The organism is Pseudofrankia inefficax, from assembly GCF_000166135.1.
Classification (GTDB): Bacteria; Actinomycetota; Actinomycetes; order Frankiales; family Frankiaceae; genus Pseudofrankia; species Pseudofrankia inefficax.
The window spans coordinates 7,859,497-7,914,952 of record NC_014666.1; the positions used below are offsets into that span (position 1 = coordinate 7,859,497).

Genomic DNA, 55,456 nt, shown 5'->3' on the forward strand with positions numbered 1-55,456 from the left:
GCCGAGAGGAACAGCGGGGGCGCGACCGGGTTGCGGTAGCGGACCCACCAGAGGGGCGAGTTGTCCCGGCTGGCGAACCTCGACCCCTGGTAAAGGCCTGGCGTTCCCGGGTCCTGGCCGGCGGTGAAGTAGCCCGAGATGCTGGCCGCCGCCGCGTAGCGCTCGGGGTGGTGCAACGCGACGTTCGCGGCACAGAACCCGCCGGTGGAGATGCCCAGCGTGGCCCAGGAACGAGAGGCGTCGACGCGGAAGGTCCTGGTGACGTCGTCGAGGACGTCGACGGACAGGTACGTCTCCCACTGCTCTCCGTGGACGGCGTTGACGCACTCGGAACTGTGGCCGCCGGCGTAGACCTGCGGGATCACCAGGACAACGGGTGGGACCCGGCCGGCGGCGATCTCGGTTTCCAGGCGGGCCTGGATGTTCATCAGCTGGGGAAAGGTCTCGGGCGAGCCGGGGTAGCCGTGGAAGACCTCCACCGCGGCGAACCGGCGCTGCGCGTTGCCCGTGAAGTAGGCGGCGGGGAGGTAGAGCAGGCCGTGGTGGGTCAGTCCGCTGCGCATCCCGGGGTACAGGACGTTCAGCAGGAGGCCGTGGCCGTGGCGGCTGTCCCGGCGGCCGAGCGCGGCCCAGTCCGGGGTCAGCACGGTCACCTGGGAGCCGGTCCCGGAGTGCGCCGGCATGGCGAGGCTACGCGGGCTGGCGGGGCGGCCGAGCAGATCCGAGACCGAGGTGTAGAAGCCGTACGAACGGTTGACCTGCGCCAGCGCGAGGACTCCGCCGAGCGCCATGACCAGCAGCAGGCTGGCCGCACGCCCGGGCAGCGCCCACCAGCCGGGCCACCGATTCCACAACAGGGAGGTGCCCACGGCGCACAGCAGGCCGATCATGCCCAGCAGGAGCAGGAACGGCCATCCCGTGAGGGTCATCGGACCTCCGTGTCAACGTTGACGCCTGTCATTGTCGACGCCGAAGACGGAAATGAGAATTCTGGTCGTTCAAGCCCTGTCGCCGTTCAGCGTTCGAGTCCGGTGACCTTGTGGGCGTAGTCGGTGGGTACGGACCGCGCGGCCGGATGTCGCTGACCGGCCGGCCCCGCCGCGAACGCCTGCAGCAGATTCGTCGTCACCTGGCTGGTGAAGGCCTGAATCCGTGGCCCGCTCGCACCGGCTCCGCAGACGTCGCCCAGCGTGCACACCCAGGCGCTCGTGCCCGCGTCGAACACCCCGGCGCCTGACGCGGCGGTGTAGTAGGTGACGTCGGAGAAGTCCGGAGCGCCTCGGCAGGTGACCGGCGAGTGGGCAAGCACCTCGATGTTGGGTGGCGTCGGCGCGGTCGCGTCATAGCGGTCGTACTCCGAGCCGATCATGCCTGGGACATGTTCGCCGGCCGTCGCGGCCGTGCCGGACAACAGCCACTGATGCGGATTCCAGACGACCAGGTCGGCGTGCACGGGGTTGCACTGGTACATCCCACCGGTCAGGGCGCTTTCCGGGCTTGCCAGCGGCGGGGTCGGCCAGTTCGCGGTGATCTGGGCGTTGTCCTTGCCGTAAAGCGGGTCCTCCGTGGCGACCTTGTAGCCGGCCTGCGTCCGCTCCGGTCCGTACGGCGACGGCGACAGCCGGATCCGCCGGTAGACCGCGTTGGCGCCGAGGAACGCGAGGTTCGTGCCGCGGTCCCTGGCGCCGGTGAGCGCGTCGCGCATCGCCCGCGAGTAGTACTCGTCGTGGCCCAGGGAGATCACCGCGCGGGCGCCGTCGAGCAGGTGGGGGTCCGCGTCCAGGTCGACGTCGGTCGCGTAGTCCAGCGGCAGGCCAAGCCGCTCGGCGAGCGCGACCAACGGCTCCTCGTTGCCGGTGAAGTCGGCGGCGCCGTCGCCGTAGTCGTAGGGCCGGTCGAACGAGACGACGCGGGCCCGATCCGCGAACTGGCCGTCGGGGCCGTGATACAGGCTGTAGCCGCCCCAGGCGTTGTAGGCCTGCCAGGTCGTCACCGCGTTGAGAATCACGATCCGGCCCGCCGCCTTCGGACCGCGCACGGTCAGCGGCACATACCACTGCCAGCCGTGCGCGTCGTCCAGCCGCATCAGATAGTCCCCGGGCGGCCAGCCGCCGGTCTGGAACGTCGTCGCCGGGCTCCAGGTCGTCGCGACGGTGTGCACCGTCGGGGTCGGGGTGGGCAGCGGCTGGCGGACGCCGGCCAGGCCGGTCACCTGGTCGACGAGCCGACAGCCCCGACCGCCATACCAGCCAGTGCGGAAGACCGACACCATGAACGAGGGCGCCGTCGTCGACACGTACAGCCGGACCGGTTCACCGGGGGAAATGCTCGCCCGGTCAAGCCAGCCCTCGATCGCGTGGTCACGGCCCAGCCGTGCCAGCCCACAGTCGGCCCCTGGCTTGGCGTTCTCGGCCAGCACGTCGGAGCCCGCGGGCGCCGAGGTGGTCACCGGGGCGGGTCGTTGGCCCGTCGAACTCCCACTGGAAGGCCGGCTGGTCGGACCGGGGCCGCCACAGGCCGCCAGCACCGCGGCCAGCACCCCGACCGCTACCGTGCCAAGGCCGCCGCGGCCTAACCTCATCTGCCACACGGCCCACAGCATCCACCGGGCGGTTCAACTCCGGGCGGCCACCCCCGGCCAAATCGATCTTCTTCTACACGCGTCTAGCAGATCGCGCTGGGACTGGCCGACCTTTCTGGCTACGGACGCGGCCAACAAGGTCGGCCGGGTAACAAGATCGCTGTCTGCGCCCTCGCGTGGCTGTAACCGCGGCGGTTTCGTGACCATTCGAGGGCCAAATCGGCGATCACGCTAACGGGCCGACCTTGCCGGGAGTGGCGCTAGATCGCGCGTTCGCCCTTGAGCATCGAGCCCGCGTCGAGCCGGATGTTGAGGCCGGTGATGTAGCGGGAGTCGTCGCTGGCGAGGAACGCGACCAGGGCCGACGCGTCGCCGACCTCGATGTAGGGAATCGGCATCGGCTGCATGGCCGGGAAGGCCACCTCCGCATCCTCGCGGGTCGGGATTTTGCCCGCGGCGACGAGATCCGGGCGGAACGAGCGGTAGATGTCGTCGTTCATCAGCAGCCGGGTGTTGACATTGGTCGGGTGGACCGCGTTCAGCCGGATGTTGTGCGGGGCCAGCTGCAGGGCGAGCGTCTCGACGTACTGGAAGACCAGCCTCTTGGCGAACGAGTACCCGACACCACCGGTCTTGCCCATCGCCTCGGTGGTGTTCTTCATCAGGCCCGCGCACGAGCCGGTGACGATGATCGAGGCGCCCGCCCGCAGATGCGGCGCGACGACGGCGACCGTGTTGTGCGCGCCGACGAAGTCGACGTCCATGCCGTCGATGAAACCCTCTATCAGGGTGCGGTCATTCATCGGCAGAATGCCGGCGTTCGCGCAGACGATGTCGACCCGGCCAAACCGGGCGAGGCCCTGGTCGAGCGCGGACTTCAGCTGTTCCTTGACCCGCACGTCGGCCTTGACGGCCACGATGGAGCGTCCGGTCGCCTCGACCTCCTTGACGGTCTGCGCGAGGTCCTCCGCGCTGGCCATCTCGTAGTTGACGGTCGGGATGTCCTCGCAGATGTCGACCGCGATGATGTCCGCGCCCTCGCCGGCCAACGTGACGGCATGGCTGCGGCCCTGCCCGCGGCCGGCGCCCGTGATGAAGGCGACCTTGCCCTCCAACTTGCCCATCTGGTCCTCCCGGCTTGCCTGTGGAGATCGACTTCGTCTCGGTGGACGTACCTCTCGGCGTCCGCTACGTAGAAGGGTGCGGTGGTCGGCGGCGGGCCGCGGGCAGCAAGGACGGGTAGCGCGTGAAGTGGTCGATGCCGGGGAGGTCGGTGCCCGGTGGAACGATCTTGTCGATCGCGTCGAGGATGTCCGGACTGAGCTCGATGTCCGCGGCGTCCAGAGCGTCGTCCAGATGCTTCGCCGTACGCGGTCCGATGATCGTCGAGGTGATCGCGGGGTGGCTCGCGACGAACGCGAGCGCCAGCGAGGTGAGGGTGATGCCCGCCTGGGTTGCCACGTCACGCAGGGCGTCCACCGCGTCGAAACGGGTGGGGTCCGCCCGTTCCGCGGCAGTACTGACGGTCCCCTGCATGAAGGGACTGGTGGGGTCGTACCGTGAGCCGGCCGGTGGCTCCTGGCCGCGCTGGTACTTGCCGGTCAGCCACCCACCCGCGAGCGGGCTCCACGGGATGACGGCCATCCGGTGTCGTTGGCAGGCAGGAAGCACCGCCTGCTCCACCGAGCGGGCGAAGATCGAGTACTGCGGCTGCTCGCAGACGAACCGTTCCGCGCCGCGCCGCGAGGCCGCCCACTGTGCCTCGACGATCCAGTCCGCCGGGAACGAGGACGATCCGAGGTAGAGCACCTTTCCCTGCCGTACCAGGTCGGTGAGCGCTCCGAGGGTTTCCTCCAGCTCGGTGTCCCAGTCGAGCTTGTGTATCTGGAGGAGGTCGATCCGGTCGGTGCCCAGCCGTCGCAGGCTGTCCTCGACCGCCTGCGCTATCCATCGGCGGGAGGAACCCCGCTGGAGTCGACCGCCCATGGGGAAGAAGCACTTGGTGGCCAGCACCACCTCTTCTCGGCGCGATTTGACCGCTCGCCCGATTATTTCCTCACACTCGCCGTGGGAATACACGTCGGCGGTGTCGATGAAGTTGATGCCGCCGTCGAGGGCACGATTGATGATCGGCACGCACTCGTCGGGCTCGGTGCTGCCCAGCCGGCCGAACGTCATCGTCCCCAGGCACTGGCTGCTCACCTCGACGCCCGTCCTGCCAAACCTGCTGTACCTCATCAGAACCCTTCAGGAGATCTCAGCCATAGAGGGCCCCAGAATCAGCGAGGACGCATCGCGGAGGCCCTACACGCATCAGAACCCCAGTCCCGCGACACAGGTAGTCACGACGCAGGCGTCGGCCATTAACGGAAGCCGTGAATGCCACCCGCGATACGACCAGGCCCCTCGCCGGTGGACTGATTATGCGACCGCCGGTCGCATAGTGTCAAGGTGGTGTTAGATGGCCCGGTGAGCCGGCAGCTTCCGACCGAGAGCGACGAGTCGGGGCCCGTCCGCCAGGAGTTCCTCGCGCCCAAGCCCGGCTCCGCTGAGTGGTGGACGCAACGTGATGCCACGGATGCGAAGCGCCGGCCACGCTCGGGCGGCCTGACGACCGCACGCATCATCGAGGCCGCCCTGGAGATCCTCCGGGACGGAGGACTTGAGGCGCTGACCGTGCGGGCTCTGGCCGAACGGTTCGAGACGAGCAATGCCTCGCTGTACCGGCACTTCGCGAGTCGCGACGAGTTGATCGCGCTGATCGGCGACCACGTCATGGGCGAGGTACGGCTGGACCGAACCGGGCGGGGCTGGCGCGCCGACGTCGAGGCGTTGATGTCCGAGATGCGGCGCGTCATCCTCGGCCAGCCGCTGCCGTCGTCCGCGGCCCGGCGCATGTCCGCCTACGGCCCCAACATGCTGCGCATCGTCGACGCCGCGCTCGGGCTGTTCCTCGAGGCCGGCCTCCCCAACGACGAGGCGGCTCGCACGACCATCAGCATGATCAACTTCGTCGCCGGCTCGGCCGACATCGACCGCAGCGCTGCCGGGCGCGGCCCGCGAGGCGACACCGGGTCGGCCGGATTCGACCGGCTTCTCGACAGGCTGCCGGCCGACCGGTTCCAGGCGCTGCGCGCGGCGGGGCACGCCTATACGTCGGCACCTGTCGACGATGTCTTCGCCCACGGTCTGGCGATCTTCCTCGACGGGGTGACCAGCCAGCTCGCCGCGACCGGACGCTGACCGGAGCTCCGCACGCGACCGGCTCCAGCGCGACCGGCGTCGCGCCGGCCCTCAGACCGCTGCACGCCGGACACCCGCGCGCCGCCTCGGTGCGGTCGTCCATCCGACAGATGCTGGCAATCAACGAGAAGCGTCCCAAAATGCAAATTGCATAAGTAAATTTGCAGATGTTGGGAGACGTCTCATGGAGTCATCCGTCGTCGCACGGGCTGTCAGAGGCTTCGTCCACCGGCGTGACCGGGCGGCCGCCGAGCGCGGGCCTGCCCGCGCGAGTGCCGGCCGATCGCGACTGGCCGCACTGTGCCTCGCGACGTTGGCGGTCACCGCCACCACGGCTATCGCGGCCTGCCAGCCCTATCCCGGAATGCCCCTCCCGCCGCCCACCCAGAGCCAGCCCGGTCCGCCTGGCATCAAGCTGTTCGTGGCCCCGACCAGCGGCGCGGCGCCGCTGCAGGTCGGCCTCACCGCAGCGGCCGCCGGCGGAACGGGCACGTTGGCCTTCCGATTCGACTTCGGCGACGGCACGGTCGTCGGCCCGCAATCGGGCGCCAAGGCGGCGCACCTGTACACGAAGGTCGGAACCTTCCAGCTGACGGCGACCGTCACCGACAGCATTGGCAGGTCGGCGTCGGCGACCCAGGCGGTGACCGTCTCAGCGCCGACACCGCACATCTCGGCCAGCGCGACCACCGCCCCGATCGGCCAGGGCGTGACGCTCACGGCCACCGGCGCCGTCCCTCCGGCCGGCGACTACACGTGGAACGCCACGAACCCCAACGGCCTGTCGTTCCGCCTGGACGACACCACCACCCCGACCTACTTCATCAATCCAGATCTCGCGGGCACCTGGACGTTCTCGGTCGACATCTCGGACGCCGCCGGGGCCTACCGCCCCTCCAACAAGATCCAGGTCACCTTCACCGCCCCCGCCTCCTGAGCCACCGCGGCCTCGGCCGACACCGCCGCGCGGTGTCGGCCGGGGCCGCCGCTCGTGGATCACCGTTCTGGCGGCCCGGCGAGGCGCCAGAGCCTGGGATCAGGAATTCCGGCGCGCCGGAGACGGAGTCTGTGAGCGCTCGGGCCCCTCCCCCGTCCGGGACCGAGACGGCGAGCTCTCCCGGTGCCGGCGCCGCACGAGGTAGCGGACACCCTCGATGATCCCGGTGACGGTCAAAGCGATGCCGAACGCGAGCAGCAGGCCCTTCCAGGGCTCGTCCTCGAACGTCTGGCCGCCGGCCATCCCGATGAGGGTGTTGTAGACGGCCCAGAAGACGGCACCGATCCCGGCACCCACCGCGAAGCGACGCCGGTAGGGCATCCCCAGCATTCCGGCGGTCAGGGTCGTCGCGGTCCGCCCACCGGGGACGAACCGGGCGACGGCGATGATCAGGATGCCGCGCCGCTCGATCATCCTCCGGGCCCACTCGACGGCTCGTCTGCCCTTGTCACCGCGCAGGAGCCGGCGTTGGGCCGCCGGCCCCCACCGCCGCCCGATCAGGTAGCTGGCCGTGTCGCCCGCGAAGGCCCCGAGCCCGGCCACCACGATGACCTCGAACGGGTTGAGCCGGCCCGATCCGGCCAGCACCCCCGCCGTGACCACTGCCGTCTCGCTGGGCAGGATCGGCAGCAACGAGTCGCCGAAGCACACCGCCAAGAGCAGCGGATACGTCCACCACGCCCCGGACACGACATCGACGACCTGATCGAACATTTCCCAGACATACCCCGCGGTAGACGGCTACCGCGGCCGGGGCCGAGACAAGAATCTCGGCCCCGGCGCGACGTCCGTGATCAGGACGCTTCCACGGTGAACCGGCTCAGGCAGCGGGTGGGGCTAGCCCACGGACTTCCCGGGAATGACCGTCCCGCAGACGGGATCGGCACCGGAGACGACCGAGAACGACTGCCCCTTGAACAGGGTGAACCACAGGCAGTTGTCGGCCCCCGGGCCACCGACGCCGCGCTGGTCCATCCCGAAGTTGATGGTGTGGCCGCCGAGGAGCCCGGCCCCGTCGTAGTTCGTCACCTTGAGAAGGGCATCGATCATCGAGGCGCGGGTCGGCTTGGCGCCGGCGCCCTTCAGGCCCCAGGTCACCGCGTCCATCGACGTGTAGGCCAGGTACTCGGGAAGCCCGGGGACCTTGGTGGTTCCGGCGGCCTTCAGGTCGGCCTGGAACTTCTTCGTCGCCGCCGTCTGCAACTCGAGCGGCTCCCAGCCGAGCGAGAAGTAGACGTCCTGGGCGTCCTGGATCTCCGCGGGGCCGGCGGACAGCAGCGAGTCTCCGTAGCCGATGGACAGCACCGGGGCCTTCAGATCGACCCCCTGCTGGCGGAGCGACTTGATGATCTGGAAAGCCGAGATCTCCTGGAGGGCGATGTCGAGCCCGTCGATCCCCGCGTTCTTCATCGCGAGCACGGCGGGGCCGACGTCGGTGCTGCCGAGCTGGAACGTGTCGTTCAGGTAGCCCGCCTTCAGGCCGGCGGTCTGCGACGACACCACGGCGCCGCGGGCGGCATCGGCCGCGCTGGGCACGCTGCCGTAGCCGATCGCGCCGATGTTGGTGGCGCCGACCTTCTTGTAGAACTCCCCGAGCGTCGTCGTGACCTTCGAGTAGTCCGGGAACCCGAACACGGAGAACATGTTCCGGTCGGTGTTCCACTCCGTGGAGTCGACGGCGCCGCCGATCACCGGAACGCCCTGCGCGGCCAGGTAGGGAGCCGCGGCGAAGGTCAGGTCGGAGATGGCGATGACCGCGAGCACGTGCTCCTGGTCGACCAGGCGGTGTGCCGCGGTGAGCTCGCCGGCCGGCGAGGACGCCCCGTCGGCGATCACGTACTTGAGGTTGTAGCCGTCGGCGGCCGCCGCGATGGCCCCGGCCTTGATCGCCGCGGGCAGGTTCTTGTTGGAGGCACCGAGGGCGCCGGTGAGGTCCGAGATGACGCCGATCGTGTAGGTGGGGCCGCTCGCGGCGCCCGACGAGCCGGCCGCGGCCGAACCACCGGAGCTTCCGGAGCTACCGCACCCGGCTACCGCGAAGGTCGCGGCGGCCAGCAGGACCGCTCCGAGCCGCCAGCCCCGTCGCCGCGCGAGGCCGCCGGATAAGCCTCCAGGCTCCCGGTGCCTGCCAAATCCTGGTGTGCGCCGTGCCGTCATCCCTTGCTCCCGTCAGGTCGAGGGCGGACCCCGCGCCAGTTCCCGCAGGTGAGCGCCGGTCGTATGACCTGCAGCACACCAGGGGCTGGACTTTTCTGTCAAGCGCTTGATAGAACCAACCCGCCGCAGAAACGCTGGACCCTGCAGGAGGCATCGAGTGGTCGAACCGTCACCGCGGGCCGAGGCCGCACCCCCGGTCGACCGGTGGGCCGGGTGCCCTCCCGAGCTCGAAGCCCGGTCGGCCGCGTTACGCCGGATCCGCGTGTGCGACCTCAGCGGCCAGCTCGCGGGGGCCGGGGCGACCAGGCTGCTCGCCGCCTTCGGCGCCCAGGTGATCCGTGTGGAGGACCCGGCTACCAGGGGTGGGTGGGACATCGTCCGGGGCGCTCCGCCGTTCCACGACGAGCGCCGCGGCCTGGAGTTCGGCGGCGGCTTCAACAACCACAACACCGAGAAGCTGGGAGTCACCCTCAACCTGCGCACCGAGCGTGGGCGTGACCTGCTGACGCGGCTGATCGCGGTGTCGGACGTGGTGACCGAGAACTTCGCCGGCGGGGTGTTCGCGCGGCTCGGCTTCCCGTACGAACGGCTCCAGGAGATCAAGCCCGACATCGTCTACGTGTCCCACAGCGGCTTCGGCGCCACCGGCCCGTATCGCGACTTCCGCACCTGGGGACCGATCGTCCAGGCCGTCAGCGGGCTGACGTTCACCGCGGGCCTGGCCGGGCAGCCACCCGCCGGCTGGGGCTACTCCTACATGGACCACCAGGGTGCCTACGCGATGGCGATCGCGATGCTGGCGGCGCTGTGGCACCGCGACCGCACCGGCGAGGGGCAGTGGGTCGACCTGGCCGGCGTCGAGGTCGGCCTGAGCCTGACCGGCCCGGACATCCTTGATCACCATGTGAACGACCGTCCGGCCCGGGAACCGGGATCGGTCGACTCCAACCGCGGCGGCGCGCCCGCGATGGCGCCGCACGGGATCTACCCGGCCCAGGGCGAGGACCGCTGGGTCGCGGTGGCCTGCCGCGACGATCTCGACTGGCGGCGGCTGGCGGACGAGATCGGCCAGCCCTGGGCCCTCGGCGACGACCTGGCGACGCTCGCGGCTCGGCTCGCCGGCCAGGACGCGCTGGACGCCCGGCTGAGCGCGTGGACCGCGGGCTTCGACAACCACGGCCTGGCCGAGCGCCTCGTCGCCGCCGGTGTCCCCGCGAGCCCGGTCCGCACGCCGGCCGAACGGATCGACGGACCGCCCGCGACGCCCGGCTGGGATCTGTGGCCGACCGTCGTGCATCCCGACATCGGGCCGGCCCGCGTCGAGGGACTACCGGTGCATCTGTCGGAGACCGACTGGTCGCTGCGGCGCGGGGCGCCCCGCCTCGGCCAACACAACCAATTCGTGCTGCGCGACGTCCTCGGCGTCGACGAGACCGAACTCGACGAGCTGACGGCCGAAGGAGTCTTATGACCGGCCCACTGGACGGCCTGCGGGTACTGGAGATCGCGGGGCAGTTCACCGCGTACCCGAGCAAGGTCTTCGCCGACCTCGGAGCGGACACCGTCGTGATCGAGCCGCCCGGCGGCGCGGCGGCCCGGGCACTGGGCCCGTTCGTGGGCGACGAGCCTGCACCCGAGGCGAGCCTGCACTGGCGCCACTACAACACGTCCAAGCGCGGCATCGTGCTCGACCTGACCGACGAGGCGGACCGCGCGCGGCTACGGCTGCTGCTCGCCGACTGCGACGTCCTGCTGGAAGGACTGCCCGAACCGGAACTCGCCGGGCTCGGGCTGACTCCAGACCGCCTCGCCGCCGCGTTTCCGTCGCTCGTCTGGGTCTCGGTGACGCCGTTCGGGCGGCGTGGGTCCCCGCCCGACGTCCCGACCACCGATCTCACGCTGCTCGCCGGCGGCGGCCCCGTGCACAGCTGCGGCTACGACGACCACACACTTGCGCCCGTGCGCGGCGGCGGCGGCCAGAGCGCGCACACCGCCGGCTCCTTCGCGGCCGTGGCCGCCCTGACCGCGCTGATGTGGCGAGCCGTCTCCGGGCGCGGCCAGCACGTCGACGTGAGCGTCGACGCGGCGCTCAACGTCTCCAGCGAGCTGGCCACCACCCAGTACCTCACCGACGGAGGAATCGTCAGGCGGCAGACCGGCCGGCACGCCATGGTCGAGCCGACCGCCCCGACCCAGGTCGAGGCCGCCGACGGGCACCATGTCGTGCTCGGTTTCCCACCGCGGGCGGCCGAGGACTACGCGGCGATCGTCGAATGGATCGACCTTGTCGGGTTACGCGAGGACTTCGCGGACGTCGTCCTGTTGGAACTGGGGGTCGAACGCGGCGGGGTCGCCGTCGTCGAGCTCGCGACCGACCCGTTGGCGCAGGAGATCTGGAACGCCTCACGGGACGCGATGATGCTGCTCGCCGCGCGGCTCCCGGCCTATGAGTTCTTCCTCGGCTGCCAACGCCGCGGGCTCGTCGCGGGATTCGTCGCCTCACCCGAGGCGGCGCTCGAAGACCCGCACCTCGTCGCACGCGGATTCGCCACGTCGGTGACCGATTCACACACCGGCCGCACCGAGACGCATCCCGGGGCGCCCTACCGGTTCAGCCGGACGCCCTGGCACATCTCGCGGCCCGCGCCTCGGATCGGCGAACACACGGAAAGCTTTTTCAAGACTCACTGGAACGATTGTTAGAACGCGTCTCGTCCGGACGGGCCGGCCTCGTCTCCGGGGCCGGCATCCTTTTCGGGGCCGGCATCCTTTTCAGGGCTGGAACCGCCGGCCAGTATGTTCGCCACCGTGTCCGTCAGCATCATCGACAGGTGACGCCGGGTTGTCTCCACCTGGGACCCGACCCATTTGGCCAGGGTGCCGTTTCCGGTGCCAAAAATGATCAGTGTCATCGCGCTGGCCACCCGGAAGAGGCGCTCCGCCGTACCGATGTCCGGGGTGAGCGGGGTGAGCCGCGCCACGACGGCGTCACTCTCCGGGGTGGCGCGCGAACTCACCAGGTGCCGGTACTCCGGGTCGTTCATCAGGGCGATCAGGAACGGGTGGTAGTACTGGCCGGTCTCGTGTTGGGCCATCTCCGCCGCGGCGGCCACCATGGCGCGGGCAATGTCACGAACCGTGACGTCCCGGTCCGGGACGTTCACCGCGAACAGCCGTTCCAGATCGGACCGCAGCTCGCCGGTGCGGGAGTCGACGATCGCGAGCACAAGGCCCGACTTGGAACCGAAATGATAGTGGACGGCGTCACGGCTGATGCCGGCCTCGGCGGTGATCTGCCGGGTCGAGGTGCGAGCTATGCCCTGTTCGGCAAAAAGCCGCTCGGCGGCGCGGAGAAGCAGCTCCCGTGTCTGAACACCGCGTGCGTCCTTACGCACCTCAACCCCGGCCGGGGATTGCGTATCCAGCGACGCCACGAAAACAGTGTACCGCGCCGATGCCATCAGTCCCGCGATGGAAGGTGGTCTTCTCGTTAGATCCGGGCTACTTCGCCGCCGCGCGCTCCTGTTCGACGTAGTACTTCGCCGCGGCGCGGATGGAATCCCGGGTCGGGGCCGGGTGCCAGTCCAGCTCCCGAGAGGCCTTGCCGTGGTCGAGCGGCGACATGAAATGCATGAGCCGTACCGTGACGCTGGTCATCACCATGTCGCGGCGCAGTACGCGTCCGCCCAGGTCGCCGAGGCGGCCGAACACCTTCATCACGCCGATCGGGATCCCGAAGCGCGGCGGACGGGTGCCGACCGCCTCGGCCGCCGTCGTCACGAGTTCCTGCCAGCTCATGAAGGACTCGCTGATGATGTACCGCTCGCCGACTCGCCCCTTCTGTCCGGCGAGCAGGAAGGCCGCGGCGGCGTCGGTGATGCCGACCACCTCCATCGACGCGTTGCCGAAGTAGATGGGCAGCTTGCCGAGCGCGGCGTCGGACACCATGCGGCCGTGCGGCGAACCGAAGTCAGGCGCCCCGTACGTCGTCGACACGTTCATGACGATCCCCGGCAGCCCGCGCTGGCGGCAGTACTCCAGAACGAGCTCCTCGGCTGCGACGCGCGCCCTGATGTATGGCCCGCCGAGGTGCATCCAGTTGTGCGGGAGTTCTTCGTCGGCCAGACCGTCCGTGGACACACCGATCGTGCCGACGGTGCTACAGAAGACGAAGCGCCGCACCTTCATCTCCAGTGCCGCGTCGAGCGCGTGCCGCAGGCCGTCGACGTTCGTGGCGAACAGCGGCGCCGGGTCGCGCAGCCAGGCCCGAGCGTCGACGACGCAGTAGAACACCGTGTCGACGTCGCGCATCGCCTCGCGCATCGCCTCGTCGTCGGTCAGCTCCCCGTAGCAGCGCTGCACCGGAAGGTCGTCGAAGGCCCGGGTCGAGCTGGACCGGCGAATCCACACCCGGACGTCGTCGCCGCGCTCCACCAGCTGTCGTGTGACGTGCGAGCCCAGAAATCCGCTCGCGCCCATCACCAGTTGCCTGTCGACCACGAATGACATCCCTTCGCTGCCGCGTTCGTCCGCCATCGGACTCCGCGAGCCCACTATCCAGCGGGGCGTCCACAGAATCCACCCGGTCCCATGCGCCCCGACCGTCATCCGTCTACTGACCATGGCCGTGACGGCACGGCTGAGGCATCAGGCTGTCATACCCGCGCCGACGGCCTGGATGTGGACCGCTCCCGGGTAATGACAGACCCTCCCTCACGTCTGCGACCGGACCTAGCGTGGAGTCAGCGACGCCCCCGCGGGGCTCGGGCCGGCGCCGGCGCCGGTGCCGGTGCCGGTGCCGGTGGACGCGATCCGGCCGGCGCCCGGCCGGGTACCACAGGCGCGGGGACGCCCCTGACCATCAGCGACTCCAAAGAGTTTCCTATTGACTACGAAAGGTGCCGTTATGCGCGCGACTGTGATGTACGGTGCCGGCGACGTCCGAGTCGAGAACGTCCCCGACGCTCGACTGGCGGAGCCGACCGACGCCGTGGTGCGCGTCGTGGCCGGCTGCATCTGCGGCAGCGACCTGTGGCCCTACGGCTCCATGGAGGCCACGGGCCAGGGCCGCCGGATGGGGCACGAGTTCCTCGGCGTCGTCGAGGAACTCGGGTCCGAGGTGCGCGGCCTGCGCCAGGGCGACCTGGTGGTCGCGCCGTTCGTCTGGGCCGACAACACCTGCGACTTCTGCCGCGAGGGCCTGCAGACCTCCTGCCGCCACGGCGGCCTGTGGGGCAACGACCTCGACGGCGGCCAGGGCGAGGCGGTCCGGGTGCCCCAGGCGCAGGGAACGCTGGTCAGGCTGCCGGTCGGCGCGGACTCGGCGCTGCTGGCGTCCCTGCTGACACTGTCGGACGTGTTCTCCACCGGCCACCACTGTGCCGTCACCGCCGGAGTCAGCCCGCGCACCTCCGTCACCGTGATCGGGGACGGCGCCGTCGGGCTGTCGGCCGTGCTGGCCGCCCGCCGGCTCGGCGCCGAGCAGATCATCCTGATGGGCCGGCACAAGGACCGCACCGATCTCGGCCGCGAGTTCGGTGCCACGGACGTCGTCGCCGAGCGCGGTGAGGCGGGGGTCGAGCGGGTCCGGGAGCTGACCGGCGGCGACGGCACCCACACGGTGCTCGAGTGCGTCGGCCTGCGGCCGGCGATCGAGACCGCCCTGGGGGTCGTCCGGGCCGGTGGCGCCGTCAGCCGGGTCGGTGCACCCCAGTACACCGAGGTACCGATGGACTTCGACGCCTTCTTCCGCAATGTCACCCTCACCGGTGGGGTGGCGCCGGCCCGCGCCTACATCGAGGAACTCCTGCCGGACGTGCTCGACGGCAAGATCGACCCCGGGCGCGTCTTCGACCGGGTCGTCGGCCTCGACGACACCCCGGCCGGCTACCGGGCGATGGCCGACCGAGAGGCGCTCAAGGTGCTCATCCGCCCCTGACCGGCCAACGGGGGTCACCGGCGACTTACCGTCCCCGGACCCACCGGCACAGGCCAGGCGCCCTCGCCTCGTCCGGCTGGCCCGCCGTGCCCTAGGGTCGCCGGCATGACCTCTCCTGGGCTCGCGCTCGGGCCCCTTCGGCCGAGCTACCCGATCGAGACCAGACGGCTCCTGCTGCGGCCCATCGACCCGGTCGGCGACCTCGATGCCATGCACGCCTACCTCTCCCGGGAGGACGTGTGCCGGTACATCCCGCCGGAGCCGAGGAGCCGGGAGCAGGTCGCCGAGCGGCTCGCCAATCCCGAGCTCGTCCGGTCGGAACTGGACACCGAGGGGCAGTGCCTGGCGCTCGCCGTCGTGCTGCGGGAGTCGGGGGACCTGATCGGCGACCTGATCTTCTTCTGGCACAGCGCCCTGCACCGCAGCGGCGAGATCGGCTACGTCGTCAATCCCGAGTACCACGGGCAGGGCTACGCCACGGAGGCCGCGCGGGCCCTCCTCGGCCTGCTGTTCGACGAGTTCGGGCTGCACCGGGTGACGGCTCGCATCGACGCCGAAAACCCGGCCTCGGCCGCGGTGCTGACCAAGCTCGGCATGCGGCAGGAGGCCCTGCTGGTCGAGAACGAATGGTTCAAAGGACGGTGGAGCACCGAGATCGACTTCGCGATCCTCGATCGGGAATGGCGCGGACGGGCCGGCCTCGGCTCTGATTCGTGACCCTGGCGCCGGACCACCTCCGACCCGCCCATACCGGCCCGGCCGCAGGAGGCCGACCCGTCCGGCGAGGTCATCCGGATCAGCTGGGCTGGCCGCTCTCGCGGTGCTCCAGCGCCTCGGCAAGCAGGTCCGCCACCCGCGCGACGCCTGTCGCATTCGGGTGGTAATAGATGCCGTAGGTGTCGGAACCATTGAGCCAGCGGTCGGTGGAGCTGGCGCACACGTCATGGCCGACGCTCGCGGTGTAGACATCGACAAAGGAGACGTCGGTGTCCGCGGCCGACCGCCGCAAGGTTGCGTCGAGCACCAGCCCGATCGACGTCAGCCGACCGGTGTCCGCCGCGGAAATAATATTGTCAGTGCAAGTTGCAGGCGGGTCCGGAAATATGCGCGGATAGCCGAGGATGTAGATGCGCGCATCCGGCGCATCCGCCCTCAGCGCACCGATGAGCCGAACGAGACCGGAATGCAGGGCCACCGCGGCCTGTCCCAGATCGGTCGCGGCGGGCAGCCCGGGGCATGGCTTGCTCGCGCGGGCGGCCTCCATGCAGCGCTGGATGGCGGCGCTGTAGTCGAGGTCGTTCCCACCGGCCGTGATCGTCACCAGGCGGGTGTCCGGGGTGACCGCGTCGAGCTGCGCGGGACGGCCGTCCTGCGGTGTGTCGAACAGGTTCGCGATAGTCGCGCCGGCGCAGGTGACGTCGACCAGGTTGAGCCCGAAGCGCTTGGCCACGACGTGCGGATAGTTGTCCGCCGCGCGCTGACAGCCCGACCCGATGTCGGGACCGGTTCCGGAACCGGCGGCGAACGAGCTGCCCATGGCGACGTAGCGACCGGTCAGCGGCACGGGGGAACTGCTCGGAGAGGTGGTCGTCCCGCCGCCTGGGATCCCGGTCGTGCCACAACCAGCCATCGCGACCGCTCCAGCGAGGCCGGCGAGAACAACGACCAATGACCGGCGGGGCCGTCGGGAGTGCATCCATGCACCTTTCACTGAGCGCTCTCTGACTGGGCGCCATTTCGATAAGGCGCACCGGATAGTCAACATGCGCGCCAATCGACCAGGCCGCGGGCAGTTCGCGACGTGGCACACCGAATCCACATCAGGGGTCACCGTCGCGGGTGTCACCCGCGCTCGGCCATCCTACAACAGCCGATTTTTACGAACAATTGATACGAGCGCTCGGCATGTGCATAACACACATGCGGGACGAGTCCGCCGGGCGCGGCCAACCACGCCTTACCGCCCCGTCCGGGCACAACCGCCGCGGCACCAGGCAGGACGTATCCCGGCGACCGCCATATACGGTGCGATCGTCGCGCCCGCGGCCCGGCGGCGCGATCCGGAGGCCGCCTCCGGCGGTCGGTCGACGGAGGGCTCGGGGCATGCACCTGCACGTGGGCTGCGCGATGTGGTCACACAAGTCGTGGCAAGGCCGCTTTCTCCCGCACCCGCTACCGGCGCATGAGCGGCTGCGGCACTACGCCAGCTGGTGCACCGCGGTCGAGGGGAACACCACGTTCTACGCGACGCCGGCCAAGGACACCGTCACCTCCTGGTCCGCGCAGACCGACCCGGCCTTCCGCTTCGTCGTCAAGCTACCGAAGATCATCACGCACGAGCGGTGCCTCACCGACGTCGACGAGCCGCTGCGGCTGTTCCTGGACGCGATCGAGCCGCTCGGCCCGCGGGCCGACGCGCTCTGGATTCAGTTGCCGGCGGCGTTCGGCCCGGCCGACGTCCCGCTGCTCGCCGGTTTCCTACGCCGGCTCAGCTCGTCCTACCGGTACGCCGTCGAGGTCCGCCATCTGGCGTTCTTCGAGGACCCGCGGGCGGCCCGGCTGTTGGAGGAGACCCTCACCGCCGCCGGCGCCGAGTGGATTCCGTTCGACACCACCGTGTTCTTCCAGAGCCCGCCGGCCAGTGCCGCGGAGCGGGACGCCTGGGTCAAGAAGCCAAGGGTGCCGGCGCGGCTGGTGGCGCTGACCGAGCGGCCGATCGTCCGCTACCTCGGCCGCGACGACGCCGCGCGCACGGTCGACGGGTGGGCGCGGTGGGTCGACATCGTCGCCGCCTGGCTGCGTGAGGGCCGGTCCCCGACCGTCTTCGTCCACACTCCCGACAACGCCGACGCGCCCGAGCTGGCCCGGCGCTTCCACGATGAGGTCCGGGCCCGGGTGCCCGCGCTGGAACCGCTTCCCGCGCCGATCCCGGCCGCGCCGCTCACCCTTTTCTAGCGCCCCGACCGCCAGGGCCAGCCGTAACCGCCGAGGTCAGGCGGCGCCTGGCCGCCGAGGCCAGCGGCTGGCCTGGTCGCCGGTGGACGCGGTCGGGCCAGACTGTCGGACCTCCGGCGCATGCTAGGGAACCGAGCGGGGCAGCCACAGCCGCCTCCGCGCCGACATCGAGGTCGCCGACGGCCGCGTCGTCACGGCCGCCGTGGCCTCCACCCAACGTCGGCGAACCGCCCGGATCATCGCCAACGCGCTCGACACCGCCGGCGGGACCGACTGGAACGCTGACGTCGCCGTCGAGGTCCGGCTGACCGACGCGCCCCTGACGCTGCGCCGCCCGGATGTCGTCGTCTACCGGGCCGACGCGGTCGCGCTGACCCCGATGCGCGCCCAGCACGTGTTGTGCGTCGTCGAGCTGGTCTCCCGCGCGTCACAGGCCACCGGTCGGATCGTCGGCGTGCACCGTTACGTTCGCGCGGGCATTCGTCACTACTGGCGGATCGAATGGTCGGCGACCGGCGTTCCGGTCGCCTGCACCTACGTCCTGGACCCGGTCAGCCAGGCCTACCGCGAGGAAGCCATCTGCAACGGCATCGTGCATGTCACCGAGCCGTTCCCGGTAACCATCGACCTCACCCGGATCTAGGGACCTGTCCGCCGAGGTCGACCTCGTCCCGAGATCGGCAAGATCACTGATTTCGCCCTCGCGTAGCTGTACCCACAGCGGTTTTGTGACCACTTGAAGGCTAAAACGGCGATCATGCCAACAGGCCGACCTTGCCGGAGACGGCGCTGGGGACGCTTCCGGGACGCTCCGTCAGTGGCCGCCGGTCCACGGGCCGATTCCGCCGACGCGGTCGACGGAGATCGAGAGGACGTAGCCTTCGGGCGGGTTCGGCATCGGCGGGTAGGTGGCGTCCGGGCCGAGGTAGACCTTCGCGAGCCGGTTGAGCAGGGCGGGCGCTCCGCCGTCGTTGACCGTGGCCGTCCCGTGCACGATCAGGTACTCGGTCATGCCGGCGGCGTTCAGCACGCCGGTCTCGATCGTCAGCACCACCCGCGGGTCGCGCCGGATGTTACGGATCTTCTGGTACTCGGCCAGGTGAGCGGTGACGATGGCGTCCCCGTCCAGCCCGATCCACACCACGCTTGCCTGCGGGCTGCCATCCGGATTCAGGGTGACCAGGTGGCCCAGATTGCCCCCGGTGATCACCGATCGCGCCTCGTCAGTCAATGCGGCCACGCAGAGCCCCCTCGGTGTCAGACAGAACGCGGCGTCCGGATCAGCGGGCGCCGCTGTCCCCACAACCTAGAGCGCAGCGCCCGCGTTCCCGACCAGCCGAGCCGCCTCATCCACCGCCTACTCGCCGCCCCTGGCGAGATCCTGTCGAAGGGCCTATCCGTTCGCAGATGGAGCCGGCCGCGGGGCACTCGGCCGGGTCCGGCGGGCCCGCAGCCGCTCGGCGCCTATCGACGGCCTACCCGGCGGCCGGCGCGGGCTGTCCGCCCGAGGCCGCAGAAGTACCGACGGTGGATCTCCAGCAGGCTGGCGGCCTCGGCGCGCGACGCGACCTTCTCGGACTTGGTCTTGCAGTCAGGGCACAAGTAGTGGGCCATAGCGCTGCTCCTCGCTCGTCGATCCCCGGCGTGGCCGTCCTTGGCAGAGCTATTCCACCATCTCGGACCTCTCAGACCTCGGATACCCGGACAAACGTGGTTCTCGTCATGATCGACACCTAGACGATCGGCTCGATTTCGCTCCGCGACCGTCGGCGAGCGCGGCGGCCATGGCGCCGGAGACGACACAGGGGCCCGATCCGAAGATCCACTCTTTCGAGTGAACCAGCAGACCAGGCCCCTGATCAGGAGCGGAGGCTCGGGGATTTGAACCCCGGATGGGCTGTAGACCCAAACCGCATTAGCAGTCCTCTCGCGTCCGTCCTCGCCGGTCCGGGGCGTGGTCTGCCGACGGATACAGCCAGGTCAGAGAGGGTGTCTCGTCTGGCTCGGTCCGGCTGGACGCCTTGCGTCCGTGCATTTGGTGCCAGCGCTGTGCCAGCAGTGCCAGCGCGCGACCGTGCTCGCTGCGGTCACCCTGCCGCCTTGTCTGGCCGGTGCTCGCCTATCCACTGCTCGACGTCGGCAGGCCTCCAGAGGCGCACCTTGCCGTGCGCTACCGACGGCGCTGGGAAGCCGTCGCGGTGGGAGAGCTGGCGGGCGCGCTCGGCTGAGATGCCGAGTCGGCGGCCGATGTCGCCGGTAGTCCACACGTCGTCGCTCACGAGGACAGGGTATTGCGTTACCCCAACCCCGTGTCTAGTATTGGGTCACCCCAACCCCTTGGGGTGACCCAAATGTAGGCGGGCCCGGTCGGAGTTGCCTCTCCGGCCAGGCCCTAACGGAACCGACCTGACTCACCAGGGGGACCCGCTGTGACAGACCTTCTCACCCCGACCCGCGATCCCTTCGCGGGCCTGGACCCGTTCGGCGCCGACACCGACGAGATGGCGGCCCGGTTCGCCGCCGTCGTCGCCGACTTCACCCCGGCGCCCGCGCCGACCTGCCTGGGCTGCGGCCGGGCGCTGCGCTCGGCCCGGTCGATCGCGGCTGGCATGGGCCCGACCTGCCTGCGCAACGCCCGCCGCCGTGCCGCCCTGCTGGCCGGCTCGTTCACGGACCGCCAGATCGAGGCCGCGGTCGAGGCCGTCGAGGACGGCGCCGTGATCCCGGCCGAGACCCCTCGCGTCTGGCTCATCGTCGGCTCCAAGGGCGACGAGATCTACACGACCGACGGCGCGGTCTGCGACTGCCTCGCCGGACAGAACGGCCGCGCGTGCTGGCACCTGGCCGCGACCGCGCTCGTCACCCCGGCGGTGGCAGCGTGAGCGCCGCGACGGCCACCCCGGCCCACATCCTGTCCGGACCATCGGTCGAACGACGCTTGAGCGTCCTCAGCGACTTCGCCCGCGTCGCCACGATGGTCGGCAACACCCTGGACTTCGAGATCTTGTCCGACAAGTCGGTCGAGGTGCTCGCGACCCTGGCCGAGGTCGCCTACGGCGTCGCTGAGGCGCTGCTGGAGCGCGACGCGCTCGCCCAGTACGAGCGCGAGGGGATCTCGGCGGACGACGTCCCGGCGTCGGGCAGTCTGCCGGCGAAGGCCTGCGAGCGGCTCGCGGAGGCGTGCTACCTGCTCTATAGGGGCGAGATGCGCGCCCACTTCGCCGCCATTGAGGCCACCCGGTGAGCGCCGCCGACCCGCGTCTTACCCTCGCGCTCGCCTGGGGCTCGGCCGTCCGCGCCGCCGACGTCGTCTCGCTGGGCCTCGGCCTGTGGGCCGGCCGCGGCGACTGGGCGAGCTGCTCGGTCGAGGCGCGCAACACGGCCGGCATCGAGGCTCTCGCGAACATCGACAAGGCGCTCGCCGAGCTGGCGGCCGTCCGAGACCAGATCCGCGACGAGGTCGACCGGGCCGAGGTGCCCCGGCGGATCGCGGCCGATGAGCGGTACCTCGCCGAGGCCGAGGAGCGCGGCGATCAGCCGATGATCGGCTACTACTCGCACTACCTGACCGTGAACCGGGCCCGGCTCGCCGAGCTGGACCGGGCGGCGCGCGCCGGTGGTGTCCGGTGAGCGCCTCGCTGTTCTGCCGGGAGCGGGTGTGTCGCCGCTGTGCGGCACCGGCCGACCCGGCGCTGTCCGAGGCGGCCGGCTGGTGCACGCCCGGCTGCCGGGACGCCGGCCGGGCCGACATGCGCCGACGGGCCGCCGGTCGGGCGCGGCGTCGGCGGATGCGGACGGCCGGCCGGTGATCCGCATCCTGGCCGCTCTGGCCGTCCTCGCTGTCCTGCTGCCCCTGCCGGGCGTCGCCCTGGCCCTGGTCGTCCTCGCGGCGACCGTGGCCGTGGGCGCGTTCGCCCGGTGGTCCTACCGGGCGGATCCGCCCGTCTGGCGGTCGCCCGGCCCGAACTGGTCCGGGAGGTTCGTGTGAGCGCACGCGTGAAGCACGTGATCGTGCTGCCGATGCCGTGCACCGCCGGCCAGCTGCGCGCAGCCCTTGCCGGTCTCATCGACGACGCCCCGCTCGTCGATGTCGCCCTTGCTGGCAACGACGGCAAGCCGATCACGGTCGAGGGCCTGGCCGACGTCGCGCTGGTCATCGGCACGGCCGGCGGCGACCCGGTGGCGACGGTGGCGACCCCGGGCGGCGATCCTGTCGCTAGCCGGGCGCTGGCGCCGGCCGCCGCCGCGGCGCGGCCGACGGGCCGGAGCAAGCTGGCCGGCCTGGTCGCCGAGCTGCCCGCCGACGACGGGCGCAGCGCCCGCCAGCTCGCCGAGGATCTCGCCGCCGAGGCGGGCATCAAGCCGGCGTCGGCACGCCGGTACCTGACCGGCCTGCGGGCGGGTGGCGCCTCATGACCGAGGCGACCACCGACGTCGACACCCCGCCCGGCGGCCTGCTCGTCCCGGGCCCGTGGACGCCCGCACCAGTCGCCGAGCCGGATCCGCCAGCACCAGCACCAGCGGTGACGCGGCCGCCGCCGCGGCGGCCGGCGCTGGCCGCCGAGCCGCTCACCCTGCCGGCGTGGACCCGCGATGCCACGGTCGCCCGTGCGCGCGCCGCGCACGGTGCCCGCGTCGCCGGCCGCCTGGCCGCCCGCGGCACCGTGCGTTCCGTGCCGTCGGTGGTCGGCGGCGGGGTCCGGGCCGGCCGGGGCTGGTGGCGTTGGGTGCAGGCCGACGATCTCGCCGACGAGCTGCGCGGCCCGGACGGGAAGCTCGGCGAGAAGGTGTTCGTCATCCGCGACCACCGCAAGGCGCGCTGGTACCTGACCGGTGGGCTGCTGCTGACCGCCAGCGTCGGCGAGACGGTCGCCGCCTACACGGTGGGCGACGTCATCCCGGCCGTGTCGGGGCTGGTCGTCGCCGGGGCGTTCGCGATCGCCGGCCGACGCCGGGGCGGTACCGCCCCGGCCCTGCTCGGCGGCATCGAGCGGGACGTCCGGTTGGAGCTCGCGCCCGAGCACCTGAACGCCGCGTTCCGCGCGGCCGGGATGCTCAGGGCGGACGCGGCGCTGATCCTGCGCTCCCCCGTCGTGCGCGACCGGGCCGGACGGGGCTGGGAGGCCGTCTTCGACCTGCCGATGGGTGGCGGGAAGACCGCGGCTCACGCGATCGCGAAGCGGGACGTCATCGCCGCCGAGCTGGGCGTCGACGAGATCCAGCTCATCATGAGCCGGATCCGCGCCAGGCAGGGCGGCAACGGCAAGCGCATCGCGTTCTGGGTCTGCGACGACGATCCCTACCTGGGGAAGCCGGTCGTCTCCCCGCTCGTCGACCTGGAGTCGTTCGACTTCTGGGGCCTGGTGCCGTTTGGCCAGGACGCCCGCGCCGAACGGATCGAGGTCGGCCTGCTCTGGCAATCCGCCTTCTTCGGCGGCCTGCCCCGGCGCGGGAAGACGTTCTCCATGCGGCTGCTCGTCGCCGCCGCCGTTCTGGACCCGTGGTGCCGCCTCTACGTCGCCGACGGCAAGGGCGGCGCGGACTTCCGCTCACTGGCCGGGGTCGCCCACCGCTACGTTCGCGGCGCCGACGAGGCCGACCTCGAGGCCTTCGAGGCGATGCTCGACGAGCTGATCGCCGAGATGTCACGGCGGTTCGCACTGTTCGCGACGCTGCCCACGGCGGTCTGCCCGGAGGGCAAGCTGACGCCGGACATCATGCGGCGGTACAACCTGCCGCTGATCCCGGTGGTGATCGACGAGCTGCAGGAGTACTTCGAGGCGCTGGAGACCGAGAAGGACCGCGCCCGGATCATCGGGAAGCTGGCCCGGATCGCCCGGCGCGGCCCGGCCGCTGGGTTCATCCCGGTGTACGCCAGCCAGCGGCCCGACGCGAAGTCGGTCCCGACCAAGCTGCGCGAGATCGTGACCTACCGGTACTGCACGCAGGTCACGGACAAGACCAGCAGCGACATGGTGCTCGGCGACGGCAAGGCCGCGGCCGGCGCTGACGCTTCGATGCTGTCGGAGGATCACGTGGGCGTCGGCGTGCTGGTCACCGGGCCGGCGTCGTTCGTCACCGTGAAGGCGGACCTGCTCGACAACCCGGCGTTCGAGGTGATCTGCCAGCGCGGCCGGAAGCTGCGGATCGCCGCGGGCACGCTGACCGGGCAGGCCTTCGGCGACATCGGGGCCGCCGCGTTCGAGGTCGGCTACGCCATCCCGCAGATCATCGGCGACGTGATGGAGGCATTCGGGTCCCGCACCCGCATCTGGACAGAAGACCTGCTCGCCGCCCTGGTCAACCTCGACGAGGACACGTACGGCGACTGGGACGCCGACCGCCTGGCCGCCGAGCTGGCGGACGCTGGCGTGGTCCGCCACTCCAAGCAGGTGAAGATCGACGGGGTGAACCGGGCGGGCTACCTGCTGCGCGACGTCGAGGGCGCGATCCCGCCCGAGGTGCTCGCCGCCCGGCCGGTATAGGGGCCCGCCCCTGCCTCGCCGTCGCCGTCGTCCCTGCCGGCGGTGACGTTCGCCAACGCCACCCAGTAGACGCCCCTCTCTACGGCTGTAGACGGCCCGGTAGTGCCCGCTGACCTGCGACGTAGCGGCCGTAGAGGGGAGGCAGTGCCGTACACCTACGGCCCCTCAGAGGCTCTCGACGCCCACGACATCAGCCGCGAGCGGAGATCACCATGCCCAAGACCACGACCACGCACCACCAGCCCGAGACGGTCGAGGAGTTCAGCGAGCGCGTCCTCTACGGCCCCGGCGGCTTCTACACGACGGGCGGCTGGACACCCGAGCGGCGCGCCCGCCTGGCCCCGATCATCGCGGCCGTAGAGGCGCGGCAGGCCGTCGCCGCACAGCCCCGCTAGGGCCCTAGCCCGGGTGATCGAAGGCGGCCGGCCAGGTCTTGCGTCGGACGAGCTTGCCGGCCTCACCTTCGCGGTAGACGGTGATCACGCCGTCGCTGTTGCGAAGCACGGCGTAGCCGATGCCCTTGTCGATCTCGACCGTCGAGCTGGCACGGTCCACCACGTCGGGTGTGAAGCCCTCCCGGTCGGCGCGACGCAGGTAGGCACTGCGGGCCCGCAGCAGCATGCGATCCGCATAGAGATCGGACTCGTCCGGACGGGGAAGCCGGTCGCCGGCCGGTGGTGACTCGCTGGTGCTGATCTCGGCCAGGTCGCGGTTCAGGATCCTGGCCACGGCGGCGCGCAGTCCGTAGGGAAGTGAGGCCACCGTCGGCGACGGGCGTGGCGCGTTCCAGCCCAGCCCATGCTGCCAAGCGACCGCGCGCCCGAGCAGAACCCAGACCTCGTGCTGACTCTTTCGGGGTCCCCTTTTCCAGCCGCGCACCCAGGTGTTGATCAGCCACGGATCGGCGGTCGGAACCTCAAAGACGAGGCAGGGGGTGTCAGGCCGGACGGCGCCGCTGTACGTCGGCGGCAACGGCTTCGCGACGTATGCGGGCGGCTCTGGGCGGCGGCGCTGGTACCGGCTCCTACCGAAGCTCACGACGCATCCGTCGGCGCCTCGTCCCGCGGCTGACGGTTCTCGGCGATCCAGGCCGCGACCTTGTCTTCATCCCATAGCCGGCCGGTGCGCCCTGTCTGCTCGGGCGCCGGGAACGACGGACGGCGGCTGATCTGGTCCGCGCGCTCTCTGGAGACCGTGCCAGTGGGCGACGTCGGCACGAGTAGATCCGCGACGTCAGAGATCGAGATGAGCCTTCCCACCCCTTGCACCCTGTGGGGTTCACACATGGGGATTGGCACCCCGGAACCCCGCGTGTAACGTCACGGACCGGCCACAAAGAGAAAAGGCCCGCCCGGTGTGTCACCACCGGAACGGGCCACGGACGAACGCCGCAGGAGGGCGAACGCCGTATGAGCACGAGCATGCCCGAGCCGGGCCAAGACGTCGAGCCGGGTGCCGGCGACGACTGGCCGTGTAGCTGGGACTTCACGAGCGTCGCCACCGACGACGACCTACCGCCCTCCGCGCAGCACCATCGGGTATCCATCGACCCGGCCGCCCTGCGCGCCCTGGACCGCGGGGCCGGCCAGTGACCGACGAGCAGCGGGCCCGGCTGCTGCACCAGATGGCGACGAGCTACGCCAGCCGGCAGAACCCGCGCGACCGGCACGTACTCGTGCGCCTGGTCGGCGGCGAGCCCGTGGACGCGGTGATCTGCCTAACGCCCGAGGCCGCGTTGCTCGTCGCGGACGCGATGGAGCTCCAGCCGAGCGACTTCACGATCGTCATCGGGCGGGAGATGTAGCCGTGGACGTCACGCTCGTCGGCAAGCCGACGGAAGTGCAGCTAGCGCTCGACGCGCTGAACCTGATCATGAGCGTCGAGCAGTCGTCCGTGCCCGAGCCGGCTGGAGACGGCCTGTTTCGGGTGCATGCGGTCGTCATCGACCCGGATGACCCGCGGTATCAGATCAGCGACGACGTGCTCGCGGCTGAACTCGGCCTCACGCTGCCGCCCGCGCAGGCGGCACGGCGTGACGAAACCCGTGACGGAACTCCCTAGGCTTGCGCGACGAGCGCCACGCCGAGGCCAGCCGCGACAGCGTCCTCGCGCTGCTGCGCGGACAGGCCGCCGGCGGTGCCGTGCCGGCCGCCGATCGCGTGCGCCTCGAACACCAGGACCGCGGCCAGGCAGGGCACCCGGACCGGGCACGGGCCACACACGGCCCGCGCAAGGGCGGCCTGCCGCCTGGGGTCGCCGTAGAACGCGTCGGTGTCCATCCCCGCGCAGGCGGCGCGGGTGCGCCAGGCGTTGTCACCCAGCGGGAATCCGCCCCGGAATTTCTTGCGCGTCGTCACCTGCCGACCCCGGCGCGGACGTGCGAGACGACCTTCGCCAGCGTGCGCTGAACCGCGGCTTCGACGACTGCGCCTGTCTCGGCGTTCGTCATGCCGCCCGTCACGGCGACGTTGACGGCGCCGACGCTCAGCACCGGGCCCGAGTAGCCGGCGCTCGCCGAGACCATCCCGCCGTAGGCGTAGCCGGGCGGGCGGACGACGCCGACCGGGCCGCCGAGGGCATAACCCGGCGTCGGGATGACGGTCGCCGTGCCCGCGTTGATCGACGCCATCGCCGTCGGGCCGTACTTCGCGGCGGCCGACGCCTGGATCACCCACTCACGGTCCGAGAGGCGCGCCAGGATGCTGTCCGACGTCGTCGAGCCGGGGCCGCGGATCTCGCCGCCGGTCGCAGCGCCCTGAAGGCTCGACGTCAGCGCCGGGGAGTTCGGGCTGGTCGCCGAGTAGTACGCGTACTCGACGACCTGCCGCTGCGTCGTCGTGATTGTGATGCTCTTGTCGTGCAGCGCGTCCACAGCGGCGCGCAATGCGTCGACCTGTGCCTTCGCCTCGACCGAACCTGGAGCGGCGATCTCGGTGTCCTTACTGACCACCATCGCCGCCACGGTGTTGATGAATTCCTGCGTCTGGCCCGTCGCTTCCGTCGCTCCCGGAGCGGAAATCATCGTCCACTGCCAGGGGGGCACATGGCCCGTTGTGTCGATGAACTGCTGAACGAGGCCCGTGGATTCGACCGCACCTGGCGTGGTTATGGTCGTCGATTCCACCTGCGGTGTGCGCGAGAGTATTCCGTTCAGGTCGTCCATTCTCTGCATCGCTTCCATCGCGCCCGGGGTCACAACGGATGTCGATACGGAGGCCGGCATCCGGCTCAGGATTCCGGATGTCTGGTCCAGCTCTCGCAGTGCGTCCACCGCTCCGGGTACCGATACGGTCGTGGAGACGGCTGACGGCAGTCGGCTGAGAATGCCCGACGTCTGGTCGAGGTCGTTCATCGCCTGCAGAGCGCCGGGTGTAGAGATGTCGATGCGGGCGAACTTCGGCAGCGACGAGATCCGGCCGTTCATCGCGTCGAGGTCGCCTTCGGCGTCCGGAATGCCCTGGATCAGGTAGGCGGTCTGGACCGACTTCGGCATCGTCGCGAGGTTGCCCGAGATCTGCTCGATCGAGTCCCTGGTCGACGCGGCGCCGGGCGCGTCCACCGGGATCGACACGCCGCCGATCGCGGCCAGGGCCTGCGCCGAGCCGGACGTCTCGTCGATCGCCTGGCCGTACCCGTCGACCTGCGTCTTCGCGACCCCGCTCGCCTCGGCGGTGGCCTGGACCTGGCCCGTCAGCGCCGAGGACGCGCTCTGCGCCGCGCTGGCGTCGCCGGTGAACGTCGCCAGGCTCTCGCCGTAGGCGCCGGCCGCCGTCAGGGCGTCGTTGTACGCCTTGCGGTTGTCGCGGGCCGCCTGCGTGTTCCCGACCAGGCCGTCGTGGTTCGACGCGAGCTGCGTCTTCAGGTTCACCAGCGACTCGGCGAAGTTGTCCTGTGCGCGGATGACGCTGAGGCCGTTGCCCTGCAGCAGGCCGAGGGTGTCGTCGAAGCCCTCCAGCGCCTCTTTCGCGCCCGTCGTCGACTTCGTCAGGGCGTCCATGGCCCGTGCCATGTTGGTCGTGTCGATACCGGCGTTTCGCGCCTTCGTCTGCGAGTCGTCGAGGAACTGTGTGAACTTGCTTCCGTCGACCTTCGCGAGCCCCTGCGTCAGGTCGACGCCGTAGGCCGTGGCCAGGTTCTCGACCGCGGCCTCGGTGAGGCCGTACTGCGCCGCCAGGCCCTTCGCCGTGTCGACGCCCGTCTTGAGCGCCTCGGTGGTGTTCTTGATGTCGTCGGCCTGCGCCTTGCGGTTCTGTCGCACCGACGCGTCCTGCGTCAGCATCCCGTCGAGGCTGGAGTTGTACGCCTGCTGCTGCGCGGTCAGCTGCGTCAGGGCGCTGCGCAGCGTGTCCAGGTTCGTCGGGTCGACGCTCTGGTTCACCCGCGTCAGGCCCTGCTGAACCCGCTCCTGCTCCTGGTCCATCAGCCGGTAGGAGACGGCGAGCGCGGCCAGGACAACGCCCATCGCGCCCAGCGCGGTGCCGGCGCTCGCCAGCGCAACGCGAAGCACCGTCGTGCCCTCGGCCGCGGCGACGGCGCCCAGCCGGTACTGCGCCCACAGGCCGATCGCGGTCGGCAGGTAGGTGACGCTGGAGACGACGGACGCGCCGAGGGTCGTGACCCTCGCGGCCAGTGTCGTGACCGACGTGGCGATCGCCTCGGCCCTGAACGCGGCCCACGCGAGCGCCAGGGCGATGACGGCGGCCCGGTTGCCCCCGAGGACGCCGGTCGTCGTGCTCACCGCGGCGGCCAGCGCTTCGAAGCCACCGATCGCGACGGTCAGGCCGAGGTGGGCCAGGTCAGCCGCCAGCCCGTCGAGGTGCACGCTGTGCGCGATCTCGGCGACGTTCCCGATCGAGCTGGCCAGCGCGTCAAGCCCCGGCTTGACGTCGCCGAGCACCTCCGAACCGACCTTCTTCACCCCGCCGAGGAACGTCGTCAGGCCAGCCAGCGCCTGGTTCAGATACGGCAGCAGAGACGCGCCGATCTCGATGCCCGTCGCCGAGACCTTGTTCTTCAGGATGTCGAACTGCGCCGAGGTCGCCTTCATCTGCTCGGCGAACACCCGCTGAGTGGCGCCCGCGTTCTCCTGGGCGGTGCCCATCTCGCCGATGATCCTGGTGTAGTTGGCCCCGTCGCCGGCCATGAGGGCGAGAGCGCCACGAACGGCCCGGATCTCCGGGAACCACCGGAGCATTGTCTGCAGGTTCGCGTCGCCGCTGTTCTGCAGCTTCATCATCACGCCATACAGACCGATACCCGTGTCGGACAGGTCCGACTGCGATATGCCGAGCTTCGTGAACTCCTGCCCGAGCGCCGCCGACGGCTTGATCAGCTTGCTGATCAGGTTGTTCAGCGACACGCCCGCGTTGCTTGCGGACATGCCGGACAGGGTCATCGTGGCCAGGGCCGATCCAAGCTGCTCGATACCGACGCCCGCCTGCGCGGCGTTCCCGACCGAGTTCGCGACAGCGCTCGTGAGCGCTTCGAACGAGATGACGCCGTAGTTGACCGTCTGGAACAGGGCGTCCGACACCCTGGTGGCCGAGTCCGCGCCGAGGCCGTAGGCATTCAGGGAGGCGACGATCGCCTTCGAGGCCGTGTCAGTACTCGTCAGACCAGCGGACGCGGCCTGCGCCGAAACACCCAGGATCGACATGGCGTCTGCGCCGTAGAAGCCAGACGACGCGATGTTGTACAAGCCCTCGGCGAGCGTCTGAGCGGACTGCGGGAGCGTCCGCGACATGGCCAGGATCTGCTGCTCGGTCGCACCGAAGTTCGCGCCGACCTCCGCGTCGATGCTGGCCACGTTGTGCATTTCCGCGTCGAACTTCGCCGCCGCGCCCACCGACGCGATCAGGCCCACCGCCAGCGCCGCCAGGCCCACCTGCCCGGCGAACTGCGCCGCGTTCCCCATCGCGTTCGCGCCCAGCGCCGCCGACGTCGTCGTGCCAGCCATGCCCGCGAGGCGCCCCTCGGCGACCCCGGCCGCCGTCGCCATCGACCCCGCCGAGCGCTCGGCCGACGCCAGCGTCGAGGCGAAGCCCGCCGTCTCCGCGCGGGCTGCTGCCGTCGTCGACGCGCCGGCAGCCGCCGCCGACGAGGACGCCCGGATACCAGCGGCGCTCGCATCCGACGCCGCGCCCAGCCGGGCGAAACTCGCCGCCGACGTGGTGAGGCTCGCGTCCATCCGCGCCGCGCTCGTCGCCATCAGGTCCGCCGCCGCCGAAGCCCGAGCCAGCGACCCCGCCAGAGCCGCGGCACCGCCATCCAGCCGCACCGACGCCTGCGCCCCGGCGGACATCTCCCGCGTGAACGCCTGCGTCGCCTCCGACGCCTGCGCGTAGGCCCGCACCAGCGGCGACGCGTCACCCGAGATGACGACGGAGATGTTCCGAAAGGCGCTCACATGCCCATTTTGGCACCGAGTGCCAAATCATCCGCGCAGGCACGCCGAGAGGAGATGATCTTGCAGAAGGGAGTGCCTGACCAGGGAAATTGCGCGAGGGGGCCTCGCGCCGATCAAGATCGAAAAAATCGGGCATACCCCCCCGGGTACGTGCCCGCCTGCCCTCGCGCGCGCCCGCGCGAGGCTGCGAACGAGCGCGCGAGCATGAGCAACGAACGCCACGTGAACGCACTCACGCGGCCGTGAGTGGCCGTCAGGCCCATACCAGTACCTGGTACCGGTATGGGCCACCGGGCCCGGCAGCGTGGCGCTCAGGGCCGTGGCCTGGCCGCTCAGGCGTCGAGGTAGGCGACGAGCTGGTAGGTGCCTGCCCGGTCGAGGCTGCCGCGTGCCCGGTCGTATGCCCTGGTTGTCCGTGGGTCGGCGTGGCGGGCGTGGTCCTGGGCGTCACGGAGGCTTGCGCCAGCGTCCAGCAGCAGCGTGACGGACGTGGCCCGCAGGCTGTGCGGGCTGAGCTGCAGGTCGCCCAAGCCGGCGCGCTTGGCCAGGCGTCGGATCGTGCGCCACACCGCGGGCCGGTCGAGCCGGTTGCCCGTGGCCGTGACGAACAGCGGGCCGGCGGTGCGGCCGGCGAGGTAGGCGTCGATGGCGCGTGCGGTCGGCGGGGCCAGGACCACCGTGGCCGCCTTGCTGCCTTTGCCCACGATGCGGAGCACGCGGTGTCCGCGCTCGTGGCCGAGCTGGTCGACGTCCGCCTCGATGGCCTCGGACACGCGCAGCCCGTTGGCCAGCAGCAGCCGCATCAGTGCGGACGTGCGCGGCCCGTCGGCGTCGGCCGCGGCGAGGAACGCGCGGGCCTGGTCGAGCGTCATGCCCGGCGCCTGGTGACGGTCGGTCGTCTTGGGTCGCTTGACCTTCGCCAGCGGTGAGGCGTCGATCAGGTGCTCGTCGAGCGCGTAGGCGTACACCGAGGCGACCGAGGCGAGCTTGCGGCCGATCGTGGTGGACGCCTGCCCGGCCGCTTCGAGGTCGCGCGCCCAGCGGTCGGCGTGCGGTCGGCGGGCGTCAAGCGGGTGGATGCCCCATGCCTCGCATGCCCGGGTCCACTCGGCGACGGCCCGGCCGTAGGCCTCGCGGGTGCGCGGGCTGAATCCGCTGTCGAGCCAGAGCGCGACGAGTGCGGGCCATGGGTCGCGGTCACCGGCCAGAGCGACGGCGCCGGCGGCGGGCAGGACGTCGAGTGCGGTTCCGGGCACGTCAGGCATGATCGAACGATACAACAGAATGCCCCTTCTGTTGTATCAGGCTAGCTGGCGACACCCGGCAACGCGACAGGCCCCGGCATCGTCGCCGGGGCCTGTCGAGGGTCTCGCGTCACACCAGCTCGGCGAGCCGGGCGTATAGCCGGGGCGGGAGCCACGGGCCGTGTTCGACCAGCAGCTCAGCCGCCGTCGCCGCGGGGTCAGACGGCGGGTGAATGAGGCAGTCCCGCAGCCACGTCTGTACCGCCTCGCACGCCGCCGTCCGGATGCTGGCGTCGGCCACCGCGAGGTCTGCCGCCGCAAGATCGGCCGCCGTCGTCACGGCCCGGCCAACAGGCGGGCCACCGCGACGAGCTCGCCGCCGACCGTGAGATCGCCGGCCATGAACCGCTGGACCATGGCGTTGATCTCTCCGGATCGGGCGGCGATCACGGTCAGCGCCGCGCCGATCTCGTCCAGGGACGGCGACGGGTCAACCGGGCCGTCCGCGGCGGGCGTCATCACGAGCCGGTGAAGCCGAGGCCGGGCCGCGGCGTCGCCGTCCGGTTCAGCTCGCCGAGCTCGGCCGCGGCCCGGCGGCCCTCCGCCCAGCTCTCCGACGTCGCACGGGCCGCCGCGCCGTTGGTCGCCGCAGCCTTGGCCGCCGCTTCGGCGATGAACCGCCCCTGCTCGTCGCGCCGGGCCACCATGGCCGGGTCGGCCGCCTCGGCGGCGCGCCGAGCCAGCGCGGCCACGCCGCCGTCGACGAGAGCGCCGTGCACCTGCAGCTTGGCCAGTACCGCGCCTGCCTCCAGACCGCCCAGCGGCTCGGAACGGGCGAGGACATGCGCGGCCACGTCGGCGGTGGCCTGCTGGCGAGCGGCAGCCAGCGCGGCCGGGTCCGTCAGCAGCTTGTAGTCGAACGCCATCAGTAGGCTTCCTTTCGGATCATGGTCATGCGGCCGGCGCCCCGATGCGGGCGCCGGCCGCATCCGTCAGCGGCCTCGCCGCCGGGTCGAGCTACGCGGAGCGGGCCGCGGCGTGCTGGTCGTACCGGCCGGCAGGAACGTGCCGTTCGCCGCGCCGTTCACGAGCGCGTTGCGGTCGACCTGCGTCAGGCCCTGCGCGCTGCCGAGGACGGCCAGGCCGCCATCGCCCTGCGCAGTCGCGCCCCGGGTCCTGCTCACCGGGCTACCGGCCTGCGCCGCGTTGGCCACGACGGCCAGGCTGGACGGCCGCGCCGTCCCGGGCAGGCCGCCCGGCGTGGTCGGAGAGATCGTTCCCTCCGGCAGGTACCGCCTGGCCGGCTTCGCGGGCTTGCGTGGTGTCGCCATGATCTTTTCACCCCCTCTCGTCGGTGTCTTGGGCTCTGAGTCCCGGGCCGGCCGGGTCCGTCGTGCGGTGGTGCTCCCGCAGGTCGGGCGGGTCCGAATCCCGGAAGCGCCGGGTCGCAGTCTGTGATCAGCTTGACATGATCGCTTCGAGTGGCAAGGCGTCCAGCTCGGCGCCGACCGCCGCATTGATCGCGGGCAGATCGATGTTCCAGCCCAAGCGCCGGGCAGCGCCCGCCAGAACCTGGATCCACAGGTCGGCGCGCATCTCGGCCAGCCGCACCTGACGCTCCGCGATCCCGGCCGCGACCGCCTTCGTCGCCAGGTCGGCGGCGAGCTTGCGCTCGCTCTGCTCCAGCGCGGCCAGGGCGCGGATCTGCTCGCCCGTGTCGACCGTGCCGCCGCGGCCGTCGCTCGCGCGTGTCCGCCCGACGAGCACGGCCACACCACCGGTCGCCAGCACCTGCCGCAGCGCCGCACGCGCAGCCTCGACACCAGCGCTCCCGTCGACCAGCTCGTCCAGCTCGCCCTCAAGCGCGGGCGCAGACTCGGCACGGGCCAGCGCTTCGGCAGCGTCATACGCGCGCTGCAGCAGATCAGCGAGCATCCGGGCGCGGGCGTAGGTCACCGTCAGCAGCCGCAGCAGCGTTTCCCCCGGGTCCACCAGCGGTTGATCTAGGTCCCACGCCAGCACCGTGCGCCGAACCTCCACCTTCGCGCGGATCTTGGCGGTCGACTGACCGCCATGCGAGCGGCACCGCTTCGTGCCCGACAGCACGACCTGGCCGCACGGCTCGCCGCGCTTGTTGTGGCCGCCGAACTCGCCGCAGCGGGGCGGCTTGCCGAACTCTCGGACGGTGGCCTGACTCATGAGCCCGCCTCACCCGACTTCTGCCGCTGGGCGCCGAGCCTGAGCAGCGCGCAGATGTCGCCCAGCCGGTGGGTGAGCCCCGCGCGGTCGGCGGCGACGACGATGACGTGTCCGACGGCTTGGCTGAGTTCGGTCTCGGTCGTCGGTCGTGGGTCCTGGTGTTCGAGGGCGGCTATCCCGGTGGTCAGCTCGGCACAGAAGATCACGAACTCGGTTTCGGGGATCGGCTCCGACACGTCCCGTGGTTCCCGAGTCCCATGTCCCACCCCCTTAAAGAAGGGGGGGTGGGACGGGACTGGACTGCGGTCCCATGGGACTGGTTGGGACTGGTGGGACTGGGGTTCAGGCAACGGTGCCTCCGAGGACATAGAAGGGGCGTTGCTGGGTGCCGTCGTTGCGTAGCGCGCCACGGCTGACCAGCAGGTTCAGCGCACGGTAGAAGGTCGTCCGGGGCATTTCGGCGACGTCGCGGAGCTGGGTTCCGGTGGCGCCGGTAGTCCCAAACGAGTCCCGAACGATCTTCAGTAGCCGTGTCTCGGACTCGGCGAGTTCGCGATCAGTCCCAAGATCGAAATGGGACTCGATCGTGACTGAATCCGCACTGGCCACTAGACGGAGCGTGAGTTCGTCCTCGCGCGGCCCTTCCTTGCGCTTGCTCCTGGTCATCTTGATCAGCGCCGCGTCGCCGTCGACTCCGTACACCGTGTCGACGGCCGCCTCCAGCGCGCTGGAGCCGCGGACGGTCGACCGGTCCTTGCCGGTGTGGTGGACCAGAAGCACCGCGGTGTCGTCGGTCGCGCGGCGCACCAGTTCGAGCGCATCGACGGCGATGCCGACGTCGCGGGCCGAGTTCTCGTCTGCGCCGACGATCGAGCGGGCGAACGTGTCGACGACGACCAGGCGGTACCGCTCGGCTGCGACCAGATCGACGAGTCCGTCGACCGCGGCGGCATCCAGCAGCTGCACCGGCTCGGGTAGCACGTCGAGCCATCCATCGTCGACCGTGACGCCGTTGGCGGCCTCCCACGCGCCGATCCGCGCGTCCAGGCCGAACGCGCCCTCGGCGGCGACGTACAGCACCCGCGCGCAGTCGACGGCTCGGCCGAGCCACGGCGTTCCGGTCGCGACGCAGCAGGCCCATGACAGGGCGACGAAGGACTTGCCGACGGCGGGCGCGCCGGCCAGCAGTGCGACGGTGCGGCGGTCGATCGTGTTCTTGATCAGCGACTGGGGACGGGGCAGCCTCGCCAGAGCGGACCGGTCGAGCACCTTGGCGCGCAGCACGGGCGTCGCTGGGCCGTCCGCCGCGTCGAGTTCGTCGAGCGTCGCGCGATGCTGCCGGAGGGCCTCGTCCATGTCGCCACCGGTCGCGATGACCTGGCGGAGCCGATCGGCCGCTTCGATCGAGCGCCGCCGCTTGGCCAGCGCCCGGACTACGCGGGCGTAGTAGCCGCCGTTCTCCCGGCTCGGCGTCGATTCGAGAAGGGTGTGCAGATAGGCCGCGCTGCCGATGCGGTCCAGCTCGCCGCGGGCGATGAGTTCGGCCGCAACCGTAATCGCGTCGACCGGCGTCTCGTCACGGGAAAGGCCGAGCATGACGCCGTAGATGGTCGCGTGGCGCGACTGGTAGAAGTCGTCCGCGGTGAGCCCGCATTCGTGGATCCTGTCGAACCCCTGGCGGTCGCCGCTGTACTGCAAGAGCGCGCCGAGGGTCGCTCTTTCGGCGTCGAGGTCGTGGGGCAGTAGGGCGCCCAGATCGATGGATGGCGCGGCCCGCACCGGAGCAAGGCTCACCCGCAGGTCTCCTCGTTGACCGGCAGGTCGGCGAGAACGGCCGCGCTGATCGGGTTGTCCAGCCCGCAGCGGCACAGGTGCAACCACACGAGCCGGGCCGAGCGGCGGCGCCGGTAGGTGTCGAGGTCCGCAACGGTTGCGCTACCTTGGTCCCGACCCCGCCGCCCAGCTAGGTCACCGTTCCCCGCCCCGGTCTCCGACTGGGGCGGTGGCGTTTCTGCGGTCATCCGGCGGCCCGCTCCCCCGCGCCTTCCTCACTCGACGGCGAGGTCGGGTAGAGCAGCGCGATCAGGTCATGGGTCGGGATGCGGATACGCCGTCCGACCTTCAGCACGCGGGTCAACGTCCACGTGCCGGTGCGGATCGCGTCATAGATCGACGACTCGGCGAATCCGGTGATCTGCGCGGTGTGCGGAACATCGGTCGTGGGCCCGAGCGCGGCGATCCCCTGGGGCCCGGTCAGGCCGGGCGGGGTCATGCCGGCACCTTCTCGCCGCCTTGGTCCTGGGCAGCCAGCCACGCGGCGACCTCAGTCCGGCGGTACCGGACGATGCGCCGGCCGGCCCGGTACCAAGGCGGGCCCTCCCCGCGGTGTCGCCACTGCCGCACGGTGTCCGGCGCCGCCCCGATGGCTCGGGCGACGGCCAGGGTATCCATCGGCTCGTCGTCCAGGACTGCCGAGAGACGTCCCGTGGGATCGGCCATGGTCGGACCATGGGGTCGGAAATCTGTGACCATGACTCGGCACCATACACGGACCTGGCATGCAAGTTGATGCCGTGGGGTCAGATATTCGGACCGTGCGCTACTGTGCTAGTTGTGACAGATCCCGCGACCGCGAGACCGCTGCGCTTCGTGATCGGCGAAGGGGTTCGTCGCGTGCGCGAGGCACACGGCGTCCGCCAGGAAGAGGTGTCACGGGCCGCACGCGCCTACGGCCTGGCTTGGGCCCGGTCTCGCATCGCGGCGCTTGAGCGAGGCGATAAGGCGGTGAGCGCCGACGAACTGACCTTGCTCCCACTGATCATGAGCGCCGCCTGCACCCGTCCAGTGGCTTTGTCCGAGCTAGTCGCACCGGACGTCTGGGTGCGGGTTGGCGACCGGGCGATGCCAGGTAGCGACATTGCTGCCATCTGGGCAGGAGGGATGCCACTACGCGGCAGGAACGTGCCCGGAACGCTGCAGGACCTGATCAGCGAGCAAGCAGATGCCGAGGCGGCCCGACCTGACTTCGATCGTCTCGTCGCCCTAGGAGCGTTCGGCGAACACGATGGCGAAGAACTGCGCGGCCTTTGGGCGACCGGCGCAAGCCTGGCCGAAGAGCGGGCCGCAACGAGACTGAGCGAACGACCGCGGGTCGTCGCCTACCTCGCCCGCGCGGTCTGGGGCGCGTCGCTGGACGAAGAGCGCGATCGCATCGTCGCCGAACGCGATCCAGACGCCAGCCCGGACCGCCGCCGCGCCTTGCGCGGCCAGGTGAACCGCGAGCTTGTCGAGGTACTCGCTGCCGAGATCGCCCGGCGAGAGAAGCCCGCAACCGAGAGCGCCGCCCCGACGACGTAGCAGGGGGGAACGTGAGCAAGCCGTTCCGGAAGTGCTGGTGCCGCGACCCGCAGACCAAGCGCGAGTACCGCCGTGGCCAGTGCCCGGACTACGACCGCAAGGGCCACGCGAAGTGGTACGGCCGCCTGGAGGCGCCGAAGGGCGCGACCGGCCGGCGTCGTCAGCCGCTGATCGGCCCGTTCGACAGCGAGAAGGAAGCAAAGCTCAAGCTCGCCGCTGCAGTCGGCCGGACGGCCGGCGGTACCTACTCGGATGACCAGAAGATCACGTTCGCGCAGTACGCCGACCGGCGCCTTGAGTGGCGCGAGGCGACGGCGGCCACGGGTGAAGGGCTGAAGCGCTCCACGCTGGACGCCGAGCATGAAGCGCTCACGCTCTACCTGAAGCCCGGTCTCGGGCACCTGCGGCTGGTGGAGATCCGCGATCGTCACGTACGCGATCTGTACGCGGCGATGCGTCTGCTGAACCGAGACGAGGCCGCGGCAGGCGAACTCGCCGAGCTCGTGCGGCGCCTCGCCGACGCCCGCGCCGTCCGCGATGGCAAGCGCATCCACAACCGGCCACTGTCCGAGTCACGCATCCGCCGGATCCACGCGGTGTTGACCGGCATCCTGAACGACGCGGTGAAGCTGGCGAAGATCCTGGACGCCAACCCGGCAGAGGACATCTTCCGCAGCGCGGGCGGCGCGAAGCGGCGCGGCCGGGCTCGGCCGCTGCTGTGGTCGGCCGAGCGGACCGAGCGGTGGGTCGAGACTGGCCACGTCCCGGGCAAGGTGATGGTCTGGGCGCCCGCGCAATGTGGCGCGTTCCTGGACTTCAGCGAGGCCAGCGGCGAGCGCCTGCACGCTCTGTTTCACCTGGACGCCTACTACGGCCCGCGGCGCGGCGAACTCGTCGGCCTGGAGCGCTCCGACCTCTCGATCGAACGGCGCCGGCTACACGTCCGCCAGGCGGACACCGACGGCGACCTCGACGAGGGCAAGACGGAGAACGCCGACCGGATGATCGTTTTTGACGAGGACACGGCCGCCGTTCTGAAGGCCGAGCGCAAGCGCCAGGCCGCCGAGCGCCTCCACTGGGGCGAGGCGTACGAGGACTCCGGCCGGGTGTTCACTCGCGAGGACGGCACCGCGCTGCGGCCGGCCAACGTGTCCGAGCGGTTCGCCGCGCTGGTGACCCGATACGGCGCGATCCGGACCCGACTCGCCAAGCCTGGCTGGACGCCGGAGCGCACCGCCGCGCAGTTCCGGGTGCCGATCGAGGCGGTACAGATCGCCGCCGAGTCGGGGCCGCTGCCGCCGATCCGCTTCCACGACCTGCGGCACGGCGCGGCGACGATGCTGCTCGCCTCTGGCGCCGAGATGAAGCTCGTCTCCGACGTCCTCGGGCACGCGTCCGCGGCGTTCACGAGCGACGTGTACGCGGTCGTCGCCGAGGAACTGGCCGAGGCCGCAGCCGTGCGCATCGCGGCGTTCGTGCCGCGCCACAACAAGATCAAAGCCGTTGGTGCCAGCAATGTGCCAGCACGGGGCATCAACGGATCTTGAAACGACAACAGGGCTCCCGCGCCGTAGCGCGAAAGCCCTGGTCAGGGAGCGGAGGCTCGGGGATTTGAACCCCGGATGGGCTGTAGACCCAAACCGCATTAGCAGTGCGGCGCCATAGACCGGACTAGGCGAAGCCTCCCAGCGGTGCCCGCCAACTATAGCGTCTCGGACAGGGAGTGTGGCAGCCGGCGGGCGGCCGGTCACCGCGCACGGCGGACCCGAGTCTGTCAAGCGGGGGGCCGGTGCGGGGGCGTCCGGCCTGGTTGGGTTCCGGTTGGCTTGGCCATAGCGTGCGCGGCCATGAGGGTGGCACTGACCGCGGTCGACCCGCTTCGTGGCGTCGGCGGGGACGTCCTGGTGGACACGGACGACGACACGACCGTCGGCGAGGTCGGACGGGCGCTCGCCCGCTGTCTGCGTCCGGGCGCCGTCATCGACGCGCCGGCGGACACGGTTGGCGGCGGCGATCCCTGGGCGGTCTTCGTCCACGGGCGGGCGGTCGACGCCGGCCTCAGCCTGCGGCGGTCGCCGCTGGTCGAGGGCTCGCAGGTGAGCCTCGGGTCGCCGGCGGGCTGCGCGCCGTCCGGCGAGCCCCTCGGCCTGATCGAGGTCCGCGTGGTCGGCGGTCCTGGCGCCGGGGTGGTGCATCGCCTCGGGCCCGGGCAGTTCCTGGTCGGGACCGGCCGCGACTGCGCCGTGCGGCTGGCCGATCCCACGGTCGCCGACGCGGCCCTGACGCTCGTCGTCGGCGCGGATGGCTCGTGCGCGGTTCGCCCGGCCGGGGTGGGAGCCGGCTTCGACGAGGTGCTCCTCGACGGCCTGCCGCTGCGCGCGGCCGGGCGGCTGCTGGCCCTGCCGGGCGCCGAGCCCGGCGGGCGCGACCCGGGCGAGGGGGGTCAGTCGCACGCAGGGGTCCGCGCCGCTCCCCTGCTGGCGGTAGGCGCCGTGCTGCTCGCCGTCGCGCTGCCGGAGCCACCCGACCTCGCGACCCGGCCGGCGACGGAGGGGCGCTGGCTCGAGATGAACCGCCCACCCCGGCTGTCGGCCTCGCGGCCCACGGCCAGGCATCGGCTGCCGGCCCGCCCCGAGCGGCCCGAGCGACACCCGGTCGGGATCCTGATGGCGCTCGTTCCGGCGGCCGGTGCCGCGGCGATGGCATTTGTGCTGCACACCTACTACGGGCTGCTGTTCGCGTTGCTGACCCCGCTGGGCCTCGTCGGCGCGCGGCTCAGCGGTGGGCGGCGAACGCGGAAGGCCTACCGGCGGGCGCTCGCCCGCCACCGGCGCGAGCTGGCGGACGTCGAACGGGCTGTCACGGCCGAACTGGCGGCGGAGTACGCGGCGCGTCGGGCCGCCGCTCCGGACCCGGCCGAGCTGCTGCTGACGGCCGTCGGCCCACGACGCCGGCTGTGGGAGCGCCGCCGGACCGACCACGACTACCTGCGGCTGCGGCTCGGCACTGCCGACCTGCCCAGCGAGCTGACGACCCTGGACCCCACAGCCCAGGAGGACCAGCGAGAACAGCACCGCACCGCGCCCGACGTGCCGGTCACCGTGTCGCTCGCGGAGCGTGGGGTGCTCGGGGTGGCGGGCCACGGCGCGTTTCCCCGGGCACTCGGCTGTTGGCTGCTCGCCCAGGCGGCGGTGCTGCACAGCCCGCGAGATCTCGTCGTCTACCTGCTCACCTGGTCGGGCGGGGAGGCCGACTGGGGCTGGGTGCGCTGGCTGCCGCACGCCCGCGCGGCCGACGACGCGACCGTCCTGGTGGGCGCGGACGAGGAGAGCAGAGCGGCCCGGATCGGCGAGCTGGTCCGGTTGATCGTGGACCGGAGAGCCGATCGGGGTAGTCAGCCGGACGGCTCCCGCGCCGGCGATCCGGACGTGCTCGTCGTCCTGGACGGGGCGAGAGCGCTGCGCGGGTTGCCCGGCCTGGTGACGGTGCTGCGCGACGGGCCGGCCGTCGGGGTGTACAGCGTCTGTCTGGACCATGACGTCCGGCTGCTTCCGGCCGAATGCCAGGCAGTGGTGGAGCAGTCGGTCGGCGGGCTACGGATCAGCGAGGCGGGCAAGGCGAGCGTCGAGGACGTCCGGCCCGACCTCGTCGGCACGGCCGGGTCGGAGCCGGCGACGCAGGGGCTCGGTCAACCGGCCGTCGCCGACGCGGCGGCGTGGTGCGTCCAGGTCGCGCGGGCGTTGGCGCCACTGCGCGACCCGCGGGGCGACCAGGACGAGGCGGCGCTGCCCGAGTCGGCCCGGCTGTTGGACCTGCTGGATCTCGACGCGCCGACGGCCACCGCGATCGCGGCTGGCTGGGCGGCGGCGCCCGGCGGCCGCATGTCCGTACCGATCGGGTCCGGCCGGGAGGGACCGTTCACGCTGGATCTGTGCCGCGACGGACCACACGGCCTGATCGCGGGCACGACGGGCTCGGGAAAGTCAGAGCTGCTGCAGTCGATCGTCGCGTCGCTCGCGGTCGCCAACCCACCGGACGCGCTGACGTTCGTGCTGGTCGACTACAAGGGCGGCGCCGCCTTCGCGGCCTGCGCCCAGCTCCCGCACTGCGTGGGGCTCGTGACGGACCTGGACAGCCACCTGGTCACCCGGGCGCTGGCTTCGCTGGGGGCCGAGCTGCGCCGCCGGGAACGGCTGCTCGCCGGGGTAGGCGCCAGGGACCACGAGGCCTACCAGCGCGAGCGGGCACGGACGGCGGTGGGCGACACGTCACCCCCGCTGCCCCGGCTGGTCATCGTGATCGACGAATTCGCGTCGCTGGCTCGGGACCTGCCCGACTTCGTCACCGGCCTGGTCGGGCTCGCCCAGCGGGGCCGCTCCCTGGGCGTGCACCTGCTGCTCGCGACGCAACGGCCCGGTGGGGTGGTCTCGCCGGAGATCCGGGCGAACACCAATCTGCGGATCGCGCTGCGCATGACCGATGCCGCCGAGAGCATCGACGTGATCGACGCGCCGGACGCGGCGCGGATCTCCAGAGCGGCTCCGGGCCGCGCCCTCGCCCGGCTGGGCCACACGTCGCTGGTGCCGTTTCAGACCGGACGCGTCAGCGGCCGGGCCGCGCCGCCGAACTCACCCGCGCCGCCGGTCCAGCTCGGGGGCCAGGCCGGCCCGGCGACGGGTCGCGGGCCGCGCCGAGTGCCGCCGCGGGTGACCGAGTGGCCGTGGGCCGCGCTGGGCATGCCGCTCGGGCACCGGTCAGGACCGGCCGCGGCCGACGAGGACGGTGCCTGCGATCTGACGGTGCTGGTCGAGCGGATCCGCGCGGCGGGCGCGGTGGCCGGCGTGCCTCGCCAGCGCGCGCCCTGGCTACCGCCCCTGCCCGAACGGATCACACTCGACACGCTGCTCGACGGACACCCCGACCTGTCCCCACCCACAGGGCTGGCGCCGGTCCTGCTCGGGCTGTCGGACATCCCCGGTGAGCAGGAGCAACGTCCCTTCCAGGTCGAGCTGGAGTCGTCCGGCCATCTGATGATCGTCGGGTCGGCCCGGTCCGGCCGGTCGACGGCGCTGCGGACCTTCGCCGGGGCCCTCGCTGCCCGCGTCTCGGCGTTCGACGCCCACCTGTACGGCGTCGACTGTGGAAACAGCGCGCTGCGGGCGCTCGCCGCGCTGCCGCACACCGGAGCCGTGGTCAACGCCGGCGAGCCAGACCGGGTGGAACGGCTCCTGCGTCGGCTGGGCGCTGAGATCGCCGCCCGGCAGGAGGCCTTCGCCGGCCGCGGCTACGCGGATCTCGGCGAGCAGCGGGCGGCCGAGCCCGGTGCGGCGCTGCCTTACCTGATCGTGCTAGTCGATCGGTACGAGGGGTTCCTGGCGGCGTTCGAGACCCTGGACGGCGGACGGCTGGTCGACGAGCTCGCCCGGTTGATCCGCGAGGGCCCCGCGGTCGGGCTGCGGGTGGTGCTGACGACGGACCGCCGCGGCCTCATCGGCCAGGTGGCCTCGGCCATCGAGAACCGGCTGGTGCTGCGGCTCGCCGATCGGGCCGACTACCCGCTGGTCGGCCTTTCCGGCGGAGCGGTCCCGGACGGGCTGCCGCCCGGCCGTGGCTTCCGGATCGGCGACGCCGCGACGGAACCGGGGCTGGCCGGGAGCACCCACGGCGGAGTCAGCCCGCCGGTCGAGACCCAGGTCGCGCTACTCGACCCGGATCCGTCCGGACGCGCGCAGGTCGCGGCGCTCATCCGGCTGGGCACGGCGGCCGCGCTCCGCGACGGGCTCGCGCCCGGACTCGCGACCGGGCCCCGCACCGACCCACGCCGGCCGATGCGGATCGACCTGCTCCCCGCGCGGCTCACCTTCGGGGACGCCATGGCCCTCACCGCCACGCCAGAGACCGCTCCGCTCACGCCGACGGCTTCGCCGCGGGCGCCGCGGCCGCTGGTGGGCCTGGTCGGAGTCGGCGGCGACGAACTCACCGCGCTCAGCGTCGACCTGACAGCGGACAGTCCGGGCTTCACGGTCGCCGGGCCGCCCGGATCGGGCCGCAGCACGGCCCTGGTCACCCTGGCGTGGACGCTGCTGGTGGGGGGAACACGGCTGGTGCTCATCGCCCCTCGGCCGTCGCCGCTGCGTTCGCTCGCCGACGCCGCCCGGGTCCTCGGCTGCCTGGACGCGGACGCCAGTCCGGACGACCTGGCCCAGCTGCTGCCCGCCGGCCGTGGGAACCACGAGCCGACGGCGGTGGTGATCGACGATGCGGAACTCCTCGCCGACGGGCCGCTCGCCGCCCCGGTCGGGGCATTCCTGCGGACCGCCCGTGACCGGCGAGGCGCACTGGTCATCGCCGGCACCACGGAGGAGCTGCTCGGCCAGTTCCGCGGCTTCCTGCTCGACGCGCGACGCGGTCAGAGCGGGCTGCTGCTGTGGCCGGGAGGCCCGGCCGACGGTGAGCTGTTCGGACGGCGCCTCTCGGCCTGGGCCGGCGGACCGAGACGGCCAGGCCGTGGCCTCTTCTTCCGGCGTGGCACAGCGATCCAGGTCCAGGTCCCCGAACCACCGACACCGGTGACCGAGGCGCACACCCGGATGACACCGCGCCACGACACCCCGACGCTCGCCCCTCGACGCACCCCGGCGGCTCAGATCGGGCCCCCCTCGCGTGGCCGGTCCAACAACCCTCCGACCACCGGCCCCGCGCTCCACCGGACACGTCCCGAACCCGACGCGCCAGTCCGCACCCCGACGATCACCCAGCCCGGACCGACCCGCAGGCCCAGAACGACCAAGGAGCGGCCATGAGAACAGTGACGACCCCGGCGGCACAGACCGCGGCTCGCGGACTCGGCGACGAACTACCCAGCCTCACCACCACGACCGCGGACCTTCGCCGGTACTGCGACACGTTGGCGAGCCCGCAGAACTGGGACGGCCCCAAGGCGCGGGCGTTCCGCACCCAGGTGTGGCCGGACGTCGAGACGACGCTGACGAACCTGCGGGGCAACCTCGACGAGCTCGCTCGCTCTGTCGCCGAAGTCAACCGCCGCATCGCCGACGCGGGCGCCTGAGCACTCACAAGGAGAACCGATGTCCAGCTCGGGTTCGACAGTCCGCAGCACGCCGGAGGCTGTCGCGGCAGTCAACGGTCTCGGCGCCCTCGTCAACGGGCCGCTGCTCCGCAACTTCGACGCGCTGCGCCGCCATGCCGCCGTGCTCACCGACCCGGAGAACTGGGACGGCCGCGCCGCCGCCGACTTCCGCTCGACGATCTGGCCGTCCTACCAGCGAACCCTCACCGATCTGCACACCCAACTCGACCGGTTGCGCGTCCGACTGGGTGAAATCCAGGACGACATCCAGAACGCGGGCTGAGCGCGATGAGGCACCGGTCGGGTTCGGACGTCTCGCGGGCGGGGTTCGGAACGGGTGTCGACGCGACGGTTCGACGATGAGCGTCAAGTCGGCCCCACCAAGGCCGAACCCCCTCTTGTCCACGGATAGCGGGACGACGCACAGTAGTCAGAGCGTGAGAGGAGGGTGGCCAGTGGCCGTCTGGGGTGGGAGTGGGCCGGCCGGCGGCCGCCATGCCCGACCAGCCCGGCCCGAGCCCCAGCCGGCGCCGCCCGGGCCGCCGGCACCCGCGGACGCGACGCCGCCGATGCTTCTCGGCGAGGCGGACCCGGCCGCCGCCGAGCGCATGTGGGCCTGGCTCGCCCGCCCCGCGACCGGCCCGACGCCACTGCTGCCGCGGCCTCCCGAGTCCTGGCGATGGTGGCGCCGGTCCTCCACCGGAGAACCGGCGGGTCGGTCGCCAACCGGACGGCCGGTCCGGCGGCCACCTTTGGCGGACGTGCGCCGCCCCAGCACGACCCGACCTGGCGGGGGCCCGAAACAGGACGCCGGCGGCTCCGGCGCGATCCAACGAACCGATGCCGCGCCCTCGGCGAGTCGGCAGCCAGCTACCAGCGCCGCACGACGAACAGGCGAGCAGCCAGGCCGGCCGGACCGCCCGAAGGCTGGCGCATCGCTGCTCGCGGCCGGCCTGTTGGCCGAGCTGACCGGACGACGGCCGGCGCTGCCCGCCTCGTGGTTCCGTGGGCGCCAGGAGGAACTGCGCCTGGCCGCCGACGCCGACGGCGCACGCTTCCTGGATTGCGCCACCCGGCTGCTGTCCGCCGAGCTGGCGGCACTGGGCCGGCCGCTACCACCAGTGTTCGCGGCGACGCTGACCGAGGACGCGCTGGTCCTGCACCTGGCGCCCGCCCCGGCCGAGCCACCCCCGGCACCCTGGTGGAAGGCCGCGGCCGGGACCTGGCGAGTCGACAGGCTGGCCGACGCCCCAGACGGCCTGTCCCCCGGCGTGGCCGCCTCGATCCCGCCGGCGACCCCGGCGCCGTTTCCCGGGCTCGCGACCGTGGGGTTCGCCGCCGAGCGGGCCAGAGTTCTGGTCGACATCGAGGGCGCGCCGGGCACGATCGCGATCGGCGGCCACCCGGCGCGGGCGAGGGAGACAGCGGTCTCGATCGCCGTCGAGCTGGCGACCAACCGCTGGTCGGACGCGCTACGGGTCTACCTGGTCGGATTCGGGGATGACCCGTCGGTGATCGCGCCGGGCCGGCTGCGGACGGTGGAGACCGTCGAGGCGGCGCTGGCCGAGCTCGCGACCCACCAGCGGCAGCGGGTGAACGCCCAGGTGTCGGGCGGCGACTGGGACGGCGGCCAGGCAGGACCGGTGTTGCTCGGCCGGCAGGCGGCCAGGACCCAGGCACTGTGGACGCCGGATCTGCTGGTGCTGGCCGAGCCACCGGACGAAGCCACGGCACAGGTGCTCGCCCGGTACGCGCACGGCCGGGATCGCGCCGTGGGCGTACTGGTGGTCGGCGAGACCCCGGCCGCGCGCTGGGTGTTCACCGCGTCGCGCGACGGCCGGCTCTCCCTGGGCGTCCTGGGCCTCGATGTGACGGCACAACGCCTACCCGCGCAGGCCTATGCGTCGATCATCGACATGTTCCGTTCCCTCGATCCCTGGAACGAGGCGCCGGCCGACGCCCTCCCCGTCGGGGGGAACGACGTCGGTCCGGCCAACGTCGCCCGGCCGCCGCTGGCAGGCTGGACGGTCGCGGCCAGCCGAGCGAACCACCCCCCTGCGTCCGACCCGGTCGTTCAGCTACCCACCGCGCGACGCGCGGCAGGTGCTCCCAGCCGGCAACCACCGACGACTCCTGGCCCGTTCCTGCTGGTCCCGACGGCGCCCAGCGCACCACCACAACCGCCCACACCGCCAGCCCCGGTAGCTCCGCCGCCACGAGCCGCTCCGCCGGAGCCGTTCCTTCCCGTTCTCCCGGAAGCCGGTCAGACCAGTCCGGTGCCGCCGGCCGGCCGCCGGCCCGCCACGCCAGATCCGTCGAGCGCCCCCGTAGCGGTCTGGCCGCTGCCGGACTCGTCCCCTCCGCACGCGTCCCCGCCGAACTCGTCGCCGCGGACGGTGCCCGGTGCCGTCGCTCCAGCGACACCGCCACCGACGCGGTTCCCCCGCCCAGGACAGCCCGCCGCCCGCGGACCGATCTCGATCCTGGTCCCGGCGCCGTCGCAGAGGTCCAGGCCGCCGGGACAGGACGACTCCGCCGTCCGGCCGCCTCCGGCGCCCCCGGCCGCGCGGCCACGACCGTCGCCCGCCGGTCCGGCCTCACCCCTCCAGCTGCCCTGGGTCGCGACCCCGGCACCCTCGCCGCCGGAAGCCGCCTGGGCCCAGCCTCCGGAGCCCTCGGCCGAGGTGGAGATCAAGGTGCTGGGCCGACCCGTGGTCAGCGCTCCCGGCCGGCTGCCTGCGGATCAGGTCGACGAGCTGACCGAACTCGTCGTCTACCTCGCGTTGAACCCGGCCGACCCACCGATGCGCATCCTGGCCGCCGCGCTCTGGCCAGGCGGCGCCACGGACGCGGTCGTCGCCGACGCGATCCGCCGAGCTCAGGCCTGGCTCGGCGCGGATCCGGTCGGCCGCCCTCGGCTACTGCTCAGCGGCGACGGCCGGCCTCGCCTCGACCCGGGTGTCCGCTGCGACTGGCGGCTGTTCACCGCCTGGGCGCGCCGGGCTGTGTCCCGCGGGGAGACGCCCGGCACCGGGGGTCAGGCCGTCAGCGCGACGGGAACCACTGCCGACGGACCGGCGGCCGACCTCGTGGCGGCGCTGCGCCTGGTCTCAGGCCCGGTCCTGGCTGATCTCCCGGACGGGCGATACGGCTGGCTGCTGGCCTCTGGGCTCGCCGAACGGATCCGCGCGGCGGTCGTGGACGTGGCCCACCGCCTGGCCGGCCTCAGCCTCACCGCTGGCGACACGGCCACGGCGATGGCGGCCTGCCGGACGGGCCTGCGGGCCGTCCCGACGGCGGAACCGCTGTGGCGGGACCTGTTGCGCACCGTCGCGGCGCGCGGCGACCGGCATGCGCTCCAGGCGGTCGCCGCCGAGATGTATCGAGCGCTGCCACCCGCGGCCACGCCCCAGCGGGATCACCCGGCGGCTCTGGGCCGCCGTCGCGTCGAAGCAGGCGCCGAGCCGGAGACGAACGAACTGGTCCAGAGCCTGCTGCCCGGCTACCGCCCCCACTGACGACCCCGCGCCGAGCCGGCGCACCGCCCCATCGCGCACGGACAAGGCACGATAGAACGCGCACTCTGGCATCACCCCGCGCCAGCCGCTCTCTGGGAGGTACCCACGTGAACGTGCACGGCCTGCTCGGCACCGCCGGCGCCGGGGCCACCGGTCACGCCGACAGCGCGCGTCCGGCGGTGCGGCTCGCCGACGCGGCCCTGCGGCGCGACGAGCTGTGGGCCGCCGCGACGGCGGTCGCGGACGAGGTCGCCGGCGCGGCGGTGGTCGCGGTGCACGGGTCCGCGAGCCTGCGGACCGTCGTCGGCATCGTCGGCTGCCTGCTGGCCGGCGTCCCGGTCGTCCCGGTGCCAGCCGACGCGGGCCCGCGCGAACGAGCGCACATCCTGGCCGATTCGAGGGCCGAGCTCTGGCTCGGAGACCCACCCGCCAACGGGGACCGGCTTGACGAGGGCAGCCGCGCCCTGACCGTCGTCCCGATCGACCCGGCCCGCAGGTCTGACACGTCCTACCCTGAGCCAGATCCCAGCACCACCGCCATGATCATGTACACGTCCGGCACAACCGGCGCTCCCAAGGGCGTCGTGATCTCCCGACGCGCGATCGCCTCCTGCCTGGACGGACTGGCGAACGCCTGGGCCTGGACCGCAGATGACGTACTGGTCCACGGACTGCCGCTGTTCCATGTGCATGGCCTCGTGCTTGGCGTTCTCGGCGCCCTGCGCGTCGGAAGCCCGCTGGTGCACACCGGCCGGCCGCGTCCCGCCGAGTACGCCACCGCGGCCGAGCGGCATGGCGGAAGCCTCTTCTTCGGCGTGCCCACGGTCTGGTCGCGGATGTGCGACGAGCCAGCGGCCGCCGCGTCGCTCGGCCAGGCCCGGCTGTTGGTGTCCGGCAGCGCGCCACTCCCGGTCCCGGTCGCCGAGCGGCTGCGTGGCCTGACCGGCCTGGTGCCGGTCGAGCGGTACGGCATGACCGAATCCCTGATCACCGTCGCGGTGCGGTCCGACGGCGAGCGCCGGCCCGGGTGGGTCGGCCTGAGCCTGCCCGGCGTCGAGACCCGGCTCCGCCCGCTGCCCGACGCCAGCGACACCCCCGCGGCCACCAGCCCGGCCGCGGACAAGGATGTGCCGTGGGATGGCGAGTCGGTCGGCGAACTCCAGGTGCGAGGCGGGTCGCTGTTCGACGGGTATCTGGGCCTAGCCGAGGTGACGGCCGCCAGCTGGACCCCGGACGGTTGGTTCCGCACAGGCGACGCGGCGGTCATCGACCCGGCCGGCTGGCACCGCATCGTCGGCCGGACCTCCGTCGACCTGATCAAGAGCGGCGGCTACCGCATCGGCGCCGGCGAGGTCGAGGCGGCACTGCTCGCCCATCCCACGATCGTCGAGGCGGCCGTCGTCGGCGTGCCGGACCCCGACCTGGGCCAGCGCATCGTCGCCTATGTCGTCGGCGACGGCACAACACCGGTCGACCCGGCCACGGTGGCCGACTTCGTCGCCACGCAGCTGTCCGTCCACAAGCGCCCGCGTGAGGTCCGCGTCGTCGAGGATCTGCCACGCAACGCGATGGGCAAGGTCCAGAAGAAGCTCCTCACGAGATCCTGACCAGGCGCTGGGGAGACGCTGCGACCCAGACCCAGCCTGGCCACGACGAGGGACGGTGGGACGGGCGGTACCCGCCGCCGCGCAGCCGATACTGGCTCGTTCGGCCCGTCCTCCGTGCTGTAAGGTAGCTCCAGTCGCCTGCGGGAGCGGGCGACGGCAGCACGTGACAGTGACAGCAAGCGACAACTGAACAATGCGCTCGTAGCTCAACGGATAGAGCATCTGACTACGGATCAGAAGGTTGGGGGTTCGAGTCCCTCCGAGCGCACCAAACATGCTCTGACCTGCATGTTCACATTTTCACAAGCACCAGAACCTTCTGACCTGCTATCAGATGGTCCATCCGCACGACATAGGCGACGCGTCTGGTCCGTCACCTCGGCGGACGGCACGGCACTCATTGGCATCGTACGGCACCAGCAACGCTTTCTGATCTTCATGCGGTTCGCGTGTGCGCGAGGTGTGCGCGAGCGCCCCGGGAGAGCGCCTCTGCTCTGGCGATTCTGGCCACTTTCCGACGAGAGTTGGCCCGCGCATGTGAGCCGCGCGGCCTCGGCCTCAGGCAGGGCCTGGGGAGCGCTTCAAGATCTTGAAGCGCTCCCTCCCGCCAGGCCGGCACGGTCCATCGGTCGCAGGCGATGGACTAGATGGACGGTCGGAGGGGTGTTCACCAGCCAAGTCGTCCAGTGCTGTCGCTCCCCGGCGATGTTCCGGTGTCCGGTGCCGCCGCGGACCTGATGCTCGCGGTGGTGCGCTGCATCCCCGGCGACGACCGTCTTTGTGGTTTCCGGCCCGGCCGGGATCGTCTGGGAGCAGCGCCACGGCACCGGCCGACCTTGAGACGGTGAGACTTCCCTTCTACAGGAGCAGATTGAAAATTCGGCTGGCGCGGGCCCACTCCTCGGTACCAGGGTTGCGCACGTCCGGCTCCAGGATCGTGAAGGCCTCGGCGAGCGCGAGGCTCAGACCACCGGCGATGAGAGGCAGCCGGGTGGATGTGTCCTCGCTCAGGGCGATCTCGAGCGGGGGCCGGGCGGCGATCTGTTCCAGGATGGGGCTCAGCTCGATCTCCTCATCGAGGCGCCGGAAGCGGTGGATGCTCTCCTGAAGGCCCTTGGTGATCGGTAGATCCCATGGCTCGATGACATCACGAAGATTCGCCTTCGCTGTCGCCCGCGCGATCACCAGCAGGTCGTACAACTTGTCGTTGACGAACTCGTTGTGTCGTTTCAGGTCGTTTTTGTCGACGTCCAGTCCCGCGGCGGTCCGGAAAAACCGTTCGAACCTACTGACGCCCATGACCGGCATGGCTGTCGTCCCCCGATCTTCCGTGACGCGAGGCCGGTACGCGGTGACGCGCACCGCCGCCTCGCATCCGCTTCAGCGCGGACATACCTTTCTACCGAATCGGCATTGCCCACCGAGTGATCCGTACACGTCCCAGACGCCGGCCAACACGCTCAGGCGGCGAGGCCGTGGTGGGCGGTGGCCTTCTCGTAGTTCACGTCCAGCTCCCCGTCGTGGGCGTCGATACGCACGACACCGCCTTCGGAGACGTCGCCGCGGATGAGCGCGCGCCCGACCTGGGTTTCGACCTCGTGGGAGATGTACCGGCGTAGCGGGCGGGCGCCGAACACCGGATCGAAGCCCTTCTCGGCGATCAGCCGGCGGCCGGCCTCGGCCAGCTCCAGGCTGATCTGCCGTTCGGCGAGCCGGTGGCGCAGCTCCTCGAACTGCAGGCCGACGATCCGCTCGATCTGCGGCAGGGCCAGCGGCCGGAACAGGACGATGTCGTCGATCCGGTTGAGGAACTCCGGGCGGAAGTGCCCCCGCAGCTCCGCCATCACCCGGGCCTCGGCGTCCGGCCTGATCTGGCCGTCCGTGTCCACCCCGTCGAGCAGGTACTGCGAGCCGATGTTCGAGGTCATGATGATGACGGTGTTGCGGAAGTCGACCCGATGGCCCTGGGCGTCGGTGATCCGGCCGTCGTCCAGGATCTGCAGCAGGACGTTGAACACGTCCGCGTGCGCCTTCTCGATCTCGTCGAAGAGCACCACCGAGTACGGCTTGCGCCTGACGGCCTCGGTGAGCTGGCCGCCTTCCTCGTATCCCACGTAGCCGGGGGGAGCGCCGACCAGTCGGCTGACGGTGTGCCGCTCCTGGTATTCGCTCATGTCGAGGCGGACCATGTGTTCCTCGGTGTCGAAGAGCGCTACCGCCAGGGTCTTCGCGAGCTCGGTCTTCCCGACGCCGGTCGGGCCGAGGAACACGAAGGAGCCGATGGGCCGGCGGGGGTCCCGGATCCCGGACCGGGCCCGGATGACCGCGTCGGCGACGAGCGTGACAGCCTCGTCCTGGCCGACGACTCGTTCCCGCAGGATCTCGTCCAGGCGCAGCAGCTTGTCCCGCTCGGTTTCCTTGAGCCGGGTGACCGGGATACCGGTCCAGACCGCGACGATCTCGGCGATCTCGTCCTCGGTGACGACCTCGCGCAGCAGCCGCTGCTCGCCCTGCTTGGCGGCAAGCTGTTCCTCCTCGGTGGCGAGACGCCGTTCCAGCTCGCCGAGGCGGCCGTAGCGCAGTTCGGCGGCCCGCTCGAGTTCGTAGGCCCGTTCGGCCTCCTCGGCCGCACGGCGGACGCGTTCGATCTCCCCACGCAGCTCCTGGACCCGGCGGATCGCCTGGCGTTCGGCCTCCCATTGGGCGCGCATCGCGTCCGCCTCGGCCCGCACGTCGGCGAGCTCCCGGCGCAGCTGGTCCAGTCGCGCCTGGCTGGCCGGGTCGGTCTCCTTGGCCAGGGCCGCCTCCTCGATCTCCAGTCGGGTCACCCGGCGGCTGGTCTCGTCCAGCTCAGCGGGCATCGAGTCGATCTCGGTCCGTAGCCGGGCGCAGGCCTCGTCGACCAGGTCGATCGCCTTGTCGGGCAGAAACCGGTCGGTGATGTAGCGATGACTCAACGTCGATGCGGCGACGAGCGCGCGGTCCTGGATCTTCACCCCGTGGAAGACCTCGAACCGCTCGCGCAGGCCGCGCAGGATCGAGATGGTGTCCTCCACGCTCGGCTCGTCCACCATGACCGGTTGGAAACGCCGCTCCAACGCGGCGTCGGACTCGACGCGCTTGCGGTACTCATCCAGCGTGGTCGCGCCGATCATGTGCAGCTCGCCGCGGGCCAGCATCGGCTTGAGCATGTTCCCGGCGTCCATCGCCCCCTCGGCGGCGCCGGCGCCGACCACGGTATGCAGCTCGTCGACGAACAGCAGGACCCGCCCCTCGGCGGCCTTCACCTCGGTCAGCACGGCCTTGAGCCGTTCCTCGAACTCGCCGCGGTACTTCGCTCCCGCCACCAGCGAGCTCAGGTCCAACGCGAAGATGGTCTTGTCGCGCAGGCCCTCCGGCACGTCCCGGCGGACGATCCGCTGAGCCAGGCCCTCCACGATCGCGGTCTTCCCGACGCCTGGATCCCCCAGCAGCACCGGGTTGTTCTTCGACTTGCGGCTGAGGATCTGGATCACTCGGCGGATCTCCGCGTCCCGGCCGATGACCGGGTCGAGAGTGCCGGTCCGGGCCAGCTCGACGAGGTCCCGGCCGTACTTCTCCAGCGCCTCGTAGGCGCCCTCCGGAGTTGCGGAGGTGACCCGCTGGTGGCCGCGGATCCGGGTGAGCGCGGCCAGGAAGGACTCTCTGGTGACGCCATGCTCATGCAGCCGCTGGCCGGCGGGGGTGGCGGTGCCCTCCTCGGTCAACGCGAGCAGCAGATGCTCCACCGACACGTACTCGTCCTTCAGCCGCCCCGCCTCGCGTTCGGCCGCGTCCAGCAGCCGGGCCAACCGCTGGGTCACGAACACCTGCCCGGGCGCGGCGCCGGGGCCGGTCACCTTCGGCCGCCGGGCCAGGTCGGCCTCCAGCTGGGTGCTCAGCGCGGCGACATCGGCCCCGGCCTCGTTGAGCAGCCGTGAGATCAGCCCGTCGGGCGCCGCCAGCAGGGCGGCGAGCAGGTGCTCGCCGTCGACCTCGGTGTGCCCGAGCGCGGTCGCCTTGGCCTGCGCCGCAGCCAGCGCCTCCTGGGACTTCTGCGTCAGCCGGTTCATGTCCATAGTCGTCCGCTCCTCGCGTTGCTGGCTTCCAGCACCGACCGGACCCGCGGGGAGGTGCTGCCGCCGAGGGCGGCTTCCAGCGCGTCGATGCGGTCGAGCAGATCGAGCACGAGGCCGATGGCGGCGTAATTCAGGCCGAGACCGGCCCGTAGCCGCCGGATCCGGGCGATGGTCGCTGGAGCGTCCGGCGGGAACCACAGGGTGCCGGCGGCGTCGCGGGAGGTGTCCAGCAGGCTGAGCGTGGCGAACTGGCGGACCAGTTCGGGATGCAGCCCGGCCCGGTCGGCGACCGTCTCCAACGTGAGCCAGTTGGCGACGCCGAACCGTGGTTGGGCCTGGCTTCTCGCGCTTACGGTGCCGCGGCGCGGGCGGCGGACCAGCGCCAGCGGGTAGCGGCGGGAGGCATCGGGCCGGGACCCCCCACTCTCCGGTTGGCAACGGGTGCTCATCCTCGCCTCCTTACTGTCACGCCCGGACACAAGTCCCGCCGTGAGTCACGGCTGGCCACCTGGCCCCGATCGCGTTCTGATCAGGTGCGGCGTCTATGTCCGCGGATCGAACGTGGAGATCGCGGCCAGTTCTTCGAACAGCGCGCGTTCGCGGTCAGTCAGCTTCGCCGGGACCATCACGCTGACCTCGGCATACAGGTCCCCGGGCGAACCCCGCGGGTTGGGCATGCCCTCACCGCGCAGGCGCAGCCGCCGGCCGGACGACGAACCGGCCGGGACGTGGACCTTGACCTCGCCGCCTGGAGTGGCGACGGGGACGGTCGCACCGAGCGCAGCCTCCCAGGGCGAGACCGCCACGGTCAGGTGGATGTCCCGCCCAGACAGCCGATAACGCGGATGCGGCATGATGCGCACCCGCAGGTACAGATCCCCGGCCGGGCCCTCGCCGCTGGCGCGCCCGCCCTGCCCGGCCAGCCGGATCCGCTGCCCGTCCACCACCCCGGGCGGGACGGTCACGGTGTAGCCCCGCGCGCCCTCAGCGCCAGCGAGGGTCACCTGACGGCGGCCGCCCCGGTACGCCTCCTCGACGCTCAGCGCCAGCTCGGCCTCCTGATCGGCGCCGGGAATCGGACCGCTCGCCCCCCGTGCGCCGCGACCCGCTCCGAACAGGTCTCCGAACAGGTCCTCGAAGCCACCGCCACCGCCGAAGCCCGCCTCGAAGCCCGGCGTCACCCGGACCCGCTGGCCCGAGCCCCCGCGTCCGGCGCCGGCACCCCCGAAGCCAGCGCCGACGCCGGCGGCCACCCGTTCGTCGTAGTCCTCGGGTATGCGCCGGAAGTCCGGCCCGAACCGGTCGTACCGGCCCCGGGTCTTCGGGTCCGACAGCACCTGGTAGGCGTCGTTGATCTCCTTGAAACGCTCCTCCGCTGCCGGATCCTTGTTCACATCCGGGTGGTAGCGGCGGGCCAGCTTCCGGTAGGCCTGCTGGATCTCCTCCGTCGACGCGTCGCGGCTGACGCCGAGAGCCTCGTAATAATCCTGGGCCACGGCGTCACTCCGAGGGCTTGCTGACGGCGACGCCTACCGGGCGCAGCTGCCGGCCGGGCTCGCCGTAGCCGGGCCGGAGCACGGTG

The 55,456-nt window shown here is 71.6% G+C and carries 56 protein-coding genes and 2 tRNA genes (2 of these 58 running past the window's edge); 26 read left to right on the forward strand and 32 right to left on the reverse strand.

The window, feature by feature from the left end:
- From FRAEUI1C_RS36855 to FRAEUI1C_RS31805, 4 genes are all read right to left on the reverse strand, one after another.
- Positions 1-929 carry the 5' portion of an alpha/beta hydrolase gene (locus FRAEUI1C_RS36855; RefSeq protein ID WP_013427489.1) on the reverse strand. 211 nt of this gene lie to the left of the window's left edge, so 929 of the gene's 1,140 nt are visible here — the first part of the coding sequence; it begins with the start codon at positions 927-929; the stop codon falls past the left edge of the window.
- Positions 930-1,015: 86 nt separating this feature from the next.
- Positions 1,016-2,449 carry a N,N-dimethylformamidase beta subunit family domain-containing protein gene (locus tag FRAEUI1C_RS31795; RefSeq protein WP_157735111.1) on the reverse strand — a complete coding sequence of 478 codons (1,434 nt, stop codon included), beginning with the start codon at positions 2,447-2,449 and terminating at the stop codon, positions 1,016-1,018.
- 392 nt (positions 2,450-2,841) lie between these two features.
- Complete coding sequence (locus tag FRAEUI1C_RS31800; protein ID WP_013427491.1) at positions 2,842-3,705, reverse strand: mycofactocin-coupled SDR family oxidoreductase; 864 nt, start codon at positions 3,703-3,705, stop codon at positions 2,842-2,844.
- Between the two features lie 64 nt (positions 3,706-3,769).
- Positions 3,770-4,819 carry an aldo/keto reductase gene (locus FRAEUI1C_RS31805; protein WP_013427492.1) on the reverse strand — a complete coding sequence of 350 codons (1,050 nt, stop codon included), beginning with the start codon at positions 4,817-4,819 and terminating at the stop codon, positions 3,770-3,772.
- Between the two features lie 213 nt (positions 4,820-5,032).
- Between FRAEUI1C_RS31805 and FRAEUI1C_RS31810 the strand changes: the two genes are divergently transcribed.
- Together FRAEUI1C_RS31810 and FRAEUI1C_RS31815 are read left to right on the forward strand one after the other, a co-directional pair.
- Positions 5,033-5,824, forward strand: a complete 792-nt coding sequence (locus tag FRAEUI1C_RS31810; RefSeq protein ID WP_157735112.1) for a TetR/AcrR family transcriptional regulator — start codon at positions 5,033-5,035, stop codon at positions 5,822-5,824.
- 184 nt (positions 5,825-6,008) lie between these two features.
- Positions 6,009-6,761 (forward strand): PKD domain-containing protein, encoded by a 753-nt coding sequence (locus tag FRAEUI1C_RS31815; RefSeq protein ID WP_013427494.1) that lies wholly within the window; start codon positions 6,009-6,011, stop codon positions 6,759-6,761.
- Between the two features lie 99 nt (positions 6,762-6,860).
- Here the strand turns inward: FRAEUI1C_RS31815 and FRAEUI1C_RS31820 are convergent, their stop codons facing one another.
- Both FRAEUI1C_RS31820 and FRAEUI1C_RS31825 read right to left on the reverse strand, forming a co-directional pair.
- Entirely contained in the window at positions 6,861-7,535 is a 675-nt protein-coding gene (locus tag FRAEUI1C_RS31820) for a DedA family protein (RefSeq protein ID WP_013427495.1), read from the reverse strand.
- Between the two features lie 123 nt (positions 7,536-7,658).
- The gene (locus tag FRAEUI1C_RS31825; RefSeq protein WP_013427496.1) at positions 7,659-8,978 is read right to left on the reverse strand and encodes an ABC transporter substrate-binding protein; all 1,320 of its coding nucleotides are present in this window, start codon (positions 8,976-8,978) and stop codon (positions 7,659-7,661) included.
- 157 nt (positions 8,979-9,135) lie between these two features.
- Here FRAEUI1C_RS31825 and FRAEUI1C_RS31830 point away from each other — a divergent pair, with 157 nt between their 5' ends.
- Together FRAEUI1C_RS31830 and FRAEUI1C_RS31835 are read left to right on the forward strand one after the other, a co-directional pair.
- Positions 9,136-10,449: a CaiB/BaiF CoA transferase family protein gene (locus FRAEUI1C_RS31830; RefSeq protein ID WP_013427497.1), complete on the forward strand. Its 1,314-nt coding sequence runs from the start codon at positions 9,136-9,138 to the stop codon at positions 10,447-10,449.
- A complete protein-coding gene (locus tag FRAEUI1C_RS31835) occupies positions 10,446-11,681 on the forward strand; it encodes a CaiB/BaiF CoA transferase family protein (RefSeq protein ID WP_013427498.1) in 1,236 nt (411 codons plus the stop codon). The genes FRAEUI1C_RS31830 and FRAEUI1C_RS31835 overlap by 4 nt, the downstream gene beginning before the upstream one ends.
- On the opposite strand, the gene FRAEUI1C_RS36860 is transcribed toward FRAEUI1C_RS31835, so the two are convergent.
- Positions 11,678-12,412 (reverse strand): TetR/AcrR family transcriptional regulator, encoded by a 735-nt coding sequence (locus tag FRAEUI1C_RS36860; protein ID WP_232425191.1) that lies wholly within the window; start codon positions 12,410-12,412, stop codon positions 11,678-11,680. The genes FRAEUI1C_RS31835 and FRAEUI1C_RS36860 overlap by 4 nt on opposite strands.
- A gap of 67 nt (positions 12,413-12,479) precedes the next feature.
- The gene (locus tag FRAEUI1C_RS31845; RefSeq protein WP_041261935.1) at positions 12,480-13,487 is read right to left on the reverse strand and encodes an NAD-dependent epimerase/dehydratase family protein; all 1,008 of its coding nucleotides are present in this window, start codon (positions 13,485-13,487) and stop codon (positions 12,480-12,482) included.
- 397 nt (positions 13,488-13,884) lie between these two features.
- Here FRAEUI1C_RS31845 and FRAEUI1C_RS31850 point away from each other — a divergent pair, with 397 nt between their 5' ends.
- Together FRAEUI1C_RS31850 and FRAEUI1C_RS31855 are read left to right on the forward strand one after the other, a co-directional pair.
- The gene (locus FRAEUI1C_RS31850) at positions 13,885-14,916 is read left to right on the forward strand and encodes a zinc-binding dehydrogenase (protein WP_013427501.1); all 1,032 of its coding nucleotides are present in this window, start codon (positions 13,885-13,887) and stop codon (positions 14,914-14,916) included.
- Between the two features lie 105 nt (positions 14,917-15,021).
- Positions 15,022-15,633 carry a GNAT family N-acetyltransferase gene (locus FRAEUI1C_RS31855; RefSeq protein WP_013427502.1) on the forward strand — a complete coding sequence of 204 codons (612 nt, stop codon included), beginning with the start codon at positions 15,022-15,024 and terminating at the stop codon, positions 15,631-15,633.
- A 79-nt stretch (positions 15,634-15,712) separates the two neighbouring features.
- On the opposite strand, the gene FRAEUI1C_RS31860 is transcribed toward FRAEUI1C_RS31855, so the two are convergent.
- Positions 15,713-16,480 (reverse strand): SGNH/GDSL hydrolase family protein, encoded by a 768-nt coding sequence (locus tag FRAEUI1C_RS31860; protein WP_041259779.1) that lies wholly within the window; start codon positions 16,478-16,480, stop codon positions 15,713-15,715.
- 539 nt (positions 16,481-17,019) lie between these two features.
- Here FRAEUI1C_RS31860 and FRAEUI1C_RS31865 point away from each other — a divergent pair.
- Together FRAEUI1C_RS31865 and FRAEUI1C_RS31870 are read left to right on the forward strand one after the other, a co-directional pair.
- The gene (locus FRAEUI1C_RS31865) at positions 17,020-17,871 is read left to right on the forward strand and encodes a DUF72 domain-containing protein (RefSeq protein ID WP_013427504.1); all 852 of its coding nucleotides are present in this window, start codon (positions 17,020-17,022) and stop codon (positions 17,869-17,871) included.
- A 166-nt stretch (positions 17,872-18,037) separates the two neighbouring features.
- Complete coding sequence (locus tag FRAEUI1C_RS31870; protein WP_083819670.1) at positions 18,038-18,514, forward strand: Uma2 family endonuclease; 477 nt, start codon at positions 18,038-18,040, stop codon at positions 18,512-18,514.
- Between the two features lie 171 nt (positions 18,515-18,685).
- Here FRAEUI1C_RS31870 and FRAEUI1C_RS31875 read toward each other — a convergent pair whose 3' ends face one another.
- The 3 genes from FRAEUI1C_RS31875 to FRAEUI1C_RS37800 form a co-directional block, all read right to left on the reverse strand.
- Positions 18,686-19,111 carry a PPOX class F420-dependent oxidoreductase gene (locus FRAEUI1C_RS31875; RefSeq protein ID WP_013427505.1) on the reverse strand — a complete coding sequence of 142 codons (426 nt, stop codon included), beginning with the start codon at positions 19,109-19,111 and terminating at the stop codon, positions 18,686-18,688.
- A gap of 224 nt (positions 19,112-19,335) precedes the next feature.
- Entirely contained in the window at positions 19,336-19,485 is a 150-nt protein-coding gene (locus FRAEUI1C_RS40510) for a hypothetical protein (RefSeq protein WP_013427506.1), read from the reverse strand.
- Positions 19,486-19,958: 473 nt separating this feature from the next.
- A complete protein-coding gene (locus FRAEUI1C_RS37800) occupies positions 19,959-20,150 on the reverse strand; it encodes a DNA-binding protein (protein WP_013427507.1) in 192 nt (63 codons plus the stop codon).
- Between the two features lie 150 nt (positions 20,151-20,300).
- Between FRAEUI1C_RS37800 and FRAEUI1C_RS31880 the strand changes: the two genes are divergently transcribed.
- From FRAEUI1C_RS31880 to FRAEUI1C_RS31915, 7 genes are all read left to right on the forward strand, one after another.
- Positions 20,301-20,753 (forward strand): DUF6011 domain-containing protein, encoded by a 453-nt coding sequence (locus FRAEUI1C_RS31880; RefSeq protein WP_013427508.1) that lies wholly within the window; start codon positions 20,301-20,303, stop codon positions 20,751-20,753.
- Positions 20,750-21,115: a hypothetical protein gene (locus tag FRAEUI1C_RS31885; RefSeq protein ID WP_013427509.1), complete on the forward strand. Its 366-nt coding sequence runs from the start codon at positions 20,750-20,752 to the stop codon at positions 21,113-21,115. Before FRAEUI1C_RS31880 ends, FRAEUI1C_RS31885 begins: the two co-directional genes overlap by 4 nt.
- Complete coding sequence (locus FRAEUI1C_RS31890; protein ID WP_013427510.1) at positions 21,112-21,501, forward strand: hypothetical protein; 390 nt, start codon at positions 21,112-21,114, stop codon at positions 21,499-21,501. Before FRAEUI1C_RS31885 ends, FRAEUI1C_RS31890 begins: the two co-directional genes overlap by 4 nt.
- 175 nt (positions 21,502-21,676) lie before the next feature.
- The gene (locus FRAEUI1C_RS31900) at positions 21,677-21,859 is read left to right on the forward strand and encodes a hypothetical protein (RefSeq protein WP_041259781.1); all 183 of its coding nucleotides are present in this window, start codon (positions 21,677-21,679) and stop codon (positions 21,857-21,859) included.
- Positions 21,856-22,287 carry a hypothetical protein gene (locus tag FRAEUI1C_RS31905; protein WP_013427512.1) on the forward strand — a complete coding sequence of 144 codons (432 nt, stop codon included), beginning with the start codon at positions 21,856-21,858 and terminating at the stop codon, positions 22,285-22,287. The genes FRAEUI1C_RS31900 and FRAEUI1C_RS31905 overlap by 4 nt, the downstream gene beginning before the upstream one ends.
- A complete protein-coding gene (locus tag FRAEUI1C_RS31910; RefSeq protein WP_013427513.1) occupies positions 22,284-24,356 on the forward strand; it encodes an FtsK/SpoIIIE domain-containing protein in 2,073 nt (690 codons plus the stop codon). The genes FRAEUI1C_RS31905 and FRAEUI1C_RS31910 overlap by 4 nt, the downstream gene beginning before the upstream one ends.
- A gap of 212 nt (positions 24,357-24,568) precedes the next feature.
- Positions 24,569-24,751 carry a hypothetical protein gene (locus FRAEUI1C_RS31915; protein ID WP_013427514.1) on the forward strand — a complete coding sequence of 61 codons (183 nt, stop codon included), beginning with the start codon at positions 24,569-24,571 and terminating at the stop codon, positions 24,749-24,751.
- 4 nt (positions 24,752-24,755) lie between these two features.
- Here FRAEUI1C_RS31915 and FRAEUI1C_RS39890 read toward each other — a convergent pair whose 3' ends face one another.
- Together FRAEUI1C_RS39890 and FRAEUI1C_RS31925 are read right to left on the reverse strand one after the other, a co-directional pair.
- Positions 24,756-25,118 carry a hypothetical protein gene (locus FRAEUI1C_RS39890; protein WP_157735114.1) on the reverse strand — a complete coding sequence of 121 codons (363 nt, stop codon included), beginning with the start codon at positions 25,116-25,118 and terminating at the stop codon, positions 24,756-24,758.
- Positions 25,119-25,390: 272 nt separating this feature from the next.
- Positions 25,391-25,615 (reverse strand): hypothetical protein, encoded by a 225-nt coding sequence (locus FRAEUI1C_RS31925; RefSeq protein ID WP_232425192.1) that lies wholly within the window; start codon positions 25,613-25,615, stop codon positions 25,391-25,393.
- A 150-nt stretch (positions 25,616-25,765) separates the two neighbouring features.
- Between FRAEUI1C_RS31925 and FRAEUI1C_RS31930 the strand changes: the two genes are divergently transcribed.
- From FRAEUI1C_RS31930 to FRAEUI1C_RS31940, 3 genes are read left to right on the forward strand one after another with little or no spacing between them, the layout of a single operon-like run.
- A complete protein-coding gene (locus tag FRAEUI1C_RS31930) occupies positions 25,766-25,948 on the forward strand; it encodes a hypothetical protein (RefSeq protein WP_013427516.1) in 183 nt (60 codons plus the stop codon).
- A complete protein-coding gene (locus FRAEUI1C_RS31935) occupies positions 25,945-26,160 on the forward strand; it encodes a hypothetical protein (protein ID WP_013427517.1) in 216 nt (71 codons plus the stop codon). The genes FRAEUI1C_RS31930 and FRAEUI1C_RS31935 overlap by 4 nt, the downstream gene beginning before the upstream one ends.
- 2 nt (positions 26,161-26,162) lie before the next feature.
- Complete coding sequence (locus FRAEUI1C_RS31940) at positions 26,163-26,417, forward strand: hypothetical protein (protein WP_013427518.1); 255 nt, start codon at positions 26,163-26,165, stop codon at positions 26,415-26,417.
- Here FRAEUI1C_RS31940 and FRAEUI1C_RS31945 read toward each other — a convergent pair.
- From FRAEUI1C_RS31945 to FRAEUI1C_RS32005, 12 genes are all read right to left on the reverse strand, one after another.
- Complete coding sequence (locus tag FRAEUI1C_RS31945; protein WP_013427519.1) at positions 26,414-26,713, reverse strand: WhiB family transcriptional regulator; 300 nt, start codon at positions 26,711-26,713, stop codon at positions 26,414-26,416. The two genes, FRAEUI1C_RS31940 and FRAEUI1C_RS31945, sit on opposite strands and share 4 nt — an antisense overlap.
- A complete protein-coding gene (locus FRAEUI1C_RS31950) occupies positions 26,710-30,762 on the reverse strand; it encodes a phage tail tape measure protein (RefSeq protein WP_013427520.1) in 4,053 nt (1,350 codons plus the stop codon). The genes FRAEUI1C_RS31945 and FRAEUI1C_RS31950 overlap by 4 nt, the downstream gene beginning before the upstream one ends.
- A gap of 332 nt (positions 30,763-31,094) precedes the next feature.
- Positions 31,095-32,027, reverse strand: a complete 933-nt coding sequence (locus FRAEUI1C_RS31960; protein ID WP_013427521.1) for a tyrosine-type recombinase/integrase — start codon at positions 32,025-32,027, stop codon at positions 31,095-31,097.
- A gap of 109 nt (positions 32,028-32,136) precedes the next feature.
- Positions 32,137-32,346 carry a hypothetical protein gene (locus FRAEUI1C_RS31965; RefSeq protein WP_013427522.1) on the reverse strand — a complete coding sequence of 70 codons (210 nt, stop codon included), beginning with the start codon at positions 32,344-32,346 and terminating at the stop codon, positions 32,137-32,139.
- Positions 32,343-32,525 (reverse strand): hypothetical protein, encoded by a 183-nt coding sequence (locus FRAEUI1C_RS31970; protein WP_013427523.1) that lies wholly within the window; start codon positions 32,523-32,525, stop codon positions 32,343-32,345. The genes FRAEUI1C_RS31965 and FRAEUI1C_RS31970 overlap by 4 nt, the downstream gene beginning before the upstream one ends.
- Entirely contained in the window at positions 32,525-32,932 is a 408-nt protein-coding gene (locus FRAEUI1C_RS31975; protein WP_013427524.1) for a hypothetical protein, read from the reverse strand. The genes FRAEUI1C_RS31970 and FRAEUI1C_RS31975 overlap by 1 nt, the downstream gene beginning before the upstream one ends.
- 66 nt (positions 32,933-32,998) lie before the next feature.
- Positions 32,999-33,337, reverse strand: coding sequence for a hypothetical protein (locus FRAEUI1C_RS31980; RefSeq protein ID WP_013427525.1), 339 nt, complete (start codon positions 33,335-33,337; stop codon positions 32,999-33,001).
- Positions 33,338-33,464: 127 nt separating this feature from the next.
- Positions 33,465-34,205 (reverse strand): hypothetical protein, encoded by a 741-nt coding sequence (locus FRAEUI1C_RS31985; RefSeq protein ID WP_013427526.1) that lies wholly within the window; start codon positions 34,203-34,205, stop codon positions 33,465-33,467.
- Entirely contained in the window at positions 34,202-34,441 is a 240-nt protein-coding gene (locus FRAEUI1C_RS31990; RefSeq protein WP_013427527.1) for a hypothetical protein, read from the reverse strand. Before FRAEUI1C_RS31990 ends, FRAEUI1C_RS31985 begins: the two co-directional genes overlap by 4 nt.
- Positions 34,442-34,547: 106 nt before the next feature.
- On the reverse strand, positions 34,548-35,984 hold the full coding sequence (locus tag FRAEUI1C_RS36865) for an AAA family ATPase (protein WP_049807045.1): 1,437 nt from the start codon (positions 35,982-35,984) through the stop codon (positions 34,548-34,550).
- A gap of 238 nt (positions 35,985-36,222) precedes the next feature.
- Complete coding sequence (locus FRAEUI1C_RS32000) at positions 36,223-36,477, reverse strand: helix-turn-helix domain-containing protein (RefSeq protein ID WP_013427530.1); 255 nt, start codon at positions 36,475-36,477, stop codon at positions 36,223-36,225.
- Entirely contained in the window at positions 36,474-36,737 is a 264-nt protein-coding gene (locus FRAEUI1C_RS32005; RefSeq protein WP_368411139.1) for a helix-turn-helix transcriptional regulator, read from the reverse strand. Before FRAEUI1C_RS32005 ends, FRAEUI1C_RS32000 begins: the two co-directional genes overlap by 4 nt.
- 81 nt (positions 36,738-36,818) lie before the next feature.
- Between FRAEUI1C_RS32005 and FRAEUI1C_RS32010 the strand changes: the two genes are divergently transcribed.
- Both FRAEUI1C_RS32010 and FRAEUI1C_RS32015 read left to right on the forward strand, forming a co-directional pair.
- The gene (locus FRAEUI1C_RS32010) at positions 36,819-37,562 is read left to right on the forward strand and encodes a hypothetical protein (RefSeq protein ID WP_157735116.1); all 744 of its coding nucleotides are present in this window, start codon (positions 36,819-36,821) and stop codon (positions 37,560-37,562) included.
- Between the two features lie 11 nt (positions 37,563-37,573).
- Complete coding sequence (locus FRAEUI1C_RS32015; protein ID WP_013427533.1) at positions 37,574-39,109, forward strand: tyrosine-type recombinase/integrase; 1,536 nt, start codon at positions 37,574-37,576, stop codon at positions 39,107-39,109.
- A 49-nt stretch (positions 39,110-39,158) separates the two neighbouring features.
- On the opposite strand, the gene FRAEUI1C_RS32020 is transcribed toward FRAEUI1C_RS32015, so the two are convergent.
- Positions 39,159-39,248: transfer RNA gene (locus tag FRAEUI1C_RS32020), tRNA-Ser, on the reverse strand.
- Positions 39,249-39,409: 161 nt separating this feature from the next.
- On the opposite strand from FRAEUI1C_RS32020, the gene FRAEUI1C_RS32025 reads away from it, so the two are divergent.
- From FRAEUI1C_RS32025 to FRAEUI1C_RS32050, 6 genes are all read left to right on the forward strand, one after another.
- Positions 39,410-44,365, forward strand: a complete 4,956-nt coding sequence (locus tag FRAEUI1C_RS32025; RefSeq protein WP_013427534.1) for an FtsK/SpoIIIE domain-containing protein — start codon at positions 39,410-39,412, stop codon at positions 44,363-44,365.
- Entirely contained in the window at positions 44,362-44,631 is a 270-nt protein-coding gene (locus FRAEUI1C_RS32030) for a pyrophosphorylase (RefSeq protein WP_013427535.1), read from the forward strand. Before FRAEUI1C_RS32025 ends, FRAEUI1C_RS32030 begins: the two co-directional genes overlap by 4 nt.
- A gap of 19 nt (positions 44,632-44,650) precedes the next feature.
- Positions 44,651-44,935 (forward strand): hypothetical protein, encoded by a 285-nt coding sequence (locus FRAEUI1C_RS32035; RefSeq protein WP_013427536.1) that lies wholly within the window; start codon positions 44,651-44,653, stop codon positions 44,933-44,935.
- 673 nt (positions 44,936-45,608) lie between these two features.
- Positions 45,609-48,170, forward strand: coding sequence for an AfsR/SARP family transcriptional regulator (locus FRAEUI1C_RS41740; RefSeq protein ID WP_049807046.1), 2,562 nt, complete (start codon positions 45,609-45,611; stop codon positions 48,168-48,170).
- Positions 48,171-48,277: 107 nt separating this feature from the next.
- Positions 48,278-49,777 carry an acyl-CoA synthetase gene (locus tag FRAEUI1C_RS32045; protein ID WP_013427538.1) on the forward strand — a complete coding sequence of 500 codons (1,500 nt, stop codon included), beginning with the start codon at positions 48,278-48,280 and terminating at the stop codon, positions 49,775-49,777.
- A gap of 195 nt (positions 49,778-49,972) precedes the next feature.
- Positions 49,973-50,048: transfer RNA gene (locus tag FRAEUI1C_RS32050), tRNA-Arg, on the forward strand.
- A gap of 587 nt (positions 50,049-50,635) precedes the next feature.
- On the opposite strand, the gene FRAEUI1C_RS32055 is transcribed toward FRAEUI1C_RS32050, so the two are convergent.
- The 5 genes from FRAEUI1C_RS32055 to FRAEUI1C_RS32075 all read right to left on the reverse strand — a co-directional run.
- Positions 50,636-51,139, reverse strand: a complete 504-nt coding sequence (locus tag FRAEUI1C_RS32055; RefSeq protein WP_232425193.1) for a DUF1931 family protein — start codon at positions 51,137-51,139, stop codon at positions 50,636-50,638.
- Between the two features lie 98 nt (positions 51,140-51,237).
- Positions 51,238-53,874 (reverse strand): ATP-dependent chaperone ClpB, encoded by a 2,637-nt coding sequence (gene clpB, locus FRAEUI1C_RS32060; protein WP_013427540.1) that lies wholly within the window; start codon positions 53,872-53,874, stop codon positions 51,238-51,240.
- Positions 53,865-54,323, reverse strand: coding sequence for a chaperone modulator CbpM (locus tag FRAEUI1C_RS32065; protein ID WP_013427541.1), 459 nt, complete (start codon positions 54,321-54,323; stop codon positions 53,865-53,867). Before FRAEUI1C_RS32065 ends, clpB begins: the two co-directional genes overlap by 10 nt.
- Before the next feature lie 93 nt (positions 54,324-54,416).
- Positions 54,417-55,370, reverse strand: a complete 954-nt coding sequence (locus FRAEUI1C_RS32070; protein WP_013427542.1) for a DnaJ C-terminal domain-containing protein — start codon at positions 55,368-55,370, stop codon at positions 54,417-54,419.
- Positions 55,371-55,374: 4 nt separating this feature from the next.
- Positions 55,375-55,456, reverse strand: partial view of a nucleotide exchange factor GrpE gene (locus FRAEUI1C_RS32075; protein WP_232425194.1) — the 3' portion only. 398 nt of this gene lie beyond the right edge of the window; 82 of the gene's 480 nt are visible here — the last part of the coding sequence; its start codon lies beyond the right edge, outside the window; the stop codon is at positions 55,375-55,377.

Bases quoted from the DNA above. Each gene is read 5' to 3' on its own strand.
- FRAEUI1C_RS40510 (WP_013427506.1), bottom strand. From the start codon at position 19,485: ATGGCCCACTACTTGTGCCCTGACTGCAAGACCAAGTCCGAGAAGGTC.
- FRAEUI1C_RS32025 (WP_013427534.1), top strand. From the start codon at position 39,410: ATGAGGGTGGCACTGACCGCGGTCGACCCGCTTCGTGGCGTCGGCGGG.
- FRAEUI1C_RS32035 (WP_013427536.1), top strand. From the start codon at position 44,651: ATGTCCAGCTCGGGTTCGACAGTCCGCAGCACGCCGGAGGCTGTCGCG.
- FRAEUI1C_RS31915 (WP_013427514.1), top strand. From the start codon at position 24,569: ATGCCCAAGACCACGACCACGCACCACCAGCCCGAGACGGTCGAGGAG.
- FRAEUI1C_RS31800 (WP_013427491.1), bottom strand. From the start codon at position 3,705: ATGGGCAAGTTGGAGGGCAAGGTCGCCTTCATCACGGGCGCCGGCCGC.
- FRAEUI1C_RS32030 (WP_013427535.1), top strand. From the start codon at position 44,362: ATGAGAACAGTGACGACCCCGGCGGCACAGACCGCGGCTCGCGGACTC.
- FRAEUI1C_RS31910 (WP_013427513.1), top strand. From the start codon at position 22,284: ATGACCGAGGCGACCACCGACGTCGACACCCCGCCCGGCGGCCTGCTC.
- FRAEUI1C_RS32000 (WP_013427530.1), bottom strand. From the start codon at position 36,477: ATGACCCCGCCCGGCCTGACCGGGCCCCAGGGGATCGCCGCGCTCGGG.
- FRAEUI1C_RS31845 (WP_041261935.1), bottom strand. From the start codon at position 13,487: ATGTCATTCGTGGTCGACAGGCAACTGGTGATGGGCGCGAGCGGATTT.
- FRAEUI1C_RS31980 (WP_013427525.1), bottom strand. From the start codon at position 33,337: ATGGCGACACCACGCAAGCCCGCGAAGCCGGCCAGGCGGTACCTGCCG.
- FRAEUI1C_RS31985 (WP_013427526.1), bottom strand. From the start codon at position 34,205: ATGAGTCAGGCCACCGTCCGAGAGTTCGGCAAGCCGCCCCGCTGCGGC.
- FRAEUI1C_RS31805 (WP_013427492.1), bottom strand. From the start codon at position 4,819: ATGAGGTACAGCAGGTTTGGCAGGACGGGCGTCGAGGTGAGCAGCCAG.
- FRAEUI1C_RS31970 (WP_013427523.1), bottom strand. From the start codon at position 32,525: ATGACGCCCGCCGCGGACGGCCCGGTTGACCCGTCGCCGTCCCTGGAC.
- FRAEUI1C_RS32065 (WP_013427541.1), bottom strand. From the start codon at position 54,323: ATGAGCACCCGTTGCCAACCGGAGAGTGGGGGGTCCCGGCCCGATGCC.
- FRAEUI1C_RS31855 (WP_013427502.1), top strand. From the start codon at position 15,022: ATGACCTCTCCTGGGCTCGCGCTCGGGCCCCTTCGGCCGAGCTACCCG.
- FRAEUI1C_RS31820 (WP_013427495.1), bottom strand. From the start codon at position 7,535: ATGTTCGATCAGGTCGTCGATGTCGTGTCCGGGGCGTGGTGGACGTAT.
- FRAEUI1C_RS32005 (WP_368411139.1), bottom strand. From the start codon at position 36,737: ATGGTCACAGATTTCCGACCCCATGGTCCGACCATGGCCGATCCCACG.
- FRAEUI1C_RS31815 (WP_013427494.1), top strand. From the start codon at position 6,009: ATGGAGTCATCCGTCGTCGCACGGGCTGTCAGAGGCTTCGTCCACCGG.
- FRAEUI1C_RS31960 (WP_013427521.1), bottom strand. From the start codon at position 32,027: ATGCCTGACGTGCCCGGAACCGCACTCGACGTCCTGCCCGCCGCCGGC.
- FRAEUI1C_RS31850 (WP_013427501.1), top strand. From the start codon at position 13,885: ATGCGCGCGACTGTGATGTACGGTGCCGGCGACGTCCGAGTCGAGAAC.
- FRAEUI1C_RS31835 (WP_013427498.1), top strand. From the start codon at position 10,446: ATGACCGGCCCACTGGACGGCCTGCGGGTACTGGAGATCGCGGGGCAG.
- FRAEUI1C_RS31825 (WP_013427496.1), bottom strand. From the start codon at position 8,978: ATGACGGCACGGCGCACACCAGGATTTGGCAGGCACCGGGAGCCTGGA.
- FRAEUI1C_RS31930 (WP_013427516.1), top strand. From the start codon at position 25,766: ATGAGCACGAGCATGCCCGAGCCGGGCCAAGACGTCGAGCCGGGTGCC.
- clpB (WP_013427540.1), bottom strand. From the start codon at position 53,874: ATGGACATGAACCGGCTGACGCAGAAGTCCCAGGAGGCGCTGGCTGCG.
- FRAEUI1C_RS31975 (WP_013427524.1), bottom strand. From the start codon at position 32,932: ATGGCGTTCGACTACAAGCTGCTGACGGACCCGGCCGCGCTGGCTGCC.
- FRAEUI1C_RS31865 (WP_013427504.1), top strand. From the start codon at position 17,020: ATGCACCTGCACGTGGGCTGCGCGATGTGGTCACACAAGTCGTGGCAA.